At 47.1% G+C, this 56,432-nt stretch carries 62 protein-coding genes and 5 pseudogenes (1 of these 67 running past the window's edge); 42 read left to right on the plus strand and 25 right to left on the minus strand.

What is annotated here, in order from left to right; translation table 11 throughout:
* On the minus strand, positions 1–2,044 hold a 2,044-nt coding region (locus tag A2F46_RS08895), incomplete at its 3' end, for an ESPR-type extended signal peptide-containing protein (protein ID WP_255358764.1).
* An 898-nt stretch (positions 2,045–2,942) separates the two neighbouring features.
* Between A2F46_RS08895 and A2F46_RS08900 the strand changes: the two genes are divergently transcribed.
* The 3 genes from A2F46_RS08900 to A2F46_RS08910 all read left to right on the plus strand — a co-directional run bounded on the left by A2F46_RS08900 (position 2,943) and on the right by A2F46_RS08910 (position 7,014).
* Positions 2,943–5,789, plus strand: coding sequence for a valine--tRNA ligase (locus tag A2F46_RS08900; RefSeq protein WP_066569467.1), 2,847 nt, complete (start codon positions 2,943–2,945; stop codon positions 5,787–5,789).
* Positions 5,790–6,044: 255 nt separating this feature from the next.
* Positions 6,045–6,494, plus strand: a complete 450-nt coding sequence (gene hpaR / locus A2F46_RS08905) for a homoprotocatechuate degradation operon regulator HpaR (RefSeq protein ID WP_066569469.1) — start codon at positions 6,045–6,047, stop codon at positions 6,492–6,494.
* 7 nt (positions 6,495–6,501) lie between these two features.
* Positions 6,502–7,014 (plus strand): flavin reductase, encoded by a 513-nt coding sequence (locus tag A2F46_RS08910; protein WP_066569471.1) that lies wholly within the window; start codon positions 6,502–6,504, stop codon positions 7,012–7,014.
* Positions 7,015–7,092: 78 nt separating this feature from the next.
* Here the strand turns inward: A2F46_RS08910 and A2F46_RS08915 are convergent, their stop codons facing one another.
* The 5 genes and pseudogenes from A2F46_RS08915 to A2F46_RS08935 form a co-directional block, all read right to left on the minus strand.
* The gene (locus A2F46_RS08915; RefSeq protein ID WP_066569473.1) at positions 7,093–7,722 is read right to left on the minus strand and encodes a DUF937 domain-containing protein; all 630 of its coding nucleotides are present in this window, start codon (positions 7,720–7,722) and stop codon (positions 7,093–7,095) included.
* A gap of 381 nt (positions 7,723–8,103) precedes the next feature.
* Positions 8,104–9,168: a class II fructose-bisphosphate aldolase gene (fba, locus tag A2F46_RS08920; RefSeq protein ID WP_066569476.1), complete on the minus strand. Its 1,065-nt coding sequence runs from the start codon at positions 9,166–9,168 to the stop codon at positions 8,104–8,106.
* Positions 9,169–9,672: 504 nt separating this feature from the next.
* Positions 9,673–10,635, minus strand: coding sequence for an ABC transporter ATP-binding protein (locus A2F46_RS08925; protein ID WP_066569479.1), 963 nt, complete (start codon positions 10,633–10,635; stop codon positions 9,673–9,675).
* Positions 10,619–12,181: pseudogene (locus A2F46_RS08930) on the minus strand (ABC transporter permease). The gene A2F46_RS08925 and the pseudogene A2F46_RS08930 overlap by 17 nt, the downstream one beginning before the upstream one ends.
* A 107-nt stretch (positions 12,182–12,288) precedes the next feature.
* Positions 12,289–13,260: a thiamine ABC transporter substrate binding subunit gene (locus tag A2F46_RS08935; RefSeq protein ID WP_369796333.1), complete on the minus strand. Its 972-nt coding sequence runs from the start codon at positions 13,258–13,260 to the stop codon at positions 12,289–12,291.
* Between the two features lie 125 nt (positions 13,261–13,385).
* Between A2F46_RS08935 and A2F46_RS08940 the strand changes: the two genes are divergently transcribed.
* The 8 genes from A2F46_RS08940 (at position 13,386) to A2F46_RS08975 (ending at position 22,789) form a co-directional block, all read left to right on the plus strand.
* Positions 13,386–14,081: a pyrimidine 5'-nucleotidase gene (locus A2F46_RS08940; protein WP_066569487.1), complete on the plus strand. Its 696-nt coding sequence runs from the start codon at positions 13,386–13,388 to the stop codon at positions 14,079–14,081.
* 37 nt (positions 14,082–14,118) lie between these two features.
* Positions 14,119–14,373 (plus strand): hypothetical protein, encoded by a 255-nt coding sequence (locus A2F46_RS12620; protein WP_066569489.1) that lies wholly within the window; start codon positions 14,119–14,121, stop codon positions 14,371–14,373.
* Positions 14,374–14,450: 77 nt separating this feature from the next.
* Positions 14,451–15,827 (plus strand): bifunctional UDP-N-acetylglucosamine diphosphorylase/glucosamine-1-phosphate N-acetyltransferase GlmU, encoded by a 1,377-nt coding sequence (glmU, locus tag A2F46_RS08950; protein ID WP_066569609.1) that lies wholly within the window; start codon positions 14,451–14,453, stop codon positions 15,825–15,827.
* Positions 15,828–15,894: 67 nt separating this feature from the next.
* Positions 15,895–16,197: an EF-hand domain-containing protein gene (locus A2F46_RS08955; RefSeq protein WP_066569492.1), complete on the plus strand. Its 303-nt coding sequence runs from the start codon at positions 15,895–15,897 to the stop codon at positions 16,195–16,197.
* A 55-nt stretch (positions 16,198–16,252) separates the two neighbouring features.
* Entirely contained in the window at positions 16,253–18,094 is a 1,842-nt protein-coding gene (glmS, locus tag A2F46_RS08960) for a glutamine--fructose-6-phosphate transaminase (isomerizing) (protein WP_066569497.1), read from the plus strand.
* A 158-nt stretch (positions 18,095–18,252) separates the two neighbouring features.
* Positions 18,253–19,074, plus strand: a complete 822-nt coding sequence (locus A2F46_RS08965; RefSeq protein ID WP_066569500.1) for a heteromeric transposase endonuclease subunit TnsA — start codon at positions 18,253–18,255, stop codon at positions 19,072–19,074.
* Positions 19,058–21,127 (plus strand): DDE-type integrase/transposase/recombinase, encoded by a 2,070-nt coding sequence (locus A2F46_RS08970; RefSeq protein ID WP_066569502.1) that lies wholly within the window; start codon positions 19,058–19,060, stop codon positions 21,125–21,127. The genes A2F46_RS08965 and A2F46_RS08970 overlap by 17 nt, the downstream gene beginning before the upstream one ends.
* Before the next feature lie 6 nt (positions 21,128–21,133).
* Positions 21,134–22,789, plus strand: a complete 1,656-nt coding sequence (locus A2F46_RS08975) for an AAA family ATPase (protein WP_066569504.1) — start codon at positions 21,134–21,136, stop codon at positions 22,787–22,789.
* A 99-nt stretch (positions 22,790–22,888) separates the two neighbouring features.
* On the opposite strand, the pseudogene A2F46_RS08980 reads toward A2F46_RS08975, so the two are convergent.
* Positions 22,889–23,146, minus strand: a pseudogene (locus A2F46_RS08980) (ATP-binding protein); the annotation flags it as partial.
* Positions 23,147–23,257: 111 nt separating this feature from the next.
* Here A2F46_RS08980 and A2F46_RS08985 point away from each other — a divergent pair.
* Positions 23,258–24,226: a TniQ family protein gene (locus tag A2F46_RS08985; protein WP_066569510.1), complete on the plus strand. Its 969-nt coding sequence runs from the start codon at positions 23,258–23,260 to the stop codon at positions 24,224–24,226.
* A 138-nt stretch (positions 24,227–24,364) separates the two neighbouring features.
* Here the strand turns inward: A2F46_RS08985 and A2F46_RS08990 are convergent, their stop codons facing one another.
* From A2F46_RS08990 to A2F46_RS09065, 17 genes are all read right to left on the minus strand, one after another.
* Positions 24,365–24,856: a phage virion morphogenesis protein gene (locus A2F46_RS08990; protein WP_066569512.1), complete on the minus strand. Its 492-nt coding sequence runs from the start codon at positions 24,854–24,856 to the stop codon at positions 24,365–24,367.
* Positions 24,853–25,767 (minus strand): phage minor head protein, encoded by a 915-nt coding sequence (locus tag A2F46_RS08995; RefSeq protein ID WP_066569515.1) that lies wholly within the window; start codon positions 25,765–25,767, stop codon positions 24,853–24,855. Before A2F46_RS08995 ends, A2F46_RS08990 begins: the two co-directional genes overlap by 4 nt.
* The gene (locus A2F46_RS09000) at positions 25,764–27,245 is read right to left on the minus strand and encodes a DUF935 domain-containing protein (RefSeq protein ID WP_066569517.1); all 1,482 of its coding nucleotides are present in this window, start codon (positions 27,243–27,245) and stop codon (positions 25,764–25,766) included. The genes A2F46_RS08995 and A2F46_RS09000 overlap by 4 nt, the downstream gene beginning before the upstream one ends.
* A gap of 1 nt (position 27,246) precedes the next feature.
* Positions 27,247–28,338, minus strand: a complete 1,092-nt coding sequence (locus A2F46_RS09005; RefSeq protein ID WP_197457623.1) for a terminase large subunit domain-containing protein — start codon at positions 28,336–28,338, stop codon at positions 27,247–27,249.
* Between the two features lie 35 nt (positions 28,339–28,373).
* On the minus strand, positions 28,374–28,547 hold the full coding sequence (locus A2F46_RS12625) for a hypothetical protein (RefSeq protein WP_197457624.1): 174 nt from the start codon (positions 28,545–28,547) through the stop codon (positions 28,374–28,376).
* Complete coding sequence (locus A2F46_RS09010; protein WP_369796329.1) at positions 28,544–29,098, minus strand: DUF3486 family protein; 555 nt, start codon at positions 29,096–29,098, stop codon at positions 28,544–28,546. The genes A2F46_RS12625 and A2F46_RS09010 overlap by 4 nt, the downstream gene beginning before the upstream one ends.
* Complete coding sequence (locus A2F46_RS09015; RefSeq protein ID WP_066569519.1) at positions 29,098–29,409, minus strand: hypothetical protein; 312 nt, start codon at positions 29,407–29,409, stop codon at positions 29,098–29,100. Before A2F46_RS09015 ends, A2F46_RS09010 begins: the two co-directional genes overlap by 1 nt.
* The gene (locus A2F46_RS09020; RefSeq protein ID WP_066569521.1) at positions 29,406–29,729 is read right to left on the minus strand and encodes a hypothetical protein; all 324 of its coding nucleotides are present in this window, start codon (positions 29,727–29,729) and stop codon (positions 29,406–29,408) included. The genes A2F46_RS09015 and A2F46_RS09020 overlap by 4 nt, the downstream gene beginning before the upstream one ends.
* Before the next feature lie 7 nt (positions 29,730–29,736).
* Complete coding sequence (locus A2F46_RS09025; RefSeq protein WP_369796330.1) at positions 29,737–29,943, minus strand: TraR/DksA family transcriptional regulator; 207 nt, start codon at positions 29,941–29,943, stop codon at positions 29,737–29,739.
* Positions 29,943–30,146 (minus strand): hypothetical protein, encoded by a 204-nt coding sequence (locus A2F46_RS09030; RefSeq protein WP_066569524.1) that lies wholly within the window; start codon positions 30,144–30,146, stop codon positions 29,943–29,945. Before A2F46_RS09030 ends, A2F46_RS09025 begins: the two co-directional genes overlap by 1 nt.
* Positions 30,121–30,546, minus strand: a complete 426-nt coding sequence (locus A2F46_RS09035) for a hypothetical protein (RefSeq protein ID WP_066569527.1) — start codon at positions 30,544–30,546, stop codon at positions 30,121–30,123. The genes A2F46_RS09030 and A2F46_RS09035 overlap by 26 nt, the downstream gene beginning before the upstream one ends.
* A complete protein-coding gene (locus A2F46_RS09040; RefSeq protein ID WP_066569531.1) occupies positions 30,533–30,775 on the minus strand; it encodes a hypothetical protein in 243 nt (80 codons plus the stop codon). The genes A2F46_RS09035 and A2F46_RS09040 overlap by 14 nt, the downstream gene beginning before the upstream one ends.
* Complete coding sequence (locus A2F46_RS09045; RefSeq protein WP_066569534.1) at positions 30,772–31,296, minus strand: N-acetylmuramoyl-L-alanine amidase; 525 nt, start codon at positions 31,294–31,296, stop codon at positions 30,772–30,774. The genes A2F46_RS09040 and A2F46_RS09045 overlap by 4 nt, the downstream gene beginning before the upstream one ends.
* Positions 31,297–31,435: 139 nt before the next feature.
* Positions 31,436–32,611: a hypothetical protein gene (locus A2F46_RS09050; protein WP_066569537.1), complete on the minus strand. Its 1,176-nt coding sequence runs from the start codon at positions 32,609–32,611 to the stop codon at positions 31,436–31,438.
* Entirely contained in the window at positions 32,586–33,593 is a 1,008-nt protein-coding gene (locus tag A2F46_RS09055; RefSeq protein ID WP_066569540.1) for a nucleoid-associated protein, read from the minus strand. The genes A2F46_RS09050 and A2F46_RS09055 overlap by 26 nt, the downstream gene beginning before the upstream one ends.
* A gap of 138 nt (positions 33,594–33,731) precedes the next feature.
* The gene (locus A2F46_RS09060) at positions 33,732–34,505 is read right to left on the minus strand and encodes a hypothetical protein (RefSeq protein ID WP_066569544.1); all 774 of its coding nucleotides are present in this window, start codon (positions 34,503–34,505) and stop codon (positions 33,732–33,734) included.
* A 51-nt stretch (positions 34,506–34,556) separates the two neighbouring features.
* Positions 34,557–35,198, minus strand: coding sequence for an XRE family transcriptional regulator (locus A2F46_RS09065; RefSeq protein ID WP_066569547.1), 642 nt, complete (start codon positions 35,196–35,198; stop codon positions 34,557–34,559).
* 135 nt (positions 35,199–35,333) lie between these two features.
* On the opposite strand from A2F46_RS09065, the gene A2F46_RS09070 reads away from it, so the two are divergent.
* The 23 genes and pseudogenes from A2F46_RS09070 (at position 35,334) to A2F46_RS13300 (ending at position 48,998) form a co-directional block, all read left to right on the plus strand.
* A complete protein-coding gene (locus A2F46_RS09070; RefSeq protein ID WP_066569548.1) occupies positions 35,334–35,516 on the plus strand; it encodes a transcriptional regulator in 183 nt (60 codons plus the stop codon).
* Between the two features lie 8 nt (positions 35,517–35,524).
* Positions 35,525–35,815, plus strand: a complete 291-nt coding sequence (locus A2F46_RS09075) for a helix-turn-helix domain-containing protein (protein WP_066569550.1) — start codon at positions 35,525–35,527, stop codon at positions 35,813–35,815.
* 66 nt (positions 35,816–35,881) lie between these two features.
* A complete protein-coding gene (locus A2F46_RS09080) occupies positions 35,882–36,730 on the plus strand; it encodes a hypothetical protein (RefSeq protein ID WP_066569551.1) in 849 nt (282 codons plus the stop codon).
* 4 nt (positions 36,731–36,734) lie between these two features.
* On the plus strand, positions 36,735–38,522 hold the full coding sequence (locus tag A2F46_RS09085) for a transposase (protein WP_231867761.1): 1,788 nt from the start codon (positions 36,735–36,737) through the stop codon (positions 38,520–38,522).
* A 2-nt stretch (positions 38,523–38,524) separates the two neighbouring features.
* Positions 38,525–39,667, plus strand: coding sequence for an AAA family ATPase (locus A2F46_RS09090; RefSeq protein ID WP_082783651.1), 1,143 nt, complete (start codon positions 38,525–38,527; stop codon positions 39,665–39,667).
* Between the two features lies 1 nt (position 39,668).
* Positions 39,669–39,905: a hypothetical protein gene (locus A2F46_RS09095; RefSeq protein WP_066569556.1), complete on the plus strand. Its 237-nt coding sequence runs from the start codon at positions 39,669–39,671 to the stop codon at positions 39,903–39,905.
* Position 39,906: 1 nt separating this feature from the next.
* Positions 39,907–40,407 carry a hypothetical protein gene (locus tag A2F46_RS09100; RefSeq protein ID WP_066569564.1) on the plus strand — a complete coding sequence of 167 codons (501 nt, stop codon included), beginning with the start codon at positions 39,907–39,909 and terminating at the stop codon, positions 40,405–40,407.
* On the plus strand, positions 40,400–40,774 hold the full coding sequence (locus tag A2F46_RS09105; RefSeq protein ID WP_066569570.1) for a hypothetical protein: 375 nt from the start codon (positions 40,400–40,402) through the stop codon (positions 40,772–40,774). Before A2F46_RS09100 ends, A2F46_RS09105 begins: the two co-directional genes overlap by 8 nt.
* Positions 40,771–41,382, plus strand: coding sequence for a DUF3164 family protein (locus A2F46_RS09110; RefSeq protein ID WP_066569572.1), 612 nt, complete (start codon positions 40,771–40,773; stop codon positions 41,380–41,382). The genes A2F46_RS09105 and A2F46_RS09110 overlap by 4 nt, the downstream gene beginning before the upstream one ends.
* Before the next feature lie 56 nt (positions 41,383–41,438).
* Positions 41,439–41,711: an HU family DNA-binding protein gene (locus tag A2F46_RS09115; protein ID WP_066569625.1), complete on the plus strand. Its 273-nt coding sequence runs from the start codon at positions 41,439–41,441 to the stop codon at positions 41,709–41,711.
* A 70-nt stretch (positions 41,712–41,781) separates the two neighbouring features.
* Positions 41,782–42,237 carry a gp16 family protein gene (locus A2F46_RS09120; protein ID WP_066569574.1) on the plus strand — a complete coding sequence of 152 codons (456 nt, stop codon included), beginning with the start codon at positions 41,782–41,784 and terminating at the stop codon, positions 42,235–42,237.
* The gene (locus A2F46_RS09125) at positions 42,227–42,568 is read left to right on the plus strand and encodes a Mor transcription activator family protein (RefSeq protein WP_197457626.1); all 342 of its coding nucleotides are present in this window, start codon (positions 42,227–42,229) and stop codon (positions 42,566–42,568) included. The genes A2F46_RS09120 and A2F46_RS09125 overlap by 11 nt, the downstream gene beginning before the upstream one ends.
* Positions 42,569–42,806: 238 nt before the next feature.
* A complete protein-coding gene (locus tag A2F46_RS13470; RefSeq protein ID WP_369796331.1) occupies positions 42,807–43,532 on the plus strand; it encodes a hypothetical protein in 726 nt (241 codons plus the stop codon).
* Positions 43,533–43,606: 74 nt separating this feature from the next.
* A complete protein-coding gene (locus A2F46_RS13475) occupies positions 43,607–43,945 on the plus strand; it encodes a hypothetical protein (protein ID WP_369796332.1) in 339 nt (112 codons plus the stop codon).
* 15 nt (positions 43,946–43,960) lie between these two features.
* Positions 43,961–44,887 (plus strand): hypothetical protein, encoded by a 927-nt coding sequence (locus A2F46_RS09135; RefSeq protein WP_066569577.1) that lies wholly within the window; start codon positions 43,961–43,963, stop codon positions 44,885–44,887.
* A 50-nt stretch (positions 44,888–44,937) separates the two neighbouring features.
* Entirely contained in the window at positions 44,938–45,276 is a 339-nt protein-coding gene (locus A2F46_RS09140) for a capsid cement protein (RefSeq protein WP_066569580.1), read from the plus strand.
* Positions 45,277–45,278: 2 nt separating this feature from the next.
* Entirely contained in the window at positions 45,279–45,551 is a 273-nt protein-coding gene (locus tag A2F46_RS09145; protein ID WP_156471611.1) for a hypothetical protein, read from the plus strand.
* 2 nt (positions 45,552–45,553) lie between these two features.
* The gene (locus tag A2F46_RS09150; protein ID WP_066569588.1) at positions 45,554–45,997 is read left to right on the plus strand and encodes a gp436 family protein; all 444 of its coding nucleotides are present in this window, start codon (positions 45,554–45,556) and stop codon (positions 45,995–45,997) included.
* A pseudogene (locus tag A2F46_RS09155) lies at positions 45,997–46,490 on the plus strand (Gp37 family protein). The gene A2F46_RS09150 and the pseudogene A2F46_RS09155 overlap by 1 nt, the downstream one beginning before the upstream one ends.
* 24 nt (positions 46,491–46,514) lie before the next feature.
* A pseudogene (locus A2F46_RS13480) lies at positions 46,515–47,899 on the plus strand (phage tail sheath family protein).
* Between the two features lie 10 nt (positions 47,900–47,909).
* Positions 47,910–48,425, plus strand: a complete 516-nt coding sequence (locus A2F46_RS09165; RefSeq protein WP_066569590.1) for a phage major tail tube protein — start codon at positions 47,910–47,912, stop codon at positions 48,423–48,425.
* 74 nt (positions 48,426–48,499) lie between these two features.
* Complete coding sequence (locus A2F46_RS09170; RefSeq protein WP_066569593.1) at positions 48,500–48,850, plus strand: phage tail assembly protein; 351 nt, start codon at positions 48,500–48,502, stop codon at positions 48,848–48,850.
* Positions 48,792–48,998, plus strand: coding sequence for a GpE family phage tail protein (locus A2F46_RS13300; RefSeq protein WP_082783650.1), 207 nt, complete (start codon positions 48,792–48,794; stop codon positions 48,996–48,998). The genes A2F46_RS09170 and A2F46_RS13300 overlap by 59 nt, the downstream gene beginning before the upstream one ends.
* Here A2F46_RS13300 and A2F46_RS09175 read toward each other — a convergent pair.
* Entirely contained in the window at positions 48,995–49,255 is a 261-nt protein-coding gene (locus A2F46_RS09175; protein WP_066569596.1) for a hypothetical protein, read from the minus strand. The genes A2F46_RS13300 and A2F46_RS09175 overlap by 4 nt on opposite strands.
* A 28-nt stretch (positions 49,256–49,283) precedes the next feature.
* On the opposite strand from A2F46_RS09175, the gene A2F46_RS09180 reads away from it, so the two are divergent.
* The 7 genes and pseudogenes from A2F46_RS09180 to A2F46_RS09210 form a co-directional block, all read left to right on the plus strand.
* Positions 49,284–52,049: a phage tail tape measure protein gene (locus A2F46_RS09180; protein WP_066569598.1), complete on the plus strand. Its 2,766-nt coding sequence runs from the start codon at positions 49,284–49,286 to the stop codon at positions 52,047–52,049.
* The gene (locus A2F46_RS09185) at positions 52,049–52,945 is read left to right on the plus strand and encodes a phage tail protein (protein WP_066569600.1); all 897 of its coding nucleotides are present in this window, start codon (positions 52,049–52,051) and stop codon (positions 52,943–52,945) included. The genes A2F46_RS09180 and A2F46_RS09185 overlap by 1 nt, the downstream gene beginning before the upstream one ends.
* On the plus strand, positions 52,945–53,166 hold the full coding sequence (locus A2F46_RS09190) for a tail protein X (RefSeq protein WP_066569602.1): 222 nt from the start codon (positions 52,945–52,947) through the stop codon (positions 53,164–53,166). The genes A2F46_RS09185 and A2F46_RS09190 overlap by 1 nt, the downstream gene beginning before the upstream one ends.
* Positions 53,154–54,266, plus strand: coding sequence for a phage late control D family protein (locus tag A2F46_RS09195; protein WP_066569604.1), 1,113 nt, complete (start codon positions 53,154–53,156; stop codon positions 54,264–54,266). Before A2F46_RS09190 ends, A2F46_RS09195 begins: the two co-directional genes overlap by 13 nt.
* The gene (locus A2F46_RS09200; protein WP_231867764.1) at positions 54,250–54,828 is read left to right on the plus strand and encodes a phage baseplate assembly protein V; all 579 of its coding nucleotides are present in this window, start codon (positions 54,250–54,252) and stop codon (positions 54,826–54,828) included. Before A2F46_RS09195 ends, A2F46_RS09200 begins: the two co-directional genes overlap by 17 nt.
* Positions 54,829–54,964: 136 nt before the next feature.
* On the plus strand, positions 54,965–55,336 hold the full coding sequence (locus A2F46_RS09205; RefSeq protein WP_066569606.1) for a GPW/gp25 family protein: 372 nt from the start codon (positions 54,965–54,967) through the stop codon (positions 55,334–55,336).
* A 227-nt stretch (positions 55,337–55,563) separates the two neighbouring features.
* Positions 55,564–56,432, plus strand: a pseudogene (locus A2F46_RS09210) (baseplate J/gp47 family protein) (it continues 48 nt past the right edge of the window).

Here is a 56,432-nt window from a genome sequence, read left to right on the forward strand (position 1 = left end):
TTGATGGCTGATCTGGATTAGTTGGATTAGTTGGATTGGTTGGTGTGTCCGGTTGTTTGGCGCTCATGGTCCAATAGTATTCATCACCACTACTGCCAGTGCGTTTGGCTAACTGCACTTCTGTCGCACCGGTGGTTTGAGCAGTACCTGTAAACGCCGTTTCTCCACTGGTTCCAACCAATACAACTGGTATGGTATTCAATACTGACGCCACTTGTTGCACATTGCCATCAATGATATTTTCCGTACCGTCTGCCTTAATGGGCATCACAGTAGTGCTGCCACTGGCTGTACCAGTAATACTTAATATGTCAGACGTAGAATCAGCCCCATTTTCACTGCCCGGTGCATTCCAAAGGGTATTCATTTTGACAACAGCGCCGTTGCTGCCTGAATAATTACCTTCAATGGTGAGCTTATCTTGGTATGAATCATTAATTAAAGAAATAATGCCGCCATTATTATTAAATTCAGGCACATTGACAAAATACTCTTCGGCTTTATATGTACCTGCATCAAGTACGCCGCCACTAGTTAAATTAAATGATGATAATGTTGACCTTTGCTCTGTCAGATCACCCTTATTTTTTAGCTGCCACTGAGCACCATTGCTAACAGTAGCTTCCAATGTTGACGCACCAGAAACAGTCATTAAACCTTTAGCAACAGCTTGGTTATCCAAATTAAATATAAGTGCCGCTTGATTGCTACTCCACTTATTGGGATCCTCTACCTCAACCAGCCAACCCTTCTCGGCAGCCGTGGCCTCACTTTGAGACCCTTTTAAAGTCATTTTCGCGCCAGTTACCCCTGCATTGGTTTTGACCAGCGACGCATCTGCCGATGTTGTGGTTATCTTGGCATTGTTCAAAGCCACTTGTTGGTCGGTAGATTTGTAGTCTGTAGTGTAATCTAACGTACCAAATAAAATAGCATTATTGGCTGACTTAATCACAGCAGAACTGGTCTCCGAATCCGCTGTTAATTTGGACCCTGTCCCAACCAAGCGTATGGTGGGTGCAGTTGATTCAGCAGTAGTGTCTAAAATCATTTGCCCTTTTGAAACAACTTCACCGCCCCCTGTTCCTGTAGCTCGTCCTTTGCCAATTTTTAAAGCAGAAGAATATTGTCCTGATTTACCAATGACAATCTCTGAATCATTTAGAATAGCTTGATTATTATCACCAGAAACATAAATACCCGTAATGTAATTCCCACTGTTGTCATTACTGCTATCATATGCGTTAATGCGCACTTTTCCTGTGGACTCAAAAATGGCATTGGAGCCGCCATTATCTTCATTTCTGATGATACGAATCCCAGATAGTTGATATGTTCCTAAAGATGTGGGGAATCCCCAAAATATATAATTATTTTGAGTATTTGGGGTATTGGTAATGCTTAAGTTGGCATTTTCTACAGTGACTTTAGATATTTTTGTTGAAGCACGATCGGCACCAGGAATCGCAGTACCTACTTGCACGGCATACGATTCAATTGGTCCGCGTACTGTCGTACTTTCTCGAGCAAACACCACATCCACATCTAAATCTTTGGCCGTTAATTGCCCTGCATTATAAACTTGGGCACCGATTACACGAACCACCTTCCCAGATTCAGGACGCAAAGTAACAGATAATTTATTAGCGGTAAGAGTACCGTTATCTGCGCCAAAGCCAATTGAAGTATAATCAGCATTTCTTGGGGATAAGGTATTCGAGTTAGCAATAAAATCGCCTAGGGAACTATCTGTTTGGCTTTTAACAACAGTTTTCTGGGCGCCGCCGGATACCCCTAGAATAGAACTCCAGCCAACATTAGTAGAATACCCTGTATTTTCGTAAATTTCACAAGTACCACCGCCATATCCATTCAAAGAAGCACATTCAGCGGCAAGTAGATTTGAGCTACCCAGCCCAAGCATGGTCGCTAATACTAACCGACCTAGTCTATTTTTACATTTAGATTTATTGCTGCTCAACTCGGAGCATGCGACCCAGCTCCCTGTCGAAACATTAAATTTAGATTTATATATCCGATTCATTTCCTAGCCTTCCGTTATCAGCATGTTGCTGGTATACCTAAATCAAGTTGTCTATTCTTTCGCGCTTCAAATTTGTCTTTTGGCAAAAAATCACGTTCTGCTTGCTCATCCAATTAGGCCCAATTCAAATAACCAATCGGGTGCCTATTCAAAATAAAAAAAGCAAATATTTTAAAACACATAATGGACACCACAGTTGCAAGTGCCGAATCAATCTCGGCCTGCTTGTAGCAGCTACTCTATAACCAAATGAATCTACTCAATATGTATTCTTAATTCACATCATAATCAAGGAAAGCGCTGGGGCAATAACACGTACACTCTATTGGGATTTCATAGTTAATATCAATATTAAAAGTGAACCATCTCATTTAGTCATTCAGCCAATTTTAATCATCAGCTTCAAGATAAAAATTATTGTATAGATCAGCAATTAATCAACGTTTGATCATAATTTTGTATATCACACAGCAGTCAATCATGATTTAAATTGATGTCTCAAATTCATTTGCAATTCGGTACTGAATTTCAATACTAAGATGAGGAAAGCAAAATTCATGCCATAGTGCAAAATATATATACTATCTATTAAACTTATTAAATTCAAAAATAAAGCCAATACTTGATTCGTTGAAGATCCTTTTTTGAAAATTTAAGTTATCTTAATGGCATTTTTTATACATACCCTATTTTCCATAGCATTAAAACAAAGTAATCAGTAATTTTAAAACCATCGAAAGCAAAATACCGAACCAATAAACATCCTTTTTTCGATAAGATTTCACATAGCAACAAAATTAGGCTTGGTGCCCATTCAGGCAGCCCAAAGCGTTCTGCGTTATAATCTCAGCTATTAATTTCTAGTTATTTCATTCCTCATATTCAAAGCAATAACATTATGCACAACAGCCAATATTCGCCCAAAGACATCGAATCCCAGCTTTATCAGGTTTGGGAACAAAAAGGCTATTTCCAGCCTTCTTTAGATTTAACCAAACCATCATTTTCGATTCAACTGCCGCCGCCCAACGTCACAGGCACATTGCATATGGGGCATGCGTTTAACCAAACCATCATGGATGGGCTTACCCGGTATCACCGTATGAAGGGGGAAAATGTATGCTGGATTCCTGGCTCTGATCATGCGGGGATTGCCACCCAAATTGTGGTTGAACGGCAACTGGCAGCCCAAAACGTATCGCGTCATGACTTAGGTCGCGAAGCATTTATCAACAAAATTTGGGACTGGAAAAAATTCTCGGGGGATACCATCACTCAGCAAATGCGCCGCGTAGGCTGCTCGGCTGATTGGCATCGTGAATATTTCACTATGGACGCACGCCGTGCAGCGGTGGTGACTGAAGTGTTTGTACGGCTATTTGAACAAGGCCTGATTTACAGAGGAAAGCGCTTAGTCAATTGGGATCCAGTTTTGGGCACTGCTGTTTCAGACCTAGAAGTAGAAAATGTAGAAGAAAACGGTCATATGTGGCATATCCGTTATCCATTGGCGGACAACCCGGAAGCCGCATTGATTGTGGCCACCACTCGGCCAGAAACCTTGCTGGGCGATGTGGCTGTAGCAGTACACCCTGATGATGAGCGCTATGCGGCTTATATTGGCAAACAATTACAGCTGCCTTTGTCGGGCCGCACCATTCCCGTGATTGCCGACGAGTACGTAGAAAAAGACTTTGGCACGGGCTGCGTCAAAATTACTCCGGCACATGATTTCAACGACTATGAAGTGGGGAAACGCCACCAAACGGCGCTCATCAGCGTATTGAGCTTGGATGCTAAAATGCTGTCGCAAGCACAAGTATTCAATTTCCAAGGCGAATCTCAAGCACCCATTGTGTTGCCTGAAACCTATGCTGGCTTAGACCGTTTTGCTGCGCGCAAAAAAATGGTGGCGGATTTAGATGCCATGGGTTTATTGGTCAAAGTCGAAGACCACAAGCTGATGACGCCTAAAGGTGACCGAACGGGTAGCGTCATTGAGCCCATGCTCACCAGCCAATGGTTTGTGGCCATGACACGCAAACCTAACCAAGACGTTGCTCATCCAGAACCTAAATCTGAATTCAAGGGCATGACACTCACTGAAAAATGTATTCATGCAGTGGAAAGCGGACAAGTTCGTTTTATTCCTGAAAATTGGGTCAATACCTACAACCAATGGATGAACAACATTCAAGACTGGTGTATTTCTCGCCAATTGTGGTGGGGCCATCAAATCCCAGCTTGGTATGACGAAGCGGGTCAAGTCTATGTTGCGCGCAATGAAATCGAGGCACAAAAACTCGCTGGCAATGCAGCGCTTACTCGCGACGAAGATGTATTGGATACTTGGTTTTCGTCTGCTTTGGTGCCCTTTTCAACCTTAGGCTGGCCCGATGATACAACCGAATTAAAAGCATTCCTGCCATCCAATGTCCTAGTCACAGGCTATGAAATCATTTTCTTTTGGGTGGCCCGCATGATCATGATGACCACGCATTTCACGGGCAAAGTACCCTTCCGAGATGTTTATATTCACGGTATGGTACGCGACCATGAAGGCAAAAAAATGTCCAAATCCGAGGGTAACGTTATTGACCCTGTGGATTTGATTGATGGCATTGATTTGGCCCACTTATTGGTTAAGCGGACCACCGGCTTGCGGCGTCCAGAAAAAGCACCGCAGGTCATCAAAGCAACAGAAAAACTGTTCCCCAATGGTATTCCTGTATTCGGTGCCGATGCCTTGCGCTTCACCATGGCCAGCTACGCAAGCCTAGGGCGAAGCATTAATTTTGACTTCAAACGTGCCGAAGGCTACCGCAATTTCTGTAATAAACTATGGAATGCGACCCGTTTTGTGCTGATGAATGTTGAAAATCAGGATTGTGGCCAAAATGAAAGCCTGCCATTGGCGTACAGTTTTGTCGATGAATGGGTGATTTCGCGCCTGCAACAAACCGAAGCCGCAGTGACTGAAGCACTTGATACCTACCGTTTCGACATGGCTGCGCAAACATTGTATGAATTCACGTGGAATGAATACTGTGACTGGTATGTTGAGCTGGCTAAAGTCCAGTTACAAAACGGCAATGACGCACAACAGCGCGCCACACGCCGCACGTTGGTGCGCGTATTGGAAGTGCTATTGCGCCTGATGCACCCCATTATGCCCTTTATTACCGAAGAACTGTGGCAAACTGTCGCACCGTTGGCCAATGCCAAACACACTGAAAGCATCATGCTGGCGGCATGGCCCAAAAGCGATGGCAGCAAAATCAACGTGATCGCACTGGATAAAATGGCGCGATTGCAAGATTTGATTGGCGCGGTACGCAATCTACGCGGCGAAATGGGATTGGGCCCCGGGATCAAAGCCCCGTTGTGGGTTGAAGGCGGAGCTGATTTAACCGATTTGCTGCCTTATGTACCGATGATGGCGCGTCTCAGCGAAGCCAAATTAGTCGGCGGGCTACCTGAAAGCGATGATGCTCCGGTGGCAGTCTGCCAAGGTGCACGCTTGATGCTGAAAGTTGAAGTTGATAAAGCCGCTGAAACCGCGCGCTTAACCAAAGAAGCGGAAAAACTACAGAAAGCCATCGATAAAATCGAAACCAAATTAGCCAAACCAGGCTACACCGACAAGGCACCTGCCCATTTGGTTGAGAAAGATCGGCATGAATTGGCCGATCTCCAAGATAAAATAGCCAAATTGCACAGCCAGCTACAAAAATACCGCAGCTGAGATGTAAACAATTATTTTTCAGGCAGCCTACGGGCTGCCTGTTTTTGAATGTTTCCTATTTGCAATAATATTGTAATACTGCTGAAAAACCACTTATCAATTTGATATACATTAATTTCTCTGCTTTTTCACAGTTTGTTACCATCCCAATGTTCAATTCCTGAATGAAAATAGGTAGAATCAGCCATATATTCATAATTGCATGAATATTTTCGGTGTGCGTGAAGCATGAGAAAAACAATAGGAGAAGCCAGCATGGCAACGGAATCGAAACACATGTCCTTAAACATTGCCCTTATTCAAGCGCGTGAAGCATTGATGTCTTATTTCCGACCACTGCTCAATGATATCGGCATTACTGACCAACAATGGCGCATCATTCGATTGCTCGCCGAAAATGGAACCATGGATTTTCAAGATTTGGCCAAACAAGCCTGCATTCTTCGACCCAGCTTAACTGGTATCCTAACTCGCTTAGAAAAACTGGGTTATGTGGTGCGTTTAAAGCCCTCCAACGACCAAAGACGTGTGTTTTTGAAGCTAACCTCATCCGGAGAAACCCTCTACGACCAATTTTGCTCTACGGTGGATAACCGTTACGATGTATTAAAAGAGCGATTCAGCTTGGAAAAATTACAACAATTGGATACCCTGCTACATGAATTCACTGCCATTGCCGTAGACAAAGAAGAAAACAATAAATAACACCGTCATGCTCAAAACCACCACACACACGCACCCTTTATCACACTTGTATCGCAACGCCATGTCCAACGTGGCAGCCAGTGTTCATGTCGTCACCACGGATGGGCCCGCCGGAAGCTATGGCATCACCATGACGGCGGTTACTTCCGTAACTGATGACCCACCCACGCTGATTTTGTGCATCAATCGCCATGCAGCGATTCAGCCCATTTTGCGCGCCAACGCGCACCTATGCGTCAACGTATTAGCGGCACATCAGCGTGATGTAGCCGAACATTTCGCTGGCATTACCCATTTGGATTCGGCCACCCGGTTTCGTCAACACAACTGGCAGCCAGGGCCAAGCGGCCAGCCGCAAGTTACCGGGGCTTTAGCCCATTTATCCGGTCACATTGTGGAACACAAAGATTTAGGCAGCCATACCGTTTTTTATGTGCTCATTGAGCATATCCAAGTCACGGATACCACTGAGCCCGCACTGCTTTATTATCGACGCCATTTTACCCACAGTGCTATTTAAGATTCAGTCATAACAGCAAAAGCCGCGCAAGTTGCGCGGCTTTCTCTATATCCTGCATAACAGGGAAGCTGGGGCCGCTTAACGTTTCCCACCCAAAAAGCTGGTACCCAACTTCAGTAAATCCCCCAAATCCAATTTGCCGTCACCATTTTGATCCAAAATACCGGACAACAAAGACCCTCCTAATCCACCTTGTTGTTGCGCCTGCGCTGACGCCTGTCCCAATGTTTGCCCTAAACCGCCCGCATCCAATTCTTTGCTGGAAACTTGTTTGGCCAAAAATGCCATCACAATGGGCGCCAGAATACTCAACAGCTGATTGCTGTTGCTACCCAAACCGGTGCTTTGGCCCAAGGCATCTGCTACTTGTCCTTTTTGATTACCAAAAATATGACCTAAGATCGATGCGCCATCGCTTTGTGCGCCGCTACTACCCAATACCGAATTCAATAACCCACCCAAAACATCGCCGCCAGCCAGTGAAGCCACTGATGGTTGAGCATGATCTTGCAATGCGTTAAACAAGCTTTCCGCGCCTTGTGGCTGCTCGGCATTTTGGCCGAGTTTACCCAGCAACAAAGGGATAGCGGCATTGACAGCCTGCTCAGTGGTTTGCGTATCAGCGCCCAACTGCTGGGCAATTTGCTGCATAGGGGCGCCTTGCAACTGATTTTGGAGTTGTTCTATCAACGAAGTGGCGTTGGTCATGTTATTGCATCCTTATGAAAATGAAATTCAGGAAAAAAATTGATTTCTCATTGCATTATAAGGAGAAAATACCCCATTGTGTTTTTCTCCTGTTCCCATATCAATCACACCCATTGCTTAAACGAGTGCGTACGCTCAGAATTCTGCATACCCATAAGGATCAAGCAGCCTCTTAAGCCCAATCCACCCATCTACTATTGTGTTAGAAAGCCCAAATTGGCATCACCCAGAAACACATCAATCCCGCGTATTGACCAGCCAGCAGTGCCATGTCAATTCCAAGCATTCACAACAACTGAAAAACAAGCTTATCACGCAAAAAAAGGCTGCCTGAAGCAACTTCAGGCAGCCCTATATGGCGTTGATCAACGGCTTTAAGGCTTACTTCACGATTTGGGCCAACTCGCCTTTGGCATAACGCGCCCACATATCTTCCAAAGAGATTGGCTTGATTTTACTGGCTTGGCCAGCCGCCCCGAAAGCCTCATAGCGCGCAATACACACTGATTTCATGGCCTTGATGGTTTCCGCAAAATATTTGCGTGGGTCAAATTCAGCGGGATGTTCAGCCAAAAAGCGGCGAATAGCCCCAGTACTGGCCAAACGCAAATCGGTATCAATGTTGACTTTGCGTACGCCGTGTTTAATGCCTTCCACAATTTCTTCTACTGGCACACCATACGTTTCACCAATATCGCCACCATATTCATTAATAACCTTCAACCATTCTTGCGGTACCGAGCTTGAGCCATGCATCACCAAATGGGTATTGGGCAAATGCTCATGGATTTCCTTGATACGGTCAATGCGCAACACATCACCAGTGGGCTTGCGGGTGAATTTATAGGCACCATGACTGGTACCTATGGCGATGGCTAAGGCATCCACGCCCGTGTCTTTCACAAAACGCGCCGCTTCTTCCACGCTGGTGAGCATTTGCTCGTGGCTCAATTTACCAACGGCTCCCACGCCGTCCTCTTCACCGGCTTCGCCCGTTTCCAGATTCCCCAAGCAACCTATTTCACCTTCCACTGACACACCGCAAGCATGAGAAAATTCCACCACTTTACGAGTGACGTCCACATTGTATTCATAGCTGGCCGGCGTTTTGCCATCACTTTTCAGAGAGCCATCCATCATCACGGAAGTAAAACCCAACTGAATGGAGCGCTGGCACACATCAGGACTGGCACCATGGTCCTGGTGCATCACCACTGGGATATTGGGAAATTCTTCTACCGCTGCCAAGATCAAATGACGTAAAAAGGGCGCACCAGCGTATTTACGCGCCCCGGCACTGGCCTGCACAATCACCGGCGCATCTACTTCGCTGGCTGCTTCCATGATGGCGCGCATTTGCTCCATGTTATTGACATTAAATGCCGGCAAGCCATAGCTGTATTCTGCCGCATGGTCCAGCAATTGGCGCATAGAAACCAAAGCCATAATTATCTCCGTGTTATTACCTGTTTTATAAAATAAATTTCAACGTTTTTCTGCTCGTTTTACACGACATTCAATACTCAATAAAAGCCAATCCTAAACGCCCATTCGATTCACTGAGTGGTACACGAAAATCCAATTCTGCGTCTCAATACCGCGCAAGCAGAGCGCAACCTATTGAGCATTAATTGGCACAAGCCGAAATGCGGCTTCATTGCACTTTAGCGCTTAGGCTGGAGTCCTTAGCTACAATTCATAGGCAGCATTTAGTCCAATCACTGCGCTGTAATTAAAGGCAACACACGCTATAACCCACTTATCTTTATGTCATTGTATGAGCAGTATCTGATACTTAATCGCCATGCCAACCCAGCAGCCACACCCGTCATAAGCATAAGAAAAATCATTAACTAATGCCACCGATGCGCCCACCTGCTTTATCCGCGCGGCAATTATACCATCATGAATCACGCCAGCGGCTGATTCCCCTTCTGGTTCCACCGACTTTCAGGCAGGCCTTTCAGGTGCCCTAGATGAAAATACCACCACCTGCTCATCATCCACTACAACAGGTATTAAGCTACCCGCCACTGGCTGTGGCGAAGACAATGGCAACCACCACCGTAAACGCCCCCATTGCGCATGGTCCAACCACACTTCATAGGCATCGGCCTGCACCGACGTACGCACCACTCGCGTTTGCGGTGCCCCATCGGCTCGCCACTTCAGCGCGCGTTGCGGCACATAGTAGTCTTCGCTGACATTATCGCAACCCAGCAATCGTGCTGCCCAAGCACTGATGGGACGAGCCAGTAATTCGGCTGCCGTGCCCATTTGCACCCACTCGCCATCTTGAAATAAGCACACCCGATCAGCAAGCACCAAGGCTTCTTGGGGGCTGTGCGTCACCAACACTGTGGGGCAATTTTGCGCGCGAACCAAACGCAACATTAATTGCTGCAAATGTGCGCGCAAAGTGGTGTCTAAAGCAGAAAAAGGCTCATCCAACAACAATGCTTTCGGTTGCGTCACCAAAGCGCGTGCTAAAGCCACGCGCTGTTGCTCACCCCCAGACAAATGCACCACATCACGCTCAGTCGCATCGCTCATGTCCACTGCCATCAGCATCGCCTCTGCTTGGCTACGAGCGCTTTTTTTGTTGATCCCACGCATGCGCAAACCAAACGCCACGTTTTGCCACACATTAAGATGGGGGAATAAAGCATAATCTTGAAACATTAGAGCGAAATGGCGCTGTTCAGGTGGCATTTGCGTAATGTCATCGCCATCCAAAAGTATGCGCCCTGAATCAGGCATCACTAAGCCAGCCGCCAGATTCAATAACGTCGACTTCCCGCTACCACTGGGCCCCAGCACCGCCACCAATTCACCATCAGCCACGCTCAAATCCAATGATCGCGCCACCACTTTGCCGCCAAATTGCTTGTGAATTTTATGCCAAGTCAACATGCGCTTTTCTCCGTTCTGGCTTGGCCAACCATTCCAACAGCACAAACAACAACATCGCAGTCATCATCAACACCAACGTCAACACCATCGCCCGATCGCCATTATCGCGCCCTGCCGTACTCAAATATTGGTAAATCAGCGTGGTCAGCGTTTGCCATTCTGGCCGCGACAAAAACAAAGTCGCCGCAAATTCACCCACACAAGTGGCCGCAGCCAACGCCAAACCGCGCTGCAAGGCGGGTCGCAATAGGGGCAAGACCACCGCAAAAACCACCTGCATCGGCGTGGCGCCCAAGGTACGTGCTGCCGATAAATAGTGTTCAGGCAACCCATCCCAAGCGGCCAGCACATCTTTGGTGATAAACGGATAGGCCAGCAACGCATATGTACACACCAGCATGCTCAGCGAAGCGGTCCACTCGGGATAACACAGCAGCAACCCAAACGACACACACACGGGCGACACCATAAAAGGCAAAAAAGTGATGCCGCGCACCCACGCCAGACGATGTGCCAAGTGCGTGGCTGACGCCCAACACCACGGCCAACATCATGGCTAAAGCAGTAAACTGCAAAGTATTGGCCAGTGCTTGCCAAGTATCGGCTTGTGCCAGCACCGACCAAGAACTGCCTGCCTGCCATGCGCGCCACACAATCGCCAATAAAGGTAAGACGCAACACAGCAATAACGCCATCAACACAGCCAACACCGCCAACCAATGCCATCCTTGCGGCTGACGCAGTGGGAGTGGCTGCACCGCATTGCCCTGTGCTACACGGCGGCTGATGATGGCGTAAGCCAAGCCAGCCAATAAGGTAATAGCCAACGATAGCAACACCAGCACACTTGCTTGGGCCATATCCAATTCATAAGCAATTAATTGATAAATAACCACTTCCACTGTGGCATAACGTTCACCCCCCAGCAGTAGAGCCAAACCGAAACCGGAAAAACAATACAAAAATACCAAGCAAGCGCCTCCAGCCAGCCACGACCGCAACACGGGCCACTCCACCTGAAAAAATCGTTGCCAAACAGGCGCACCCAAAGTTTGAGCGGCATAAAGACGTGTGGCTGGAACTTGGCAAAAGCCTGATAAGCGGCACGCACCAACACAGGTAAATTGAAAAATACATTGCCGTACAACAGCAAGTAAGGCGTATCAGCCCAGCCTCGCCACAACAATCCTTGTTCACCAAACAGCGCCAATACACCCATGCCTGCTACCAATGTAGGCATCACAAACGGCAGCATCAATAAGCGTAGAAGCCATTGCCTGCCCCAGAAATCATAACGCGCCAACACCCAAGCCATCGGTACACCCAATAACACCACCATCACCGCAGTAATCGCAGCCTGCCATATCGTCCAAGCAATACGCTGCTGTATATAAGCGTCTTGCCACACCGACCACATCATCTGCCCATCAGATTGATGTAGCATGGCCAGCAATGGCAACAGTACCATGCCCACCAAAAAAACCATGGGCAGCAGCGCCTTGAACCACCCGCCAACATCGGTGCGAAACTGCGCAAAAAATGGCATTGGCAACTTATCCAATCAGGTGATGACATTCAGGCAGCCTAAGGCTGCCTGAACAACATAACAGCAATCATAAAACAGCATGACCTACAGGCAGCCACACACACGTATTAACGCAACACCGTGCGCGTCCATTCACTGACCCAGCGTTGTTGCTGGCGCGACATGTCGGCAGGATTGGGTTGCCATGCACTGCGAGGAGCTGGGGTGAGTGCAAATGTCTTAGGCAATGGCGTGCCTTTTACTGCTGGATACACCCACATGGCTTCCGGAATGGCTTGTTGAACCGCATTGCTTTGCAAATATTGCACTAGCTTGGCAGCCAGTGCTGGTTGTTTGGCCTTATTCAATACCGCCGCGCCTTCTACCTGACGGAATACGCCTGCAGGCAACAATAAATTGCCCGTGGGGGGCGTGGTGTATTTACCCTTGCTGAAATGCACTTCGGCCGCTGGGCTCGTGGCATATCCCACAACCATGGGCCTGCTGCCGCCGTTAAGGGTGAAATCAGTGTAATAAGCATCACTCCAGCCTTTGGTTACCTTCACGCCGTTTTGGCGCATTTGCGCCCACCAGGCCATGGTGCGTTTTTCACCCATACCACCGATATTGGCCATCAAAAAACCCAAACCTGTGCTGGATGTAGCTGGACTGGGCACCACCAATAAATTTTTATACGCAGGCTTAGCCAAGTCCGCCAAGGATTTGGGCAGCGGTTTTTGGTGTTTCTGAAACCAAGCCTTGTCATAATTGATTGACACATAGCCATAATCCATCGCCAGCGCATAAGGTAAAGTCGCATTCACAGCTCGGCTCGCGGGCTGCTGAGCAGCCAAAACACCCAATTGCTTGGCTTTGGCAATATTGCTGTTATCCAAGCCATATACAGCATCGGCAATCGGGTTGGCTCGGGTGAGGATGAGCTTATTCAACATTTCATTGCCACTGCCCACTTTTATTACGGTGAGCTTCACCTTATTGGCTCGCTCAAATTGCGCCAACACAGCAGGGGGCAATTCGAATGATTTGTGCACTGCCAGGCGCACTTCTGTTTGCGCCTGCGCCCATGAAGCCGTCAACATAAGCGCCAAGGCGCCAACCCATTTCCCAGCAGACATGACAGATTCCTTTCAGATGTGTTTTAATTGCGCTTCATCATACCGTTTTGCACCGGCAAATTCAAAAACCGGCTGCCTGAAATACAGCCATGCCCACAGTATCATCCGAACCATGTTGGCTCTTTGATTTAGACAACACACTGCACCATGCCGATGCAGGCATTTTTTACCTCATCAATCACCACATGACCGCGTATTTGGCTCATGCTTTGCACTTAACCGAAGCGGCAGCTTCTGCTTTGCGGCAGGATTATTGGCACCGTTATGGTGCCACTTTGGCAGGCTTGCAATACCATCATCCTGAAGTAGACGTGCTGGATTTTCTCCGCCAAAGTCACCCTTTACCAGACATTCTTGCTGCACTCAAACCCATGGCCGATGTGCAGCACATTTTGCCACAATTGGCAGGGCAAAAAGCCGTGTTTTCCAATGGGCCATCGTTTTACGTGCGCGCGCTGTGTGATGCCATGAACATCACCAATGCGTTTACCGCTTGCTTCGGCACCGACGATTTTGGCTTATTGTACAAACCCAATCCTCAGGCTTATTTAAATGTCTGCCGAAAACTGGATGTACAACCCGAACACTGCATTATGGTGGATGACAATGCAGACAATCTGCATGCCGCCAAAAATCTGGGCATGCGCACCGTGTGGTTTGGTGCCACCAGCCATGCATTACCGTTTGTGGATTTAGCCGTGGTCGACATGCACTCATTGCGCGCCGCCAGTCTCAAGTTCACCTCAAACGCGGCTATACGGGCGCCAGCAATTTCTTTACAATAGGCCTATTCACATCAACCTTTTTGATAAGGAAATCATCATGCGCGCATGGCTTGTATTGTGTGGCCTTTTTGCCATAGGCGGCTGCACTTGGGAAACATATCAGGATGCCAGCGGGCAAACCAAATTGCGCCAAAAATACGAGGCAGGCACCCGCGTGTTTTACGAAGATGGTACTTATGCCCGCGACCAGCGCTACAATAATTTGCGCCCAGTGCCCCACGCGGTGAAGCCGGAAGTGGTGGAATCGGGTAAGCTGCCGGCCAACACCAACTGGTCGGCCGAACAGGAATGATTTCGGCAGAATTTTGTTGATTCGGGCTGCCTGAACGGTTTTCAGGCAGCCTCAAGCATTTTATGTGAATGGCAAATATGGGCACTCCTTCAAGCAATCTCAATGTGGTTATTCTCGCGGCCGGAAAAGGCACGCGCATGTATTCCAAACAACCCAAAGTGTTGCATGACATTGGCGGCATGAGCATGCTCGCACGCGTTATCCATACAGCACAAAGTCTTCAGCCACAAAGCATTAGCGTGGTCATCGGCCATGGCAAAGAAGCGGTCAAAGCCAATATTGACACGGCGGTTACTTGGATTGAACAAACCGAACAACTGGGTACCGGTCATGCGGTTAAAACCGCTTTGCCTTTTTTATCCCACTCAGGTCGAACATTGGTTTTGTATGGTGACGTTCCACTCATTGACACACCCACCCTGCAAGACTTGCTGCACACCGCCGGTGATGAAGTAGGCTTGCTGACAGATGTGTTAGACAACCCCACTGGCTATGGCCGCATCATCCGTGAGCACGGTCAAGTGGTTGCCATCGTGGAAGAAAAAGATGCCAATGCCGCACAAAAAGCCATTCACGAAACCAATACCGGTATTTTTGTCTTACCCAACCACAAGCTGCCTGAATGGTTGGGTGCGTTGCAAAGCAACAATGCCCAAGGCGAATATTATTTAACCGACGTGATTGCGTTGGCTCAGCGCGACAGCGTGGCGGTGCATCCACTGCAAGTGCGCGCCTCATGGTTGGCTGCCGGCGTCAACAATAAAGTACAGCTGGCCGAGCTGGAGCGTATTTTGCAGCGCGAGCAAGCACAAGCCTTACTCAAAGCCGGTATCACGCTGCGCGATCCGGCACGATTTGATCTGCGTGGCACCCTACAACATGGCCAAGATGTGGTGATTGACGTCAATGTGGTGCTGGAAGGGGATGTGGTGTTAGGCGATGATGTCCAGATAGGTGCCAACTGTGTGATCAAAAATGCACACATAGGCTCGGGTACCGTGATCCAACCCAACTGCCATCTGGAAAACTGTACCATCGGTGAGGCTGCTCAAATTGGCCCATTCGCTCGTTTGCGCCCGAATGCCTGCATCGGCAATGAGGTACACATCGGCAATTTTGTGGAAGTGAAAAACAGCACATTGGGCACTGGCAGCAAAGCCAATCATCTCACCTATCTGGGCGATGCGAGCATAGGCGAACACACCAATATCGGTGCGGGCACCATCACCTGCAATTATGATGGTGTGAATAAATACAAAACCATCATTGGCGATGAGGTGCGCATTGGATCTGGCAATATGCTGGTGGCCCCCGTTGAAATTGGCCACAAAGCCACCACTGGCGCGGGCAGCACCATCAGCAAAAATTGTCCTGCAGGGGAACTCACGCTGGCGCGCGCGCGTCAAACCACGATTAAAGGCTGGGTGCGGCCGGAGAAGCCAAAAACAGCATAAATTTATGACTCAGGCAGCTTAATTTTGGGCTGCCTGAATCCGTGTTGATCACCCGTGAGGATACCCTATGCCGCGTTTTACCTACACGATGGCGCTTCTGGTTTGCTCTGCATCGGCGCTGGCTTGCGAGCCTGCACCGCCCGCCCAGAGCTGGGTGCTCAGCCATGACCGCAATCAAGATGGTCAATTGGATGCACACGAATGGTCCTCAACACAAGCCGATGGCTTTGTGCTCCGCTTTCGACCTGGTGACTCAGCTGAATTTCAACGGCTGGACAAAAACCAAGACGGTTTTTTAAGTTGGGATAAAGATGAATTGTGGCAATCGATTGACTACACCGAAAACCCATGCGCCGGCTGGCCATGGTGACACTACTCAGGCTGCCTGAAAAATAAAGCAGCTTTACCGGTAAAAGGACAACATCATGTGTGGCATTGTGGGCGCCATTCGCGCCAAAGACAACGTGGTTGATTTTCTCACCAGCGGCCTAGAACGACTGGAATATCGTGGTTACGACTCTTCTGGCATCGCTGTGGTCACCGATCAAGGCATCGAACGCGTGCGCCGCGTGGGTCGCGTCAAATTGATGGAAGCAGCGGCAAAAGCAGCAGGATTACACGGTTATTTAGGCGTGGGCCATACCCGCTGGGCAACACACGGCGGCGTCACCGAACCCAATGCGCATCCGCATATTTCCAACGGCCTCATCGCCGTGGTACACAACGGCATCATTGAAAATTTCGAAACAGAACGTACCCGCTTGCAAGATTTGGGTTATGTATTTGAATCACAAACCGACACTGAAGTCATTGCCCACAGTATTCATTACGAATACACCCACCACACCAATCGTGATTTATTTGCCGCGGTTCAAGCCGCCTGCGCGCGCTTTCAAGGTGCCTACGCCATTGGCGTGATTGCACAAGACCAACCCGATAAACTGATTGCCGCACGCATGGGCTGCCCGCTGTTGGTGGCTTTGGGCGAGCGTGAAACCTTTATCGCTTCTGATGTATCCGCAGTGATTGCCTTCACCCGCCGCGTGGTATTTTTAAACGATGGCGACATTGCCCAGTTGTCGATTACCGGCATCGATAAAATGGTAGACAAAAGCGGCACTGCGGTGATGCGTGAAGTCAAAGTGTCGGCCTTGTCATTAGCGTCTTTGGAATTAGGCCCCTACAGCCATTTCATGCAAAAGGAAATTCACGAGCAACCTAAAGCCATCACTGATACCGCTGAAGTCTTCTTAGTGGGTGGTTTTGAGCCAGCCAATTTTGGCGATCACGCCAACGCTGTATTCAATGACATCCACAGCATCAAAATCCTCGCCTGCGGTACATCCTACTACGCAGCATTAACCGCACGTTACTGGCTGGAAGGCATTGCACAAATTCCCACGGATGTGGAAATCGCCAGCGAATACCGCTATCGCAAAGTCATCGCCGACCCCAAACAGCTGGTCATCACCATTTCTCAGTCTGGTGAGACCTTGGATACCATGGAAGCGCTCAAATATGCGCAGTCTTTGGGTCAGAAACACAGTCTGTCGATTTGCAATGTGATGGAATCGGCTCTGCCCCGTGAAAGTGAACTGGTGTTGTATACCCGCGCCGGTGCCGAAATTGGCGTGGCCTCCACCAAAGCGTTTACCACTCAATTGGTGGCATTATTTGGGCTGGCGGTAACCTTAGGCAAACTGCGTGGTTTGGTTAGTGAATCGGATGAGCAAGACTACACCAACGAATTGCGGCTGCTGCCCGGCAGCGTTCAGCACGCGCTGAATTTAGAACCCCAAATCACGGCATGGGCAAATCAGTTTGCCAGCAAAAGCAATGCCTTATTTTTGGGTCGCGGTATCCACTATCCGATTGCCTTGGAAGGGGCGCTGAAACTCAAGGAAATCACCTATATCCATGCCGAGGCCTACCCTGCTGGCGAACTCAAACACGGCCCACTGGCCTTAGTCGATGAAAATATGCCCGTGGTGGTGATTGCGCCCAACGACAGTCTGTTGGAAAAAGTCAAAGCCAATATGCAGGAAGTAGCCGCACGCGGCGGAGAATTGTTTGTATTTACCGACTTGGACAGCGAGTTTACAGCCAGTGAAGGCGTACATGTGATTCGCACGCCTCGCCACATGGGCGTTTTATCCCCGATTGTGCACACCATTCCAGTACAACTCTTGGCATACCATACGGCGCTGGCTCGCGGCACCGACGTGGATAAACCACGCAACTTGGCCAAATCAGTGACCGTAGAATAACGGCGGTTACATTAAAAACGGCTATATAGTCAGACAAAATAGTCATTAACTACACAAAATAGTTGTTAACTGAGAAATTAAAGTTATTAATTTAACAAAATAGTTGTTACCTATAAAGAGCCCAGATATACTGACTAAAAAGTATACTGGGCTTTTTAATGGCTAAACCTCAGAATAGCTTAACCGAAATACAGATTGCTAAACGAATCAAAGAAGGACGTGGTCAAGGTTCAGGTGCGACCTATAAGCCTTGGTTACGGATTCATGAAGTTCCATCCCAAGGTCTATCCCATCGTATTTATTCATTTAAAACCAGACGTACTCATCATCTGCTATCCAACCTGGAGCTTGGCGTTTTTCTAACTTTAGACTGGATGGGTCACGTCCAAGATATCCGCGAGCAATATCCTCTACAACGGGATGAAACCATTGAGATTGCTTCTAATAATGGCATTAAACATCCTAATATTCGTGGCATCAATCAGGTAATGACTTCGGACTTTTTAGTAGATAGCTCATTCTATAAACAATTTGTTATTCAGGTCAAACCTTTATCAGAACTCAAAAATCCTAGAACTATTGAGAAATTAGAAATCGAAAGGCGTTATTGGGCGAGCAAGGAAATTCCTTGGTACATCATTACAGAAAAAGAACTGAATCCAACTGTACTTGATAATATCAAATGGCTTTATTCATCTCAGACAGATATGCACGATTATGACCAACTGCTTAATGCTTTGAGTAATTTTGAATTTTCCTGCCAACAACACCTACAAATGAAACTATCTGATGTCTGTAAATCTATTGATCGAAAATATCAACAAGACCCTGGTCAATCCTTGGCTGACCTAAAACAACTTATGGCCCATCGCCTAATCAAATTTGATATTACCCAGAAATTCAAAGAATTAAGAGTAAAAGATATCACATTCTATCAACATCAACTTGTAGAAGGATTCCTCAATGTGGCAAATCAATGAGGTTCTTAAATTTGATGATCAACTTTACCGTATTCTTTTTATTGATTTTGGAGATATATTCTGGATTCAGATCAATAAAAAGAATGCTTTACCTGAAGTAGTGAGGGAAGAAGCTCTTTCTGAATACTTAGATAATGAACGCTTAACACGCGCTAAAGACCCTTTTGTCAATTTGATTTTAGAAGAACCAGCTTTAGACTCTGTTGCCTTTATCAAAAGAGACAAGGCTTTCAATCTTATAAGAGAAATTATCCAAGAACCGAACCACTATGAACCATCAATTCGGGCAACTTTAATTCATAAAATTGAGTCTTCTGGTTTGGTGTCTAAACCAACGATTTATAAATATCTGAGAAAATATTGGCAAAGAGGACAAATTCCCAACGCACTATTGCCAGATTATAAAAATAGTGGTGCCCCCGGTAAAACTCGGACAGAAATTAACACCAAAAAAAATGGACGTAAACGTCAATTTGGTGATGGTGAAGGTTGTCAAATTACCCTTGAAATAGAAAGACTATTTAGATTGACAATCTCTAAATATCTACTCGTAAATAATCCACTCAAAACAACTGAAGCTTATCAAAAGTTCCAAAGCTTATATGAACAGTACTACCCCAAAGAAGATAGCAAGAATTATCCAACTTTAAGGCAATTCCGGTATTTCTATCATCGAGAATACACAAAACCTCAACTTATCGAAGCTCAAACAAATTCTACTGATTTTAAAAAAGATAAGCGTCCCTTATCTGCAACAAGCACTTCAAGTGTACTTGGACCTGGTAGCCGTTATGAAATTGATGCAACGATTGCTGATATTTATTTAGTTGCAGATGATGATCGTACAAAGATTATAGGTAGACCGACCTTTTATAGCATAAGTGATGTTTTCAGCCGCATGATCACTGGTTTTTATGTCGGTGTTGATAACCCTTCATATGCAATCGCTATGCAAACTGTGTCCGTTGCCTGTAGTAGTAAAGTTGTTCTTTGCAAAGAGTTTGATATCGAAATATCTGAAGATGAGTGGCCGACTATTGGTTTACCAGGTGCAATTCTTGCTGACCGAGCAGAAATGTTGAGTGAACAAGCTGAAACTCTGACCAATGGCTATAATGTTCGTTTGGAAACAGCTCCACCTAGACGAGGAGATGCCAAAGCAGTTGTTGAAAGCTGCTTTCGTACCATTCAAGCTGAATTTAAACCCTATGCTCCTGGTATTGTTCAAGGTCATCGGATTAAAAAATATGGCGAATCAGATTATAGACTTGAAGCAGCACTTACCTTAAAAGAATTCACTCAAATTATTATTCAGGCGATTCTATTTCGTAACAATCATCATGTTCTAGAAAAATATGATCGAGATGAGGACATCCCTGAAGATATCCCATCTATTCCACTACACCTTTGGAATTGGGGAATTCAAAACCGTATGGGCAAGCTCCGTACAGTTGATGCTGAACAGTTTCGAGTTTCTTTGTTGCCACGGATCAAAGTTTCAATCTCCCCACTAGGAATCAATGCATGGGGATTGTATTACAATAGTAGTGAAGTTTTACGAGAAGGCTGGTTACACCGTAGTAAGGAAATACAACGTCCTCAGAACCTAAAAGCAGCATATGATCCTCACAACACAAATAAAATCTATCTTTTCCCAAATTCTGCCAGCCAATCCTATTGGAATTGCTCCTTAAATATCCGGAGCCGTGCTTATGCAAATATGAGTTTTTGGGAGGTTTGGGACAAGCAATATCTTGAGAAATATGCGCAAGCGAATGCTAAACATGCAGAAACTCCACACAGTATGGCTTTTAAAAAATCAGTTCAAGCAATCATTGATAATGCCAAAAAGCAAACACCTAAATCAACTCAATCAAACCGTGAAAGAATTAGCCAAATTCGAGCCAATAAAAAGGAACAGAGACAAAAAACTAATTTAGCACCGTTACCAGAAAGTCAACAAACGGCTAATATTATTAAGTTTAATAAATCAATAGATGATGACTATAGCCTCCCATTCTCTCCTGGACTATTCAGTGATGATGATGAGTAAATTTCCATGCATCCATTAAAGGTTCAAGCTGTTTATCAAGATACAGGTGTCCCCGCCTATAAGAACAACCCATTCATTGAAGCTTTACCGCCTTTACTGGAAGCTTACACTCAGACACGTCATTTAAGATCTAGTTCAGATTCTTCGCTTCAAGATCTCAATGCCCCACGAGTCATCCGCTCACATTCAATTGCTCGTCTTAGTGATGAGTTCTTCCAACCACTTAATAACCACATCCTTTTAACAGAAAGAATCTCGTTGATGATTCGTGGAGGGTATGTCGGAAGGAATCCACGTACAGGTGATCTTCAAAAACACCTACAAAACGGATACGAGCGTATACAGAAAGGTGATCTTAAAGCTTTTAGATTTGAAAGTGTGAAATCAACAGCTCAAAGTATGGTTCTGATTGGCTGTTCTGGATGTGGAAAAACGACGTCATTAATTAGAACTCTTTCAACCTATCCTCAAGTTATTTACCACCCTGATCTAAATATTGAGCAAGTTGTTTACCTAAAAATTGATTGTTCACATAATGGTTCTTTAAAAGAAATTTGCTTAAATTTCTTCCGAGCATTAGATCAAGTCCTTGATACTCAATATGAAAAGCAATATGGGCTAAAACGCTACAACATTCAGGCATTACTCACTAAAATGTCACAACTAGCGAATGCTCATGCATTAGGGCTATTGGTCATTGATGAGATCCAGCATTTAAGTCGCTCAAAATCTGGTGGTCCTCAAGAGAGGTTAAATTTCTTTGTCACAATGGTAAATACTATTGGTGTACCTATCATGTTAATTGGTACACCTAAAGCCAGAGAAATTTTTGAGGCGGATTTTCGCTCAGCACGTAGAGGAGCTGGTTTTGGGGCCATTTTCTGGGAGCCATTACAAGAATATATTGATAATCAACTTAACCCTGAATGGATAGCTTTTACAGATAAACTTTGGAAACAGCAATTACTCAACCAAAGGGATGAATTTTTATCAGATGATATTCGACATATTTGGTATGACTCGAGCCAAGGGATTATTGATATTGTAGTGAAATTATTTGTTCTTGCTCAACTAAGGGCTATTGCAACAAATAAAGAGAGAATTACATCCAAGCTATTGCAACAAATCTATAATGAAGAATTGAAACCAGTACATCCAATGCTTGATGCTTTACGATCAAGTAATATTGAAAAAATTTCACGCTATTCTGATTTAGTCATCCCTGATATGGATCGTAAAATTTTTGCTCTTCAACAAAAAATCAAAAGTATACCTGTTGATAAAACATCAGAAGATTTTTTTAGACAATTGATTACCGAGGATGAGCGTCGTATTTATACTATGTTCAAAGATGAATATAAACCCCAACACCTGATCGAATGTATCAAAACTGCATATCAAGAACAACCGACAGCTACACGCCAACAGATTATTCCAATTATTTTTAACTTATTATTTACTGATAGCTATCCATCAAGCGACATTGTTAAATTAACACCCCAAAAATCAGAATACTTAAAGCCTAATCAATGGGATACATTGCCTCAAGATGATTTACGCTTTATTCATTCTCAATTTCTCACAGAAAAAGATTTACATAAATCACTTTTAGAAAAAAATTTGATTTTAGAGATAGAAAAAGTTTTATTAAAGACTGGATAATTACTGGACGTTATTTTAAGCATCCGATGACCTCGCTTGAGCTTCTAAAAGACTTTTACATGAAGTAAAGTGTCAATGGTCACTTAAAAGTGCACCACTTTAAGAACGGTTTTTAAACCGATAAGACTCATTTCCTGTTTCAAAAATTTCGCATCGATGTAACAGACGATCTATTAAAGCTGAGGTCATTGTTTCATCTCCAAACAGTGGTCCCCACTGGGCAAACACCAAATTCGTCGTCACGATAAGACTGACTTGCTCATGCAGGTGGCTGATGAGATTGAACAGCAATGCCCCACCTTTTTGACTAAACGGCAGATAGCCCGTATTTACACAAATTTTTAAAAAGTCCATTTTGTGAATGCTTAATGTCATGTAAATTAATTTGGGAGCTTAGGAAGCTAAAGAAATAAGTCTATTCCTGTTAAAACGCTATTTGAAAAATAAGCTGAAACAATCATGATATGTATGCATAACTTTCCATTACCACACCCCGATGAACTTCTATACAGCACTATAGCTCGGGCTGGGATATATCATGGTATTACTAGCCCTAAACATTTGTTAGATGAGGTTTTTGGTCATAGATCTGTTATAGCCACACTAGATTTGCCTAGCCATATTAAAAATGTTGCTTACCAACTAAAAAATACAAAACAATATCCAATCGAATATCTAATAAAACAACATACCTTATTTCCACTCTATGCCTCATTTATTCAGCCTCAAATACGGAACAAAGCTATTGAACTCATGAAGAATAAAACTAATGGTGCAGTTCATACAATGCTTGGAGTTACGGCATCCAGAGTTAAAGCAATTCAGAACTTCCAAGTTTGTCGAAAATGTATTGAAATGCAAATACAAACTTATGGTGAAGCTTTTTGGAAACGAGATTGGTTTATCCCTAACCTACCAATCTGTTTGGATCACGGGCCATTAACTATTTATAAAGAAAAACCATCGGACTCTAGACATCATTTCCAACCCTTAATTGAATCAAACTTTTCAATAGAATCATTCAGCTCAGTCTTCCCTCAAGACTTCATTATGTCTTACCAAGTGCAAAAATTGTTTAAGCTATCATCCTATCCATCTATTTCTTATGAGCAATGGAGTCATTTTTACCATGGATTAGCACATGACTTTGGTTACACACGGGGAAAGCATATTAAACATGATGAAATTTTATCCTTAGTTTTACAACACTGGGGCAAAGAATATCTTCAAACTAAAAATTTACTCTGCCACCAAGGTGAAGAAAATTCCTGGTTAAAAAATATATTCCGTAAGCATCGAAAAAGTTTTAGCTTCTTTGAACATCTATTGATTCATCTAACTTTTACCCCAAAGGAAAAATTAGAAGATATTTTTCATTACGTCCAAAAGATTCAACCGGTTTTTATTGTTAAAACTAAACCTAATGAAACCCTTTAAGATAAATAAACAGGGGTAATTAAGATAAATGGGATTAGGTTGGATTTGAGTGGATGATGTGGGATGGTAATTTGAAACATCATTGCACACAGTGAAACAAAAAACGGGCTTAAGGTGGCTCGTTTTTTTGCGCCCAAATTATAGTCCTTTTGCCAATGCATCCAGAGCAACATTCAATAATCTGTTTTCAGCACCTTTTTGTAATTCACCATCGGGGTTGATTGGCAAATATGGGCGTGCTGGGATACTGACCTGTTTCACTTTTGCATAGCCACTGCCAAATGGAATTAATAGGTAGGGTTTGTTTTTGGCTTTGATGTCACCACCAAAATGATGAATGGCGGCATAGGGTTTATTGCTGCCAATGCGGGCGAAGTCGTTGCTGATTGCCGTATTGATACTCGCCGCCAGCTGCCCGCTGTCTTGAAGCGTTTTTCCACCTTCACTGCCAGCGCGTAAACTCTTTTTCCATGGATCGCCACCCCAAGATTCTGATTGGAAGTTGTCTTCGGTCAGGCTGTGTAATTCGGTGGCCATACCTGCCATCATGGGGCGTGTACTGGTGGCATTGCTGAGCAGTTGGCCGAGGCCGTGTTCAAGTTGGCTTGAATCAACGCTGATTTCTATCATGACTGACTTCCTGATAACAGCTTGGTAACCCATGCGCTTTGTGTTGTATTGAGTGATTCCTTAAAACGTTTGTTTTGCATCATGTCACGCAAGGCCACTCGGGCAATGTCTGGATGCGTTGCTTGGGCTTTTTCTACCGCAATACTGGCCATCCTGCTGAGCATGGATTTGCCTTGATTGGCGTTAAAACCGGGGCTGGGTGCAATGAACTCACCATTAACCCGGATGCCTGTTCGCTCAGTATGACGCACTTCGCCAGTATATTCATTGGTGCCAATATCCACATATTTGGTTTCTAATGATGGACTGGTTAATACTCGGCTTCTGCCTGATGATTCTGACAACGCACGGACACGGCAGCGGCAACGGAAATCCAACGGCGGATACATGCTGTTCCATACTGGGTCATCTGCTTCATAAACCATGCCATTCAACGCGGCATGGGATGGGCGTGTGCGCGTATCCATAATGGCCACGTATTCCCAATAAGGATGGGTATCCACCGCTTCGCGCATGGCGACATAACGCCCAGCCATGTACGCTGACTGCATATTGGTCAAATAGATGGTTTTCAGCCGATATGGGCTACCGAGGCGCACAGTCTGAGGCTCGCCTGTATCCGGGTTGGCAACTTCTTGTTTTCCCCACCAGCCTTTGCGTTGCAACACGGGTGCCAGCTCGTTATTAAATTGTTGCAATGTTTGACCGTTTTCTACAGATTTGACTACGGCGCTGTAGATGTCATCGATTACATCCATTTTCATGGTCTTCGCCACTGTAAATGCGGTGGCATGGGCATCGTCCAGCATGTCTTGCCAATCCCAACTGACCTGTATGCCTTTTGGTTCCAGATAGGCGATGGCGGCATCAGGTTGTAAGCTGAAGATGGCTTTGATGTCTTCGGGTTTCATTTGGCCAATTCCTCTGCTGCTTCAATACGCCCAACCAATTCCGATAAAAACAGCAATCTGGCCAACTCATTTTGTAATGCTTTATCGTCCATGTCGGGGTAGGCACCAACCAGCCGATCCAGAACATTTTCAGGAGCAGCACCGTTTTTTAAAGAAGCCACCAATGCAGTAGTCAGCCCTTCACCTTGAGTATTCAGGCTGCCTGAATCAGGTGGTAAGGTATCAATGACCAATCCAGCATCATTTTCTAAAGTCGGCTCAGCAAAGCTGGCCACGGATGATGGCGACTGAGCGGTGGGTTTGATGGTGACAATATCATCATCAGTCAGATTGTAAGCCCGCTTCCAATAAGATTCTGAAAGCCGTACACCGCATTCAGTCAATGATTTATCGCGGGCGGCCAAGTCTTTGTCACCGGCTTCTTCTTCATACAATTCAAATGTGGGACGGGGAGCATCGCCAAAATTCAAATCGCAAATTAAATCAATAAGCTGGTTAAAGGTGCTTTCAACAATGCGTTTGTCGCTGTCGCGGATGTCTTCAGTCACTTCCAGTCCGGCTTGCGCACTGGCATTGGTGCTGTCTTTTTCGGTTGTCTGATCTTGCCCCAATAATGCAATGGCAGTTTCACTTCGGCACATACGAATCAATTTGTCGTACGCATCCACAGAGCCAGTTTTACCAGTCGCTTCTTTGATTTCCACGCTACTGTCGTTCGGGATGGTGCCGACTGAATTGCCAATCAAGGCTTCCAGTGCATCCAGCAATTTATCGGTGTCTTGTTGGGTGTTGCTGCGCGGCTCATGCCCAATCAGCCAAGGTGCACCATATTTCTCAGTGAATTGCGCCCAGAATTTGAGACCGGCACGGCGGAATGTGGTCGGCCAAAACACCATGGCCAAGTCTGGGCGGCCATACGGATTGATATAGCTGGCTTCGTGTGTTGGGCATAGAAATTTCACGGGCGGCACTGGTTCACCTTGCCAGTTTTGATTGCTGATAAATTGAAGCTGGTTTTGGTCATTGAAGTTAAACCATTCTTGCGGCTTGGCCACAAGCTTTTCAGGCAGCCACAATTTATCTTTTTGCCAGATGATTTCAATGGGTTGATAACCAAAAAACGGCGCATTCAAGATGTCTTTAATTTGCCGATAGGTATCCATGCCTGTGAATACCGCGTCTATGGTTTCCATCACATTGTTAGGGACATCATCACCATCCAAACGCCATTGCAATCCAGCCACTGTGGCTTTGCGACGGCGTACATGACCACCAACCACGCCATCCGACAATAATTCTGTGTACACGCTGATGTTTTGTCCCAACTTCTTCAATATTGGGTCGGGATTCGGCAGCCAACCATTAAATGCATAAGCTCCAAAGGCAGTCTTAGCCACCGCCATATGGCCGGTCATGTCTTGGGCACTGAGGTTCAATACGCCGTTTCCGGTTTTGAGTTTGAAGTGTGGTTTTGCCATCTTAATAACCTCTGGTTAAACTGCTACTGCGGCGAATACGGCGGCTTGAGACGCGCACTGGGCCAGTGTCTTCGTGTGCGGCATTCAAAGCCAAAAAACACGCCCATGTTCGGTCAGCATGCCCATTGGCATCGGATTCAGCCACAAAGCGTGGCGCGCCGGTGGCACTGGTGGTCTTCTGTAGTTTGTGCAGGTCTGCACGTAAATCTTGATTAACGGGAATGCGGATTTTCTTGTCTTCAAACGCCTCTTTGCCAATGGCCGCCATCGCCAATTTAGAGGCTGAGGTAAATAACACGCCTTCAACCCGGCTGTCACCATATCGGCGTTGTGCATCTTCCACCGGCTTTTCACCCATGCCGGTTTTATCCATGCAACAGCGAATAATGCGGAAGCAGTCAAACACATCACCTAACACCGCGTCTTGTTCTGCAAACGAGGCGCGGCGTCGGGTAATCAATTCCCGCGTCCACAGTACATCACCCACTTGCTCCAATACCCACACGACAAACAGGTCGTTGCGGATGCCAATGTCTACGCCGACAAAACAAGGGTTTCCACTGTAGTATTCAGGCAGCCCGGCCTGTTCATGTTCCACACCGTGAATTAAGTCGTATGACAACCAGGCACTGGCCTCATCAAGCCATTGCAGCTCAAATTCCTGTGCCCATGCATCGGGATCGTTTAAGCCTTTTTTGAGTTGTTCGATGTTGCGTGGCAAGCCATCGGCCACCGCCTGATGAATATCAACAATATGGCGGCTCCACTCTTTGTTTTTCTCATCGGTAACCAGCTCGTAGAATTTATTGCCTTTGCCATTGGGCGTGGATACCACGCGCAATTTCCATCCCGCAGAAATCACCGGAAACAGCGCTTTCCAAATCTCGCGACTGTCCTTGTGAAAAGCGAATTCGTCCAAAAACACGTTGGCAGAAAAACCGCGTGCAGTATCGGGATTGGCTGGCAGCGCGGTAATTTTGCTACCACCCGGCAACACCACTTCAAGTGCATTCGTGGTTGCATCAAACGGTACTTGTAAAATTTCACAAGCAATGCCGGCGGCTTCCAAGTGCCGCTTTACGCCTTCATTCATTGCTTCCTTGGCCTGTCGCTCACCGCGCGATAGGATTACCCAGCGGGTGCGTCTGCCTGAGCCTCGGCATCCAAGCAGTCCAAGACGATTTCCAGCGTGGTGGTGAAGGTTTTACCCGTTTGGCGGGCAAACATACCCACCTTAAAGCGGCTGGAATCAGCCAGCCATTTTTTTTGGTAGTCATAAAGCGTGAGTGCCGGTTGCGTCATGACATTACCCCATATACCTCTTGGCGAATGCGCTGCAATGTCTCTTGGTCAAGTCCGCTATTTTGCTGGGTAGACTCGGCTTCCAACTCGGCAAATTTTCGCTCCATTTTGTCACGCAAGCTTGCCTGAAACTGTTTCAACCGAGCTGACGCTGATGTGAGTGCGGCAATGTTTTTGGCCGCATCCGCCATCAGGCCGAAGCGCTCAATCGGCGGCAGCTTCTCTTCATCAATTTCACCAATGTCCACCATGGCATTAAACAGCTCAGTTTGCAGCATAGCCATCAGTGCTTCAGAGCGAGTATCTCCCTCGTCCGTAGCTTGATCTGCAATCATACGAGCCGCTTCGGTGCTGTCTTTGATGGCAGCAAAGCGTCGTTCGATTTTTTGACCATAGCGGTGCACGGCAGAGCGGCTGACTTCATAACCTTGTTCTTGTAACCATTCGGTGAGTTCTGAATAGTTTGCAAAGCCATTTTCAGCCAGTTTACGTTCGAAAGCCTGTCGGATATCGGCAGGTAAAGTAGCAAGAGTGCTGCGCTTGGCCATCATCAACCCTCCCAATATTTAACGGGGCGGGCAATACCGGCTTGGCAATCAATGGTGTATTCGGCAATATCGACCCCTAAGCGGGTTAAATCGGCGAACCACAATCCACTCGGTTGCTTGGTAACATCCACCAGCTTGCGATCATGCAAATAGTCCAGCTGCTGGCGTAATTCCAGAGCGGTGGTGTCTGGGTAAATGCCCCGCATGATGTCCAGCAAAAATGCTTCGCTGGTGGTGTAGGGTCGGGCTTTGTTCAATGCATTGATGACATTCCAGCGCATGCCTTCTCGACGTGCTTTTTCCATATTGCTCATCGCTTTGTACTTTCTATTTTGTAGAGGTTGGTCAAGGTTTCCTGCACACTGTCGAGCTTGGCTTCAATCACGGTTTGATTGCGAATGTAGTCTTCACGCCGCACATAATTGATGGGCATAGTGGCATCCAGATCAGCTTGCTTGCGCTCTAGGCCTTCCATTTTTTCAGAGAGCTTGTCTTGCTGCTTATTGCGCTCGGCCAGCTGTGACTGAAACTGGCTCAGCAGAATTTTGCCGAAGGTGAAACACACGCCTAAAAAGCCCAATAAAAAGCCAACGGCCTGCCAAAACTCAATCGTGATAAAGGTTTTTTCTTGCATGATGATCCTATGGCCAACCAGCTTCGTGGTATTCCTGGCACAACACACACAAACGCACGCCGGGGATGGCCTGCTGTCGTGCCAGCGGGATTGATTCTCCACAATCTTCACAATGGCTCAGGCTGGCACCGCTTGGTTGTTTTTGACTGTGCCGATAAAACGCTTCAGCCAAAAATTCGGCTTCGCGCTCGGCTGCTTTATCTGCAATATCCATCACTGCTCCTGCCGGTACCAAGATTGCCAGCCGCGTAGCTGGGCATCTTGCTTAGTGCACCAGCCACCATATTCAACAGCATGGGTCAGTAGGTGTTGGGGGGAGCCGCTGGCCGGACGCTCTGGGCGTTCATAAATGACCAGCAGCTCAGAAGACACAGGCGGCAATACCGGCTTTTCAATGGTCTGAATCGGGGTAGCCAAAGGCTTTGTTGTAGAGCCGCAGGCTGTCAGCACCGATGCCGCTATAGCAAACAGTGCTACTTTTTTCATCATTTTTAATCGCATTTGAAATATCCTTTTTTAATAACCCTTGAGCGATATCCAGCGCTTGGTTTGCTTTAGCCAAATCGGTGCTTTGCTTTTGCGCAAAGGCATACCATTTGTCTTTTTCAGCCTGAGCTTCCTGCAACTTTTGAATGTATTGCTGCTGGGCTGCCTGAATTTGGCTGTCCCATTCTTTTTGCAAATCCTGCTGTTTCACCAATTGGGCTTGTGTGCCATGCCGCACACCAAGGTAATAAATACCTCCGGATAAAGCCGCACCGATAGCGAAGCCAATGCAGTAATTGATGATTTTGATGCGCCAATCACTGGTCAGCATTTTTGCTACCTCCTATTTGCTGGGCAGCGGCAATGCCACGCCGGATTAGGGCATAACCGCCAACCATGCTGCCAAATGCCCACCACACATCAATCGCTGGTTCCGGCAACAAAATGAATTTGATGGTCATCACGGCGCAGGCCACATTTGCCCAGACTTTACTGTGTGATACCGCGCCTGTTTCGGGATTGGAGAAAAGCCCGGCAAGCCATTTCAGGAATGCTTTCATTGCATCTCTCCCGTCAACACCGTGGCGACTGCTTTGGCGACCAGCCACTTTTTGTCATGCCATACGGCCAGCTCGGAATCATTGCTAATGAAAAACAATTCAAGGATGATGCCGCCATTGCGCACATACCCCAGTCGACTGTGTTGGCCTGCGTTTTCTGGTTGCCAGCCACTGACACCGCGCAACGGGCTACCTGTGATACCTGCAACAGCCTTGCATAGCTTTTGGCATAAAGCTTTGTCTTTTGGCTGTGCCAATGCTTCCACACCTTTTGCTGATTTGTTGGACGAGGCATTGCAGTGGAATTCGACGGCGGCACGGCTGCCTTTAATGAGCTTGATGGCTTGAGTCAAGGGTAAATTGCCTTTTCCTTCGCCATCTGTCTTGATTTCAATACCCATGGATTTCAGGTAATGAGCAACCATGTTGCGCATGTCTTGCGCAACATCCGCCTCTTTGATCGTGCCATTAACAGCACCCGGGTCTGTATTGCTGTGACCCGCTGTAATTGTGATAAACATGAAAAAATCCCCATAACAAAGTGTTATAGGGATTTTGGCTTTGATGGTGTTCGGCGGCTTTTAAAGCGCTTTAAAAATTACTTTTTATCAAAAATGTATCATATAGATTGGATTAGATTGGATCTAAAAATTTTAAAAATTAAAAGCTCCGGATTAAATAGACGACCATACAAGCAAAAAGACCAAAGGAAACTACCCATTGCAAAAAACAGATGACATCTTTTTGGTTCTTGATTCGATTATCAAGAGGTGTAAACAATTGTTGTATGTCAGCCGGTAATTCATCCTTTAAGTTGAGCTCTTCTCTAATACTATTTTTTTGTCTTGCTATTTCATTCTCAATAACGGATGCAGTTTCCGATTGATTATTTAGTGTACACAACATCAAAATAGCATAGATTACACAGCCTATGAAGATACCCGTATTTGCCCAAAATTCGGGAGATATGTAATGGTTTTCAATCTGTTTCATTTGAGTTGCAACAATAAAAGTTGCAGCAGGAATTCCTAATATTTGATTTTGAATATCGGCAAAAATTTTATGAGCTTTTGTGAAGTCATCTAGACGAGAAGCCGCCAATTTCTCTTTGTATTTTTCATAGCTGAAATCAGCACAAAACAAATTGTAATTATGCAATATGTTCTGATATAAGGCTTCCAAATTCAGTAAAAGATAGCTGAATCCTTCGTGTAAAGGCTGCAGTTTTACCAGTTCAACGACAGCATCAGCAAAAATTTCATTTACTTGCTCGCTATGAATATTATCTTCCTGCAAAAAAATCAATATTTTATTTAGAGCATCTTTAGAAATCTGGTTAATCACTGTATCTTCCATCACAATCAGTAATTCAAGCTTCTTTTTATTGTTTACAAAAAAAATCTGATTGCTATGAAAATGTACTGCGACCCGCTGCAGGTATGATACTAACTGCAATGCCAACTGGTAGTTCGTAAACCAATCAGGTTTTATTTCATCTGCACTAAAAAATACATCAGATAACACAAAGAAATCCTGAACAATTCCTGTCGGATTGTCTATCAAAAATTGATTTTCATTATCGTATACTTTTAAACCAAGGGCTGAAGCAGGTGGCTGAATGCAAATTTTAAATTTCTGTCCGACAGAAACTGTTTCTCCATCTTCTAAATTGGATGCTATCTTAGATTCAGAGGGAGTATTCAATGCCCAGTTTAGAGCAGCACAAACTGTCGAATCAGGAACCTTATATGGCGTATAAGTATTTTTCCATCCGGTAAGTTGTGTTGATTTGTAAATAATTGATAGGTACTCAATTTTCTGGGCTGTCGTTATCATTTTTCTGGACAGTAAATTCTGCTTTCATCTTTTTGGAAGGGTTTCTCAAAATAACTGCATCCATATCTTCATCGTAGTATGCGTTACCACGAATGATAGCATCTCGTCGTATTTTCAGGGTGTAAGCATTTTCGGTGAAAGTGACAGTATTTAGTGTATCAACCGTGGCTTTATGGGGAGAAAAACCGTCTGGGATTTTATATTCATCTTTATTCATGTAGTCCTGAATGTCTTCAGGAGCCTCTGGATAAACGGTTCGACTGAATACCTCGGCGTTAAACGGATTTTCTTCTGTCAAATTTTTGAGGTATTCATGGCTATCAGCATAAAATTTCAAAATGCGTTCTGGGGACATTTCTTTATCTTGGCTAAATTGCCCAACCAGTTCAGTTAAAGCAATGGTGATAGTCTTGGATCTGATAGAGGAATTACATCCTAAAAACTGTTGAAAAAAGTTAGATACATCGCTGCCACCAGCTAAGAAGCTGATATAGTTTTCATCTTGGTTTTTCCAAGCTGTCAAATCTACTTTCCCTGCGAATCGCATTTCTTTTAAATCTAAGAATTGCGTGCGCTTAAAATCGCGATTTTCAATGGCCGCACCTTTTTTGTTATTCACTACTGAAATTAGAAGCAAATCTTTACCATTTTCTGTTACGCAGAAAAAAACAATATTGGCAGAAGCCGAAGTGTGAGGAGCGCGATTCTGAAGGTGAGCCATAAAATTTTTTGTAGTTTGGATAAAATTCGTTTTTTTATCTATATACCATTGTTGCAAAAAAACACTGGCTGGGTAATTGACAGTATCCGATTCGAAATGGCCGTAGCTTTTGCCTACTCTTTTTTCATAATAGGCCAGCAGGCCATCAAGAAATTCGTTGGTAACTTCGGCATCATTTCCTGCTTCTTCATTCGCTAGGTCAATTGTTACTAAGTTTTTTTCAATTACAAGTTTATGAATGACAACATTATTTAAATGCATAACTTTTCCCTTTATAGATAAGAACAAAACATAATCGCAGCTATATTTTCATTCGGTCTTGCATAAAGAATTAGTATCTCTAAATTAATTACATCTGATTCAACGCTGCTTCATATTCTTTGGCTTGCAAAGATTTAGTTATACTGGCTCAGCAAACATCATGATGGGCATACCTTTTGTAATCATGACGGTATATTTCACATTATTTTGGACAAAGCTATTTTTGCCTGAATTTTCTTGATCAGGGTGCTTAGAGAAAGAATCCATTGTTGCGGCAATCATTTTTATAATTTTTCCACCAACAGTTTTATTGCCTTCATCACCATCAGCCGCAGAGAGAATAAATGCAGCAGCACTACCAATTTGTAAATTATCCAGTGCGTTATCTGTGGGAGCCATCATCACGGAAATAGAAGTGACTTTGTTGCTTTTGGGGTCTATAGCCACTGTGCTATGTAAGTTATTCGCAAACGCAATGGACGCTACTTTACGCACATCGCTTGCTTCTCCTTCAGGTTTGATGCCTGATGAAATCGCGAATGGTAATTCAACTGATTCAAAATCTTGATTAACCCGATTCCTAAATGTGTCGAAGTCCAGATCGAGGGTATCCACCTTAGGAGTTGGCACAGGAGAAGATGCGTTAAGGGTTGTTTCATTAGATTCAACCGCTTTGGTTGTAGAAGATGCCTTCTGGGCTATTTCAGCTGTCTGGTTGTTTGGTTCAGCGGCAAGGTTTGGATCAATAGCTACCCCAATAACAATGAATACGAACCAAATGATAGAACCAACAATAACACCCAAGGCATGTCGCGCTAAGCCTCCGGTACCTTTATTTTTTAATTTTTTGGCGAGTAGCCACCAAACCAAACCAGCAGCTGGAAAAGATAATAAAGCAAATAGTAAACCCATGTTGGCCCCTTTATATTTATTGAATTGAAATCTCTTAACGGATTAATTAATTTAAATCAAATCCCGCGATACGTTTACAACCTGTCCTATGACTTCTACATCTGGATGATTTTCCAGCTTTAATGGCATGGGTGGATAGGCAGAATTATCTGAAATCAACAACAAGCTTCCATCTATTTGTTTTTGTATTCGTTTCACCCACAAGGTATCCCCACTGCGGATAACATAGATATAACCATCTCTTGGATTGGATTTTGAAGTATCTACTAACAAGGTGTCATGATTCCCAATCGTGGGCTCCATGCTGTCTCCTCGGGCAAGTACACAATTGAGGTCTTTATGACACAATCCCCGAGAGTGCAACCAATCATTTCTAAATGCCAGCCGTGTGCTTGGGGCTAATACACCATAAGCGTGGGCACCATTCCCAGCAGAAACCTCAACATCAAACATGGGTATATAGGCATATTCATCTGCAATGATGGTGTCAATGCTTTTGGAATGCATTCCTGTCAAAATATATTGGACATCAAACCCAAAATCCAAAAAATCCATAATTTGAAGCGCGTTTGGATAGGATTTTTCATTCTCCCAATTCCAAACTGTATTTTTTTTGACGTCTAGTTTACTGGCCAACTCTTCTTGACTGAGCTGGTTTTTCACGCGTTCTTCTTTCAGTCTCGATCCGAACATAAACTAATCTCAAAATAATTGGATAAAGTAGTTGCTTATCCAAATATATTTGGATAAAATTAATTCAACAATTAAACAAGGTTGTTTATAAATATAAACGATGGAAGTTTATCACGAATATTTGGGAGTTATTCCATGAATGCAGAAAAAGTGAAGCAAGGTTTTAGAAATCGCGGTGAAACGCTTAAAAGTTGGTGCGAGCGACATGGGTATGAATATACCTACACATCTCGGATTCTCAACGGTAGCGTGAAGGCCAATCGAGGGAAAGCACATGAGATTGCAGTCGCATTAGGCTTGAAAAACCGCGCGGCATAGGAGCCATTATGAGTACCAAAGGCATTCGTTTACTGCGTGTGTACAAAGCGCTTAAAGCCCACCCGATTATTGGCATCAGTAATAAAGAAATTGCAGATGGGCTCGGTATTTCCCCCGTTCACGTCAGCCGAGACTTAGAAGATCTGATTGCAGAAGGACTGGTGCAAAAGCTGGATAACGGGAACTACGCATACAGCATCCAGACCTTGCAGATTGCCGAACGATTCCGCCGCGACCAAGAGCGCTTAAAAGCCAGACTGGGCGAACTGGAGCAGCGTGTTGATGCCGGTATTTATTAAACCCAAATGCGACGTCGTCGTATTTGAAAAGTGAAAATGGACGACGTCGTCCATTTTGGGAGCGAAATGATGAGTGACATGATGAAACAGGAAACCACCGTGGTCTCCAATCAAGCCGCCTTGAATAGCGTGGCGGTAATGGATCAATGGGGCAATGGCGAGGTTTACAACGAAGACCGCTGGGTGGAGCGTGCCCGACAGGCGGCGCGCCAGGCTATGGAAGGCATGTTTGAGTTGGGGCGTGCCCTGATTATTCTGAAAGAGCATACAGATCATGGACGATTTCGTGACATTGCCGAGAGTGAACTGGGGCTACACACCCGTGAAGTAACCAGATTGATGATGGCCACGCGTCGTTTTGCGACACCGCAAATGCAGAAAGCCGCACCCAAGTTGATGAATTTGGGGAAGTCCAAACTTCTGGAATTGTTGGTTGAAGAAGATGAGGCTGTCGTTGATCTGGCAGATGGCGGTGAATTAAACGGCCATAGTCTGGACGATGTTGAACGCATGAGTGTGCGTGAGCTACGCCAGGCTCTGCGTGATGCGCGTGATGAAACCGATGCGGCACGCAAAGTTTCGGCAGAAAAAGACACCAAGATTAATGATTTATCCGAAAAACTGGCTAAGAAACAATCATCTGTAAAAGAGGCCAAGCCCAGCGATGTGGCGGATGAATTGAAAATGTCGATGGGTGCCATTCAAGTGGGCATTGAAAGCCAAATTACCCGCCTGATACCGGTTTTTGAACAAATGATGGCACATGCCGAAGCGAATGGGATGGATCACAGCCCCGCGATGGTGGGCTGCCTGAATCAAATCATTCGAGATTGTGAAAGCCTGCGTGAGCAATTTGTGTTGCCCCAACAGCCACCTGTTGATGCGGTTCCTGAATGGTTTAAGGCCACGGAGTAACGCCATGAATAACCCGGCACTGATTGAGCGATTGACTGCCATTGCGCACCACGCGGACACATTGGGGCATGGCGTTAAAACACATTATTTAAAACAGCAGGCACAAGGATTGGGTTGGAGTATGGACAAATTGTATCGGCACTTAAAAAAAGTGGCTATTCAGCCGCAGCGCAAGCGCCGCGCTGATGCCGGTACGTCCACATTGACATTAGAGGAAGCCAAATTAATCAGTGCAGCAGTACTGGAAGGTGCCCGTAAAAACGGCAAGCGCATTATGACCATAGGCCGAGCAACAGAAATGCTACGGGCGAATGGTTTGATTGATGCCGTGCAGATTGATGAAGATGGGGTTTGTACCCCGCTGTCTGAAAGCACAATCACCCGTGCGTTAAAAGATTATGGATTGCACCCAGAACAACTGTTGCAGCCTGATCCTGTCACCCGCATGAAATCATTACACCCGAATCACTGGTGGCAGATCGACCCGAGTATGTGTGTGCTGTATTACTTGCCACGGCACGGCAAGGACACAGGTTTGCGCATTGCTGATGCAGCAGCATTTTATAAAAACAAACCAGCCAATCTGGTGAAAGTATTGAATGACCGCGTATGGCGCTATACCGGCACCGACCATGCCAGTGGCACGATATGTGTGCGCTACTATTTTGGCGGTGAAACCAGCCAAAACCTGTGTGATTTCTTTATTTTTATGATGCAGCCAAAAGCCAATGTGCACACCGACCCGATTCGTGGGGTACCGACAGGCGTGATGCTGGACCCGGGTAGTGCCAATACGAGCCATGCTTTTAAAAATCTGTGTAAACAGCTCGGTGTGCGGGTGCAAATCAATACGCCACACAAACCACGCGCCAAGGGGCAAGTGGAAAAAGCCAACGATATGGTGGAGACCGCATTTGAATCTGGTTTACGCTTTATTGAAATCAACAATATTGACCAGCTTAACGCACTGAGTCTGCGCTGGATGCAGTATTTCAATGGCACTGAAATACACAGCAGACACAAGATGACGCGTTATCAGGCGTGGAACCGTATTCAAGCCGAGCAGCTGATATTGCCACCACCGGCAGACTATTGCCGCGAACTGGCGGTATCTGCACCCAAGGAAGTCAAGGTTACTCCGGATTTAGAAATTCAGTTTTCAGGCAAACGATTTTCAGTGCGCGACATTGCTGATGTGATGGTTGGTCAAAAATTAATGGTGGCCAAAAACCCATGGCGGCCTGATGTGGCACAAGTGGCCACTTATGATGCAGCCGGAAATGAAATCTGGCAAACGGTTGAGCCGGTTGAGTTTGGCGACTTTGGTTTCCGTGAATCTGCAGTGGTGATGGGCGAAGAATATCGTGCCAGTGTTGACACGCCCGCCCAGCAACACAAGAAAGAGCTGAACAAGATTGCCATGATGGCTGACACATTGGAAGAAGCCGAAGCCAAACGCAAAACCAGCGCCTTGCCCTTTGGCGGCAGCATCGACCCATACAAGCATCAGGAAAACACTTTGGCCGAACGCAATATTTTGTATGTCGAAAAACAAGGCCAGCAACTGGATTACAACCGTAAAGAAGTGACGGAACAGGTTTTGAGCAAAGTTGAAATTGCCAAACTCTTGAAACCCCGTATTGACGCTGAAGGCGGGAATTGGCCGCAGGCGGTCAAAACCTTGCAGCTTATGTATCCGGGAGGCGTGGTCGCCAGTGAAGTGGAATCTGTATTTGAGCGCTTGCGCACATCAGGCAGCCTGAAACTACACAAAACAGGAACCGCGCTATGAACATCAAAACCACTTTAAAGCAGCTGGGCAAGTCGTATGCGGTGGTGGCCGGTGCGGTGGGTGTGTCACCGGCTGTTATTAGCCAGATTGCCAATCATGGTATTTGGCCAAAGCGAAGACCAGATGCATTACACGAAGCATTAAAACAGTTTTTTGTTGATAGTGGTACGGGCATTCCGAGTGACCTCTCACAGACCCCAGAAGCCGTACCAGCCCTGACTCAAGAAAGCGAGGACGACACTATGTTACTCAGAAAGACCGCATTAACACAAGCAACCAAAATGGCATTTGGCCTGCCACGTGATCCATTCAGCGAAGAAATCAGCAGTGCTGAAGATGTATTCACCAGCCCAGACATCAAGTATGTGCGCGAAGCCATGTTTCAGACAGCAGCGCACGGAGGATTTATCGCGGTGGTGGGCGAATCTGGGGCTGGTAAATCAACCTTGCGTGAAGACCTGCAGGATCGGATTGCACGCGAAGGCCGCCAAATCATCATGATTGAACCCTACGTGCTGGCCATGGAAGAAAACGACATCAAGGGTAAAACCATGAAATCAGTGCACATCGCAGAAGCCATCTTGGACGCTGTGGCACCCGGCACCAACCCGAAACGCAGCCCAGAAGCCCGGTTTCGCCAAGTGCATAAAGCACTGCAAGAAAGTGCGAAAGCCGGGAACAAACATGTGCTGGTTATTGAAGAAGCCCACGGCATGCCACTGCCCACATTGAAACATCTGAAGCGGTTCTTTGAGTTGAAACAGGGTTTTGAACGCCTCCTCGGCATCATCCTGATTGGTCAGACAGAACTGGCCAATAAGCTGTCTGAAAGCAATCCCAATGTGCGCGAAGTGGTACAGCGCTGCGAAGTCGTTACCCTGCAGCCACTCACTGACGGCAAGCTGGAGCAATACCTGAAGTTTAAATTTGAGCGCATGGGCAAGAAGCATACCGAGGTGATTACCGATGATGGCATGTTGGCCATCGCCGAGCGATTACAGCACCGTGCCCGCACCCAGCGTGGTACAGAGACAACCAGTCTGTTGTATCCGCTGGCCGTCAATAATCTGGTCAGCGCTGCCATGAATCAGGCAGCTGAACTCGGGTTTGAAGTGGTGGATGCCGATGTGATTAAGGGGGTGTGACATGCGCACTTGGTTAATGGATTTTATACGGCGCTTATTGATTTGTTGTGCTGTGTTTATGGCCGTTGCTGTGTTGTTTCCAGCCGTCGAGCACCATAACCCGCCACGGCAGCCCTCGCAGCAGGAAGCACACCAAGACGCGGTAGAGGCAGACCGCGAATGGCGGCAAGTGTATGGTCGGATGAGTGACCAAGACAAAATGACCGGTGTGGTATTTGAGCCCGTGGATGGAGAGTGACATGAAGATACGCTGTCCTGCTTGCGGCGCGACCATGAGTCTTGATGTCTTGATTGCCCATGATGATGCTCGAGCCTTGATTGTTGGCCTCACGGTATTGTCTGACGATCTTGCCAAATCGGCGCTGCGTTATTTGACGCTGTTTCGCCCCGCCAGCCGCGATTTGTCTTTTGACCGAGTAGCTAAATTACTCAATCAGCTGCTGCCGGATATCCAAACCGAACAAATTGAGCGCAATCGGCACACTTATCCTGCGCCACGCGTTGCTTGGATCTGGGCTTTTGGGCGCTGCATTGAAGCCCGCGATGCAGGGAAATTAACACCGCCTCTGACAACACACGGCTTTTTGTATGAAACCCTGACGTTTTGGAAGCCAGATTACACACCCGTTTCAAGCACTTCTGTACCCCAATCGGCACTTATGCCAGCGCCTTCTAGTAAGTTGCGCCATGGAGTAGCCGCGCTGGCGGGGTGGGCACAACAGGGAGGACAGGATGAGTAGTTTTTTGCGCCCACTAATTGCCCAAGGACTGGCCAAATTGTCTGTATTGAATTTGCCCAGCCGCCCGGCTGCCGTGGATTTGGTCGCCGTTGCCGATGTTTGGATGGAATCGCTGCTGCGCTATCGCCAAGACTGGCGCGCGGACTTGGATGCGAAGCGCATTGAACAGGCTTTTTGCTATTTGATTGACCACGCCGAGCAATGGCCAAATCCCCGCGATTTAATCCGGGCTATGGCACCACGGCCACAACCGATGCAGAAGCAACTACCCACCCCGCCAGTTTCACCGGAAAAGGTTGAAGCAAACCGCCGACAACTCGCCGCCATACTTAAACAATTAAGCAACAAAATGGAGATACCCAAATGAATCAAATTGACATGAACCAATATCGCAAAGACGCCAAAGGCAATTTGGTGCCGATAGACAATATTCGCCCCATTGACATGATGCGTGACGAGTTAGTGCAAGAGATTGTGGGACGTGCTCAGGCTTGTGCCGATAATCTGGCCGAATTCAAACGCAGCGCCATGGATGACATTGCTGCGTTTGTTCAGCTTTCAGCCGACCGCTATGACGTCAAAGTGGGTGGCCGTAAAGGCAATATCACACTGCACAGCTTTGATGGCAACTACCGCCTACAGCTCGCGGTACAAGATACTTTATCTTTTGATGAAGGTCTTCAAGCAGCCAAACAGCTGATTGACGAATGCATTGACGAGTGGACGGTGGGCAGTCGCAGCGAAGTTCGCGCTTTGATTAATGCGGCTTTTGATACCGACAAAGAAGGCAACATCAGCACCGCTCGGGTGCTCGGTCTTCGTCGCTTGCAAATCAACGATGCAAAATGGCAAAAGGCCATGGATGCTTTGAGTGACAGCTTGCAAGTGGTGACCAGCAAATCTTTTGTACGTGTGTATCGCAGGCTGGAAAACGAAGAATACCAACTGTTGAATTTGGATATTGCCAAAATTTGATGAAAATCCATCATCCGCGCGGCACGGTTTGCCGTTTCACTTTACCAGGAGTTTTTATGAACAAATCTGAATTAATCCAAGCCATGGCCACCGAAGCGGAACTGACCAAAGCTCAAGCCAGTGCTGCTGTTGATGCTTTTGAAGTGGTTATCACCCGCGCATTGTCTGAGGGCACGAGCGTGGCCTTGGTGGGCTTTGGCACCTTTTCGATTGGCGAACGGCAAGCGCGCACGGGTCGCAATCCTAAAACGGGTGAAGAGCTGAAAATTCCAGCAGCTCGCGTGCCTAAATTCAAAGCCGGTAAAACACTAAAAGATGCTGTGCAATAAGTGAACGTTAATCCATGCCTGTGCCGTGCGCAGGCATGTGTGAACGATTACGGTTATTAAGGAGACCATCATGACGTTAAATACCGCATCCCAGAAAGCCAAGCTGGTGCGTTTGCTGCATGTGGCCAAAACACAGTTGATGATGTCTGATGCCGAATACCGTGCACAGTTAGCCACAGTAAGCAATGGCAAAACCAGTAGCAAAGCCTTATCGGTACCCGAGCTTGAAGATGCTTTGCGCAGCATGAAAGCGCGCGGTTTTGTGGTGACGATCAATCGCAAGCAGTCCAAACCAGATTTGCCCATTTATGATGACCATGGTCAAACCAAAATGATACGGGGGCTGTGGCTTGAGTTGCACCAGATTGGTGCGGTACGAGATCCTTCCGAGCGGGCACTGGCCAATTTTGTGAAGCGCATGACGGGTGTTGCGCACCCCCGTTTTTTGAGTACGGATCATGCGAGCGTAGTGATTGAACAGCTTAAAAAATGGTTGCAACGCGTGGGAGACAAAGATGGCCGATGAACGCATCCCCGAGCTGGTTGCCGATTTAGAAGACCAACTGGTCGCCTGCTTAACCAGAGAAGCAACTATTGATCATGCCCAAGCGGTGATGATTGCCAAGAAAGCGGCTCGGCGGGTGACCGACAATTGGGGCGGGCAGCTGATTTATATCCCGAAAAACCACAACGGCCAGCTCTCTGAGCGCGATATTAAAATCTGGAAAGAGTTCAATGGGAAAAACCATGTGGCCTTGTCCAGAAAATACAATCTAACTGTGCAACAGATTTACAGCATCCTGCGTGGTGTCGGTGAGCGAGAACGAGCCAAAAACCAGCCGGATTTATTCGGGTAAGCACGAAGTAAATCAAAACCGCATTTATAAACGTTTATAAATGCGGTTTTTCGTTGTTTCTCGGTTAGGTGGTGCCATTGCACCAACTGAAACATAAAATGGATTGTGGCGGCGCTATGGCGCTATTGGCACAAATATCATGATTTGATTCGCGTCCCTGTGTTTTTTTAAAGCGCTTTAAAAGATTTGATTATACCCACGTAGCAATATAGCCCCATCGTTTGATGGGGTATTTTTTATGTCTTTTGAAATCTTTCGCGCCGGGCGTCGCACCACCAGCAAGGGGCAAACGCTGGATTTTAGCGATGCTGATATTGCGGCAGCTGCAGCAGCGTATGACCCGGCAGCTCATGAAGCACCGATTGTGATTGGGCATCCCGGCGATACAGCCCCTGCTTACGGTTGGATTAAGCATCTTGCGGCTGATGGCGGCAGCCTGAAAGCCGAGTTCAAAGAAGTAGACAACGGCTTTGCTCAGTTGGTGCGCGATGGTCGCTATAAAAAAGTTTCAGCTTCATTTTACCCACCCGATCATCCGGCCAACCCAAAGCCAGGCGTGTGGTATCTACGCCACCTTGGTTTTTTGGGTGCGCAGCCGCCGGCAATCAAGGGCTTAGATGCGATTGCTTTTGCTGAAAACGATGGCTGTGTGGAGTTCAGTGAACTGGCTTTCGATTACAGCGCCGGTATTTTTCGCCGCTTGCGTGATTGGTTTATTGGCAAATTTGGCGTCGATGAAGCCGACAAAATCATTCCCGATTACATGATTGAAAGCATCCAAGAAGTATCCCGTTATCAAGACACGCCTGCTGAGCAGGCAGCATTTTCCGAACCCCCTTTTACCACCCATGAAAACCATGAAACCTCCAAGGAGATTGTTATGCCGACCGAAGAACAACTGGCAGCCGAAAAGGCTGCGCGTGAAAAAGCCGAGGCCGAGCTGCCCAAGCCAAGGCGGAGCTGAAGCGATTACAAGATGAACAGGAACAAAGCCTGCGCACCGCTTCACACGATGCCAATGCCAATTTTGCCGAAGCTTTGGCTAAAGAAGGCAAATTAAAGCCAGCGGATAAAGCACTGGTTGTGCAAGTGCTGGATTTTGCTGAACACCCTCAGCATACCACCGCTGACTTTGGCGAAGCGGGTTCAGCAAAGCCGCTGGCACAGGCCATGCGCGATTTTTTGACTGCCCTGCCGCAGGTAATGGATTTTGCCGAAATGGCTACCGCCGACAAGGCCGGTGCAAAACCTGCCGCCGGGTTGGCGGATTTTGCGGAAGCTAACCCGGATGCACTAAGCCATCATCAGCGTGCGTTGGCTTTATCTAAAAAAGAAGGCATCGGCTATGAAGAAGCTGCTCGCCTCACTGTTCAATAAGAAAGGAAATAAAGCATGAGTGCTCATTTGAAGAATTTACGCCAGGTTGATCCGGTACTCACTCAATTGGCTCAGGGCTTTCGCCAAGCTGGTTTGATTGCAGAAAAAATTATGCCGGTGGTACCTGTTGATAAAGAAGGCGTCAAGGTACCGGTGTTTGGCAAAGGCTCTGTGCTGAGCTATGAAACCGAACGCGCACCGGGTGCTGATAGCAACGTCATCACGCTTGATCAAGCCAGCTATTTGCCCATTGTGCTGGACGAACACGATTTGTCAGCGCCGGTTGATTATCGTGAACAAGCCGAATCCTTGTTTGATGAACAAGCCAAGGCGACTCGCCGGGTGACTGCGGGTGTGCAGTTGCGGCAGGAAATCGAAACCGCCGCCCTGGTACAGAAAAGCTCAGTGTATGCAGCGGGTTTGACCAGCGACCTCTCAGCTAAACAATGGAGTGATGACGCCAATGATCCTGTGGCCGATGTTAAAGCAGCCAAGGCTGAGGTGCGCAAAGCCTGTGGTCAAGAACCGAACGTATTGGTTTTGGGTGCTGCGGTTATGGATTGCCTTGTTCTCCACCCCGCATTGAAAGCTTATTTGTCTGGCACCGAACGTAAGATTTTGACCGAAGAAATTCTGCGGAATCTGTTTGGGGTGGATGAAATCATCGTTGGCAAAGCGGTGGCCGCTGCGTCTACAGGTAAACCCGTGGAAGACGTGTGGGGCAAATTCGCTTCCTTGATTGTTCGGCCAACAGTGATTGAATCGGGTAACGACGAGGGTATTCAGTCGTTTGGTTATACCTTCCGCCGTCGCGGCATGCCGATTATGGATCGTTACGATGGTGTTGGCGGGAAGATTGAATATGCCCGCTATACCGACATCCGTAAACCGGCTGTGGTGGGCGGCACCTGCGGCTATTTGTTCAAAAACGCCATTGCTTAATTAACCAGGCTGCCTGAACCGTTTCAGGCAGCCAATCGAAAGGATGAATCATGGCTCAAACCAAACAAGTTGTTTTGACCACCACAGTGCTGGCCGCTACCGCGTGGCAGCCTAGTCGATTTGTGAATTATGCCGGTGCGCAAGCTAGTGCGGGTGATGCGGTATTGGGGGTGTCTGCTTATGCTGCGGATCAGGGCGATATGGCCGCTGTGGACGTGGTCGGCATCGCCATCGTCGAGGCAGCAGGCGCCATCGCGTCAGGCGATTCTGTGGCCGCAGATGCCCAAGGCTTGGCGATTAAGCTTGGCGGAAGTGGTATTGCCGCTGGGCGAGCATTGGATGCGGCCAGCAGTGCCGGTGAAACCATCCGTATTTTACTGGGGGCTTAATCATGGCTGTGAAAGTCTATATCGCGAAGATTGGTTTGGTCTTGACCAATGCGGATGGCAGCACGTTCCGTGTCGGCGTGGGTGAAGCTGTAGAGCTAACGCCGGAGCAGTACAAAACGGTGTCCGCGTATGTGGATGAAGGCCATATCAAGGATGCGGATTTGGCCGCCAGCGGTTATCAGCCCGATGGCGAAACGCCAACTGCTGATGATAACCAAAAGCCTAAATCCAATCGTGGCAACAATAAACCTGCTGCAGCACAGGCCAAGGAATAGCGATGTACATCACGCGCGATGACGTGGCCGAATCCATGAGCTTGCTTGAGCTGGCACAACTCAGTAATGACGACCCGGCCATGGCCAATAGTGAGCCGGATTGGCAGGTGGTTGACCGAGCCATTGCCTATGCTTGCGAACTGGCGGATGGCTATTTGCAAGGTCGTTATCCGCTGCCGTTGACGGACAGTACCAGCATGCTGCGGTTGTGGTGCACCGACATCGCGCGGCATTGGTTACACCGCCGCCGAATCAATACCGCAGATTTTCCGAAGCCATTGGAAATGGCTTATCAGGATGCACTCAAACAGCTGACCTTGGTGCGCGATGGCAAGCTGCATCTGGGGGTTCGCGGTACTGACGACCAAGCTACTGACGCGCTACAGCCAGAACCGGGTGCCTACCACGTTCGCGCAGCACCCAAACAAAACTGGGAAGGCTACTGATGAGTGCAACCAAACCAATTTTGGACAGCGTATTGGCACACCTTCAGGCAGCCTTGCCCCATTATGCAATCCAATTGTTCCCAGACAACCCCGCGCAATACCGTTTTGTGCATCCACTCGGCGCGGTGTTGATTGGTTACCAAGGCAGTGAGTTTAAAGAGCTGCGTGACGTTGATTTGATTGCACAAGAGCGCAGCATCAGCTTGCACTTCACGGTGTTTGGACGCGGCTTAAACAGCGATGGTGCGGCATTGGATTTGTTGGATGCACTGCGCTTAGCCATTGTCGGCTTTCGCCTGAGAACTGCGAACGCATTCACCTGCTGGGCGAACGCTTTCTGGATGAAACCGCAGGCGCATGGCAATACGAGCTGCGGGCGCAGACCGAAACCATGCAAGTTGAAAACCGCATAGAACCTAATCGCCCAAAACTGACTGCAGCATTTTATCGCCGTCCCGACCAACCTTTAAACCCCAATCTCAAACCCAAATAAGGAGTAAATCATGGCAGCAGCTATTTGCATGGCGTTGAAACCCTCCGTATCGACGGAGGCAGTAGCCCGGTTTATACCGTCGATGGTGCCATTACCGCCATCATCGGTACCGGCATGGCCGGGCCGGTAAATGAACTGACCGTGTGTCAAACCGTTAAGGATTTCAGCCAATTTGGCACGGTTATTGGCGCGGGCTTCACTTTGCCTGATGCCGCCAATATCGTGACTCGGTACAAGTCAGGTGTTTTCTATGTGATTAACGTGCTTGATCCAGCGAAACACAAGACAGTCGTGCCCAGTGAAGTCTTGATTGTCGACAGCGACACGTTAATTGCCGCTACAGCTCATCCTGCTCTATTGCCAGGCTACGTGGTCAAATCCGATGACACAGCTTTAACAGCCGGAGTCGATTACAGCATCGATGAAGTCAGCGGAGAAATCACTTTTGCCAAAACACCCTCTAATCCGACAATCAACTACACCTATCTGGATCCGACCAAAGTCACCGAAACAGATGTGATGGGTGGTTATGTTGCCGCCACAGGCAAGCGCACTGGGATGGAATTGATGACGGAAGCTTCAACCGATTGGGTGCCGATGCCAAAATCATCATCGTGCCTGAATACGATGCCGATCCTGAAGTGGCTGCCGCGATGATTACATTAGCCGAACAGCTTGAGGCTATTGCTTATGTGGCCGCGCCCAAAGGCACTACATTAAGCCACGCTATTCAAGGCCGTGGCCCACTGGGTGACATCAATTTCAAAACCTCATCTGATCGGGTGCAATTGTTTTATCCCTATGTGTATGGCTCCAGCGGTGGACTGGAAAGTTTGGCCACGCACGCTGCGGGTCTGCGCATGAAAACCGATGTGGACAATGGCTATTGGTTCAGCATTTCAAACCGAGAGATGCTCGGTGTGACCGGTATTGAAGTGCCCCTGACCGCACGTATTGACGATGCACAGGCAGAGACCAACCGGCTCAATGAAAAAGGCATTACCACGGTATTCAATAGCTATGGCACTGGATTCAAAATGTGGGGTAACCGGCTGGCGTGTTTCCCAACCATTACCCACATTAAGAATTTTGAGACGGCGCAGCGTACTGGTGATTTGATTGATGAATCCATCCGCCGCGCTGAACTGCAATATGTGGATTTACCCATTGATGATGCACTGATTGACAGCTTCCTCGGCACCGTGCGGACGTATCTGGGTACGCTGAAAAGCATTGTTGGCTTCAGTGTTGAGCTTGATTATGACTATGACCTTGTTGACGCATTCAGCAAAGGGCAAGTGCCCATCAAGTATGACTACACCCCCAAGCTACCCGCCGAGAGCATCACCAATACCAGCGTGATGACGCGCGCGTATCTGGCCAATTTAATCAGCAATCAGGCTGCATAAGGAGTCAATCATGGCAGAATTAAATGCAATCTATAACGCCAATGTGTATGTGAATGGTAATAGCCAACTCGGGCGCGCCAGTGAATTCAAGTTGCCTGAAATCGAAATTGGCCAGGACGAACACAAAGGGCTGGGTATGGTGGGTACCATCAAGCTGCCCAGCGGTGTGGAGGCGCTGGAAGGTGAAATCACATGGAACAGTTTTTACCCAGATGTGTTCACCAAAGTTTATAACCCGTTTAAAGCCCTTCAATTGATGGTGCGCGCTAATGTGCAAGCATTTAATGCGGCTGGGCTGGCTGCTGAAGTGCCTATGGTGACAATCGTCACGGCCACATTCAGCAAAAATCCTTTGGGTAGCTACAAGCCCAAGGAAAAAGCGGAGTTCTCCAGCACATTTCAGGCAACCGAAATCCGGCAAACCATCGGTGGTCGTGAAACGCTGTATTTCAATGCCTTCACCAATCAATACCGCGTGAATGGCGTTGATATGCTGGCACAGATGCGCTCAAACATTGGCCAGTAATTTTTAAAGCGCTTTAAAAGCCCTGAGCAGCACTTAAACCTAAACTCATCCTTGCATTAAGGGTGAGTTTTTTTATGGCCATCCGTTTACAGATGTGGGCTTTGACACCGGCACCCACCCGGTTAACCAACCAAGGAAAAATCATGGCAAATGAAGCACAACAATTGCAAGAAAAACTGGGCAGCAGCAAGACCATTACACTGGTTGAACCTATTGATACACCCAATGGCACTGTTACTGAGCTGACCCTACGCCGGGTTCGGGTGAAAGACTTCAAGCGTGCTGCCGAACAATATCCTGATAATGCAGTGCTGCAGGAAGCACAATGTTTGGCGATTGCGTCCGGGTTACAGTCTGAAGATTTTGATGAGTTGGCTTGGGAGGACTACAGCCAAGTGCGTCAGTTTTGTCTGGGTACTCACTGATTGGGATGGTTTTTCTCAGGCAGCTGCCGATCTGGCTTGGTGGTTTAATTTTTCACCTGCTGATATTGAAGAAATGTCACTTGAAGAATTAATGGAATGGCAGAAACAGGCGAATCGGCAGTTGAAAGCCAAATACAGTAAATTTTAAACGCGTTGTTTTCGGGTGGAACTGATGCGAAGCCCGGAAACAAACAACGCAATTAGCCAGCTTGCTATGGTAGCCATGATGCCAACGCCGACAGCAGCGAAAGGTGTAATCAAGGCGAAAGACACAATCGCCAGCAACACACTGCCGCTACTGAACCACAGGCTGGTAAATAGCCAGATTGCAGTTACAGCAGAAAAGCCAACGAATAAAACCGTGGCCAGAGATGTGGTGAAATCATTTTCAAAATCAATGTTCATAAGGCATTTTTAACATAGGTGGTCATCAATGGCAAAAGAATTATTGGTTAGCGTTGCGATTGGTGCAACACTCAAAGCCGGATTTACTGCTGTTTTTGGCCGCGCTGAGAATTCAGCCAAAACACTTGGCACCGAAATCAAAACAGTCACCAAACAGCATGAAGCACTCGGGCGATCAATGCGAGCCCAGCAATCCCTCAATCCAAGCCGTGACTTATCAAAACAAGCGCGCGCTTATGCGGGCATGGCCATCGAAATTAGTAAGGCCACCAAGGCTCAAGAAGGTCTAAATAAGGCAATAGCTGGGCAAAAGGCTGCGGCTGCTAACCGCCAGCGGTTGCGTAGCGAAATGGTTGAAACAGCCGGTCATGCTGCAGTCATTGCCGCACCGATTGTGGGTGCTGTCAAAAAATACATGGAACAGGAAAGTGCTTCAGCAGATTTAAAAGTATCCATGATGAAAAAAGATGGCAGCTTTGGTCAATTCAATGCCATCGACAAATTGAATGCTCAACTGGGTCAGATGTTGCCTGGCAACAAAGCCGACTTTACGCGTATGAGCTTAGGCTTAAAAAGCCAAGGTGTATCTGATAAAACCATTCTCAATGGTGGTGGATTGGCCACGGCACAATTAAATGTGGTTATGGGGAATGATATTGCCGATGGATCATTCTTTGCCAAGCTAATGGAAGCACATGGCATTAAGGAGCACGAGCTACTCAAGGCCGCTGATTTGACACAACGCGCTAAATTTGCAGCAGGTCTAGACAAAGAAGACATGTATCAGGCCATGGCTTACTACGCACCCAAAGCCAACACTCTTGGCCTAACTGGACTCAAAAACCAGAAACAGATTTTTGCTGTTGAAGGCTTGGCGGCAAACAAGGGGCTGGAAGGTTCATCATTCGGCACCAATTTTTCAATGATGCTCAGTCAGCTTTCAAAAGGGCCACAGATGATTGCAATGGCCAGTAAGGGGATGAAAGCTGAGGTGCGCAATATGATGGAGAGCTCTGGCGCGCAATTTGAGTTTTTTAATAAAGACGGCACCATGAAATCGCTGCGCGACATTACGGGTGAAATGGAAACTGGCTTTAACAAAATCAAAGCCAAGTTTGGTGATCGCGGGGTCATGGATGTGGCCGATGCTATTTTTGGACAAGAAGGTGGTCGCGTTGCGCAAATTATGGGCCAAGCTGGATTGTCTGGGTTTGATGCCTTTGTTGGCAAAATGGATCAGCAAGCATCACTGCAGGACAGGATTAAAGTCAAAACCGACACGTTGTCGTCGTCATTAGAGCAGCTCGGAGGCGTTGCAGAAAATGCAGCTGGCCAATTAGGTTCTATTTTTGCACCCGATATTCGCGCGTTTGCCGATTCAGCACAGGGGCTAATCGACAATTGGATTGTGCCATTCATGACGCAGCATAAGGGCTTGATTAAATCAGTAGTTGGATTGATGGCAGGCCTATTTACATTGAAACTTGCTATTTTGGGTGTGTCTTATGCGGGTTCGATGATGGCCATGCCATTTCGCTCTATGCTGGTTGGCGTCAATAAATTCAAAGCGCTGAAAAGCATTTGGGCATTGATGCGCATTGGTGAAGTATCTCGAGGTGTCGCGGTATTCAGAATGCTGGGACTATCGGCAGGCAATGCGGCCAAGGCCGCTGGGTTGGTTGGCCATGCGGCCAGCCCATTGACGGGTGTTTTTACACGTATTGCAGCAGGTGCCGGTGCGATGGGCAAGGCGCAAATTGCTTTGGCTTTGTTGCGCCAAGGTCTGATGGCAGTGGGTCGGGCATTTTTGATGACACCCATTGGGCTGGTTGTTGCTGCCATTGCTGTCGCTGCTTTGTTGATTTACAAATATTGGAAGCAGATTAAGGCCTTTTTTGGCGGCTTGTGGGACGGTATCAAACAAGGGATGGCTCCGCTTGCCCCGATGTTTGCGGCATTTGGTACCGCGTTAAGCAGTGTTTGGCAGCATGTTCAGCCATTTGTTCAGCCTATTATCAACTGGTTTCGTGACTTTTTTTCCGTTAGCCAAGTGGCTGAAGGTGGAGCTCGTAGCTTTGGCCAAGCAATCGGTATGTGGATTGGGCAGACTATTTCTGCTGTGGTGGGTTGGGTAGTTGGCAAAATCAATGAAATGAAAGCCGCGTTCAGTGGTGGGCTGACTGGCATTCTGACTTTAATCATCAACTGGTCACCGCTCGGTGCATTCTATTCTGCCTTTGCTGGCGTAATGGGATGGCTTGGTATTACGTTGCCGAGTTCGTTTACCGGATTTGGGCGAATGATTATTAATGGTCTTGTTAATGGCATTAAATCCGGTGCATCCAGCGTGGTTAATACCATCGTTTCTCTTGGTAAATCAGCCATTACGGCAGGCAAAGCAGTCTTAGGTATCCACTCCCCAAGCCGGGTTTTTCGCAGCATAGGTGGTTATGTCACGGAAGGTTTGCAAATTGGCTTGTCCGGTGGCGCATCAAAACCGCTTGCAGCCATCGGCAATATCGCCTCGGGATTGCAACAGCGTTTCAAAAACCGCAGCGGCACCTTGTCTGCACAGCTGAATGAGCAAATGCAGGCAAATTCTGCTGAATTTGCACGTGGCCGCGTGGGGCAACCGAGCAACAGCCAAGGTGTCACCATAAATTACAACCCTACTATTCAATTGACCGGCAATGCGGACGTGTCTGCGATACAGCAGGCGCTCAAATTAAGCCAACGAGAATTTGAAGAGATGTACCGACGCATGGTGCATGGACAAGAGCTGAGGAGCTATTAATGTATGCAACCCTGGGTGATGTCAATTTTGAATTCTTAAACAGCTTCAGTGATTTTGAAGAAACACACAGTGCGGTTTTTGCTAAGCACGATGTGCTGGCAGGCCGACCTCGCCTGCAAGCCATGGGCAATGACTTAACGACTGTTCGATTCGGTGTCGGGTTGCACTGGAAGTTAGGTAACCCTGACACGGCATACAAAGGCTTGATTCAAGCAAAAGAAGCCCAGCAAGCGGTGTCGTTGGTGTTTGGCTCTGGTCGGTTTGTTGGCTGGTGGGTGATTGAGCGTGTGACCTGCCGCACGCTCAAGCAGGACGGCAATGGGCGCACTGCAGCTCGCGAGCTGGATGTTGAACTGACCGAGTTTGTGGGAGATCCCAACAATCCGCTAGACACACCGGGCATTTTGTCTGGCCAAAACCCGTTGCTGTCTTTGCTGCCGGAATCGGTACAAGGTGCCATCAGCAAAGTAGCAGATGCCGTTGAAACAGGCGTTCGCATCTACAATCAGGTCGAACAAGGCATTAATGATGTACAAAATTTAATTAGCCAGGCACAAGCATTAAAAAATGATCCACTGGCCATGTTTGGCTTGGTTGGTGATGCATTGTCACTATCTGGGTCGATGCTCGGCAGCCTTAATGCCTTGCCTGAAATCGGACAATGGTTCGGCAATTTAAGCGGTGCCGTTGATTTTTTAAGCTATGCAGCCCAAGCAGCGTCTGATGTGCGCAATGCAGTTGGGATTATTCAAAGCGGCTTTGACAGTGGCTCGTGGGGTGACTGGCTTGCCGCCGGCGCCAGTTTATTTGATAGCGCCGGAGGCAGCATAGCCAATGCAGCGGCAGGAGCCGAATCACTGACGGCATGGCTCGCGGTGCGTAAGGATGGTGCGTAATGGCTAATTCGGTGCTGCAATACACAACGCGCGAGGGTGACCGCTGGGATTTAATCGCCCATAAGTATTATGGTGATGCAACGTTGATTGATGGTCTTATTGCGGCCAATCCCCATTTGCCGATTGCGGAACAATTTGCTGCCAATTTGACTGTGTTCGTGCCGGTTTTGACAGCATCACCGCAAAATGCACAGGAGGACATGCCGCCATGGATGCGCTGAGTTTATTATCTGGTGCAGTGTCCATGCTGGGCGGCCAGAGTACCCACCCCGTTACACTGCCGGGTTTCACAATTAAATATGAGCAGAAGGACATCACAGCTGACATCAAACCCGGTTTGATCAGTATTGAATACACCGATTATTTAGGCGACCAGTCTGATGAGCTATCTGTATCGTTTGAGGACATCGCTGGAAAATGGCTGCGTGGCTGGTATCCTAACCAAGGTGATGCATTGAGTTTGTCCATTGGTGACCAGTTTACCGGGCTAATCGATTTGGGCAGTTTTGAGATTGCCGAGATTGAGTATGACATGATGCCCAGCGTGATGACGCTTAAAGCCCTATCCACGGGCATCACCCGCGCAAACCGTACCTTGCAACCCAAATCCTATGAAAAAACCACGCTGGCCAAAATTGTGCGGATCGTGGCCGGTCGTTTGAAACTATCGGTGACTGGCACGGTAGCCAACATCCAGATTGAGCGTGTCACACAATACCAAGAACGCGATGTTGAATTTTTAACGCGCCTGGCTAAACAGTATGGTCACACGTTTAAAATTGTTGATAAAACCTTGGTGTTTATGGCGAATACTGAATTGGCCAAACAAGAGCCGGTTGCGATTTTATTGCCTGAAGACATCAAATCTGGTCGGTTCCGCGATTTGATCAAAGGGGTACCAGACAAGGCGGTGGTGACCGGCTATGACACTAAAAGGAAAAAGGTGCGAACGGTGACACGTAAGGGCAAACCATTGCGCAGCAGCGCCAAGCGGCCAAGCACCAGCGACACTTTAAAAATTGTGGCCAACAAAGGGGAATCTGACCAACAGCTTGCTGCCCGTGCCGATGCTGCTCTTGCGGATGCCCAACAAAATCAGGTTTCAGGCAGCCTTGCGATGTTTGGCAATGCCAAATTGGTGGCCGGGCAAGTGGTACAGTTGAAGAACCTTGGCCAGATGTCAGGCAAATATCTGGTCAAACAAGCCCGGCATGATCTGCGTCGCAGCACGGGCTACGTAGTAACGCTGGACATCAAAATGCTGGAATACGTGGCCGATGAACCAGAAAAAAAGGAAACTGCTGATGCAAAAACAGCATGAATTTGGCAGCACGCTGCAGTTTGGTATTGTTGCTGCCGTTGATGACGCCAAGCACAACATCAAAGTCAAAATCCCGGCTTTGGAAAACATGGAAACCGATTGGCTGCACATGATCACAGCCGCAGCAGGCAGCAATCAATTTTATTCATTACCTGATCCGGGTGAACTGGTTGCCTGTTTGCTTGATGCGCGTGGTGAAGGCGGCGTGGTGTTGGGTTCTATTTATAATGATGCCGACAAAACACCCACTGGAAACCGTAATATCTGGATGAAAAAATTCATCAATGGCACAGTCATCAGTCATGATCGCAGCACGGGTGATGTGGTCATTAACACCCCGGGCAACATCATGGCCACAGCAGCCGGAACCGCTACCATTGACGCGCCTGAAACCATAGTGACCGGCAATTTACTGGTCAAAGGCTCACTTACCTATCTGGCGGCATGTCGGGGTCAGGTGGTTCGGGTGCCGCCGCTGCAATCAAGGGCAGTATACGAGTTGAGAGTGGTGATGTGGTTGCGGATGGAGTCAGCCTTAAAACACACACGCATCCAGACATGACCTCCGGCGGTGATACGGGTGAGCCCAATTAGATATTTTTTAAAGCGCTTTAAAAGTCTATCAGTCCCACTGTCTTCATAATCCCTACAACTACTGTTGCAGGGATTATTTTTTTACCTGCACCCAAGAGGACAAGATGACGACTACCCCACGTACCCGCCATTGGCAGCTTGCACCAGCAGACGCAGGTGTTGATGTTGTGTCTGGCGTAGACGACATTAATTTGTGCATTCTGAATATTTTAGGGACACGCAAAGGCACTGATGTCACGCGTCCGACTTTCGGTTCAAACCATCTTGATTACATTGATACACCAGAAGATGTTTTTGTACCAGGTGTTACCCGTGAGGTGATTTTAGCGATTCAGACGTGGGAAAAACGAGCGGTTATTGAGCAAGTTACATTTTCTGGTCATGCCCCGGACATCACGATGACCGTACATTGGCGGGTTGCAGATGAGGTGGCCGGTGAAATTTATCGGACAGATATTGGATTGGTAAGCAAATGACGGATCTAGAAACATTGGCTCGCACCGATGTCAAAATCGTTGATGACGACTTGGCCACGGTTTTATCAGCCACGATTGCCGATTATGAAGCGCGCACTGGCAAAACACTGCAGCCTGCTCATATTGAACGTCTGTTGATTAACACCTTTGCGTACCGCGAATCCTTAACGCGCCAGCAAATCAATGAGGCCTATCGACAACAGCATGTCCGCTTCGCAACAGGGTTGATGCTGGATTTGTGCGGCGATGATGTCAATACGCCGCGTCTTTCTGCCCAGGCTGCGCAAACCACGATTCGTTTCACGGCCAGTGACTTATCAGGGACAGCACAAATCGGTATTCCCGCCGGTACCCGCGTGGCTGCCGGTGACGTCAATTTTGCTACTGAACAATCCATTTTATTGTCAGCCACGACACCGGCTGCAAATGTCGTGGCGATTTGCGCCACTGCGGGTGCCGCAGGGAACGGCTGGACAGTCGGCCAAATCAGCACGCTGGTTGATGATTTGGGTACTAGCGTGGAAGTCAAAGCAACAAATACAACGGTGTCGGCGGGTGGTATTGATGATGAAACTGACGACGCCTATCGAACCCGCATTTTCATGGCATTTGAGTCATTCTCGGTGGCTGGTCCGGTGGGCGCTTATGAGTATTACACACGGCAAGTTTCGCAAAGCATTTGTGACGTCAACATTGATAATCCAGTCGACGAAAATGACGAGCCCGTGGGTGGCAAAGTCGTGGTGACTGTACTCACCCAAACAGGCTTACCCAGCCTGAATTGTTGCTACAGGTACAAACCGCATTGAATAGAGAGGATGTCCGGCCACTGTGCGACACCGTTTATGTTGCGGCACCAGAGACCATTGAATACAGCGTACATGCCACGCTCACTTTACTGAGCGGCTACGAGTACAACGATGTTCTGTCTCGTGCCCAAGCATCGTGGAACCAGTATGTTGCCAAAGCCAGTTTGCTTCTGGGGCAAGACATTGTGCCGCTGGAAATTGCCAAAACACTTAAGGTCGAGGGTGTTTACAACGTCGAATTACCTGATTTACAGCTGACAAAAATCCTGAAAAGCCAATGGGCACGC

It is taken from the genome of Snodgrassella sp. CFCC 13594 (genome assembly GCF_001590725.1).
Classification (GTDB): domain Bacteria; phylum Pseudomonadota; class Gammaproteobacteria; order Burkholderiales; family Neisseriaceae; genus Snodgrassella.

Excerpts from the sequence above, each read along its gene's own strand:
- A2F46_RS08900 (WP_066569467.1), top strand. The coding sequence starts at position 2,943 with ATGCACAACAGCCAATATTCGCCCAAAGACATCGAATCCCAGCTTTAT.
- hpaR (WP_066569469.1), top strand. The coding sequence starts at position 6,045 with ATGGCAACGGAATCGAAACACATGTCCTTAAACATTGCCCTTATTCAA.
- A2F46_RS08910 (WP_066569471.1), top strand. The coding sequence starts at position 6,502 with ATGCTCAAAACCACCACACACACGCACCCTTTATCACACTTGTATCGC.
- A2F46_RS08915 (WP_066569473.1), bottom strand. The coding sequence starts at position 7,722 with ATGACCAACGCCACTTCGTTGATAGAACAACTCCAAAATCAGTTGCAA.
- fba (WP_066569476.1), bottom strand. The coding sequence starts at position 9,168 with ATGGCTTTGGTTTCTATGCGCCAATTGCTGGACCATGCGGCAGAATAC.
- A2F46_RS08925 (WP_066569479.1), bottom strand. The coding sequence starts at position 10,635 with ATGTTGACTTGGCATAAAATTCACAAGCAATTTGGCGGCAAAGTGGTG.
- A2F46_RS08935 (WP_369796333.1), bottom strand. The coding sequence starts at position 13,260 with ATGTTGACGGCTTCATGGGCGCAGGCGCAAACAGAAGTGCGCCTGGCA.
- A2F46_RS08940 (WP_066569487.1), top strand. The coding sequence starts at position 13,386 with ATGCCCACAGTATCATCCGAACCATGTTGGCTCTTTGATTTAGACAAC.
- A2F46_RS12620 (WP_066569489.1), top strand. The coding sequence starts at position 14,119 with ATGCGCGCATGGCTTGTATTGTGTGGCCTTTTTGCCATAGGCGGCTGC.
- glmU (WP_066569609.1), top strand. The coding sequence starts at position 14,451 with ATGGGCACTCCTTCAAGCAATCTCAATGTGGTTATTCTCGCGGCCGGA.
- A2F46_RS08955 (WP_066569492.1), top strand. The coding sequence starts at position 15,895 with ATGCCGCGTTTTACCTACACGATGGCGCTTCTGGTTTGCTCTGCATCG.
- glmS (WP_066569497.1), top strand. The coding sequence starts at position 16,253 with ATGTGTGGCATTGTGGGCGCCATTCGCGCCAAAGACAACGTGGTTGAT.
- A2F46_RS08965 (WP_066569500.1), top strand. The coding sequence starts at position 18,253 with ATGGCTAAACCTCAGAATAGCTTAACCGAAATACAGATTGCTAAACGA.
- A2F46_RS08970 (WP_066569502.1), top strand. The coding sequence starts at position 19,058 with ATGTGGCAAATCAATGAGGTTCTTAAATTTGATGATCAACTTTACCGT.
- A2F46_RS08975 (WP_066569504.1), top strand. The coding sequence starts at position 21,134 with ATGCATCCATTAAAGGTTCAAGCTGTTTATCAAGATACAGGTGTCCCC.
- A2F46_RS08985 (WP_066569510.1), top strand. The coding sequence starts at position 23,258 with ATGCATAACTTTCCATTACCACACCCCGATGAACTTCTATACAGCACT.
- A2F46_RS08990 (WP_066569512.1), bottom strand. The coding sequence starts at position 24,856 with ATGATAGAAATCAGCGTTGATTCAAGCCAACTTGAACACGGCCTCGGC.
- A2F46_RS08995 (WP_066569515.1), bottom strand. The coding sequence starts at position 25,767 with ATGAAACCCGAAGACATCAAAGCCATCTTCAGCTTACAACCTGATGCC.
- A2F46_RS09000 (WP_066569517.1), bottom strand. The coding sequence starts at position 27,245 with ATGGCAAAACCACACTTCAAACTCAAAACCGGAAACGGCGTATTGAAC.
- A2F46_RS09005 (WP_197457623.1), bottom strand. The coding sequence starts at position 28,338 with ATGAATGAAGGCGTAAAGCGGCACTTGGAAGCCGCCGGCATTGCTTGT.
- A2F46_RS12625 (WP_197457624.1), bottom strand. The coding sequence starts at position 28,547 with ATGACGCAACCGGCACTCACGCTTTATGACTACCAAAAAAAATGGCTG.
- A2F46_RS09010 (WP_369796329.1), bottom strand. The coding sequence starts at position 29,098 with ATGATGGCCAAGCGCAGCACTCTTGCTACTTTACCTGCCGATATCCGA.
- A2F46_RS09015 (WP_066569519.1), bottom strand. The coding sequence starts at position 29,409 with ATGAGCAATATGGAAAAAGCACGTCGAGAAGGCATGCGCTGGAATGTC.
- A2F46_RS09020 (WP_066569521.1), bottom strand. The coding sequence starts at position 29,729 with ATGCAAGAAAAAACCTTTATCACGATTGAGTTTTGGCAGGCCGTTGGC.
- A2F46_RS09025 (WP_369796330.1), bottom strand. The coding sequence starts at position 29,943 with ATGGATATTGCAGATAAAGCAGCCGAGCGCGAAGCCGAATTTTTGGCT.
- A2F46_RS09035 (WP_066569527.1), bottom strand. The coding sequence starts at position 30,546 with ATGCTGACCAGTGATTGGCGCATCAAAATCATCAATTACTGCATTGGC.
- A2F46_RS09040 (WP_066569531.1), bottom strand. The coding sequence starts at position 30,775 with ATGAAAGCATTCCTGAAATGGCTTGCCGGGCTTTTCTCCAATCCCGAA.
- A2F46_RS09045 (WP_066569534.1), bottom strand. The coding sequence starts at position 31,296 with ATGTTTATCACAATTACAGCGGGTCACAGCAATACAGACCCGGGTGCT.
- A2F46_RS09050 (WP_066569537.1), bottom strand. The coding sequence starts at position 32,611 with ATGATAACGACAGCCCAGAAAATTGAGTACCTATCAATTATTTACAAA.
- A2F46_RS09055 (WP_066569540.1), bottom strand. The coding sequence starts at position 33,593 with ATGCATTTAAATAATGTTGTCATTCATAAACTTGTAATTGAAAAAAAC.
- A2F46_RS09060 (WP_066569544.1), bottom strand. The coding sequence starts at position 34,505 with ATGGGTTTACTATTTGCTTTATTATCTTTTCCAGCTGCTGGTTTGGTT.
- A2F46_RS09065 (WP_066569547.1), bottom strand. The coding sequence starts at position 35,198 with ATGTTCGGATCGAGACTGAAAGAAGAACGCGTGAAAAACCAGCTCAGT.
- A2F46_RS09070 (WP_066569548.1), top strand. The coding sequence starts at position 35,334 with ATGAATGCAGAAAAAGTGAAGCAAGGTTTTAGAAATCGCGGTGAAACG.
- A2F46_RS09075 (WP_066569550.1), top strand. The coding sequence starts at position 35,525 with ATGAGTACCAAAGGCATTCGTTTACTGCGTGTGTACAAAGCGCTTAAA.
- A2F46_RS09080 (WP_066569551.1), top strand. The coding sequence starts at position 35,882 with ATGATGAGTGACATGATGAAACAGGAAACCACCGTGGTCTCCAATCAA.
- A2F46_RS09085 (WP_231867761.1), top strand. The coding sequence starts at position 36,735 with ATGAATAACCCGGCACTGATTGAGCGATTGACTGCCATTGCGCACCAC.
- A2F46_RS09095 (WP_066569556.1), top strand. The coding sequence starts at position 39,669 with ATGCGCACTTGGTTAATGGATTTTATACGGCGCTTATTGATTTGTTGT.
- A2F46_RS09100 (WP_066569564.1), top strand. The coding sequence starts at position 39,907 with ATGAAGATACGCTGTCCTGCTTGCGGCGCGACCATGAGTCTTGATGTC.
- A2F46_RS09105 (WP_066569570.1), top strand. The coding sequence starts at position 40,400 with ATGAGTAGTTTTTTGCGCCCACTAATTGCCCAAGGACTGGCCAAATTG.
- A2F46_RS09110 (WP_066569572.1), top strand. The coding sequence starts at position 40,771 with ATGAATCAAATTGACATGAACCAATATCGCAAAGACGCCAAAGGCAAT.
- A2F46_RS09115 (WP_066569625.1), top strand. The coding sequence starts at position 41,439 with ATGAACAAATCTGAATTAATCCAAGCCATGGCCACCGAAGCGGAACTG.
- A2F46_RS09120 (WP_066569574.1), top strand. The coding sequence starts at position 41,782 with ATGACGTTAAATACCGCATCCCAGAAAGCCAAGCTGGTGCGTTTGCTG.
- A2F46_RS09125 (WP_197457626.1), top strand. The coding sequence starts at position 42,227 with ATGGCCGATGAACGCATCCCCGAGCTGGTTGCCGATTTAGAAGACCAA.
- A2F46_RS13470 (WP_369796331.1), top strand. The coding sequence starts at position 42,807 with ATGTCTTTTGAAATCTTTCGCGCCGGGCGTCGCACCACCAGCAAGGGG.
- A2F46_RS09135 (WP_066569577.1), top strand. The coding sequence starts at position 43,961 with ATGAGTGCTCATTTGAAGAATTTACGCCAGGTTGATCCGGTACTCACT.
- A2F46_RS09140 (WP_066569580.1), top strand. The coding sequence starts at position 44,938 with ATGGCTCAAACCAAACAAGTTGTTTTGACCACCACAGTGCTGGCCGCT.
- A2F46_RS09145 (WP_156471611.1), top strand. The coding sequence starts at position 45,279 with ATGGCTGTGAAAGTCTATATCGCGAAGATTGGTTTGGTCTTGACCAAT.
- A2F46_RS09150 (WP_066569588.1), top strand. The coding sequence starts at position 45,554 with ATGTACATCACGCGCGATGACGTGGCCGAATCCATGAGCTTGCTTGAG.
- A2F46_RS09165 (WP_066569590.1), top strand. The coding sequence starts at position 47,910 with ATGGCAGAATTAAATGCAATCTATAACGCCAATGTGTATGTGAATGGT.
- A2F46_RS09170 (WP_066569593.1), top strand. The coding sequence starts at position 48,500 with ATGGCCATCCGTTTACAGATGTGGGCTTTGACACCGGCACCCACCCGG.
- A2F46_RS13300 (WP_082783650.1), top strand. The coding sequence starts at position 48,792 with ATGAGTTGGCTTGGGAGGACTACAGCCAAGTGCGTCAGTTTTGTCTGG.
- A2F46_RS09175 (WP_066569596.1), bottom strand. The coding sequence starts at position 49,255 with ATGAACATTGATTTTGAAAATGATTTCACCACATCTCTGGCCACGGTT.
- A2F46_RS09180 (WP_066569598.1), top strand. The coding sequence starts at position 49,284 with ATGGCAAAAGAATTATTGGTTAGCGTTGCGATTGGTGCAACACTCAAA.
- A2F46_RS09185 (WP_066569600.1), top strand. The coding sequence starts at position 52,049 with ATGTATGCAACCCTGGGTGATGTCAATTTTGAATTCTTAAACAGCTTC.
- A2F46_RS09190 (WP_066569602.1), top strand. The coding sequence starts at position 52,945 with ATGGCTAATTCGGTGCTGCAATACACAACGCGCGAGGGTGACCGCTGG.
- A2F46_RS09195 (WP_066569604.1), top strand. The coding sequence starts at position 53,154 with ATGGATGCGCTGAGTTTATTATCTGGTGCAGTGTCCATGCTGGGCGGC.
- A2F46_RS09200 (WP_231867764.1), top strand. The coding sequence starts at position 54,250 with ATGCAAAAACAGCATGAATTTGGCAGCACGCTGCAGTTTGGTATTGTT.
- A2F46_RS09205 (WP_066569606.1), top strand. The coding sequence starts at position 54,965 with ATGACGACTACCCCACGTACCCGCCATTGGCAGCTTGCACCAGCAGAC.